Source organism: Streptomyces lavendofoliae, assembly GCF_014649735.1.
GTDB lineage: Bacteria > Actinomycetota > Actinomycetes > Streptomycetales > Streptomycetaceae > Streptomyces > Streptomyces lavendofoliae.
On record NZ_BMTP01000024.1, the window covers coordinates 1 to 57,671 of the forward strand.

A 57,671-nucleotide genomic window follows, 5' to 3' on the forward strand; every position below is an offset into this window, starting at 1 on the left:
GGAGCAGATGGAGAAGGACGGCGTGATGTCCGGAGAGCCCGCCGTCACCGTCAGCTGACCCCGGGAGACGAGCCCGGAGGGGCCCCGCCGGGAGGCCCCGGCCGACCGGCCGCGACGGGGGTGCGGCGGCACCGTCGGGGCGGGGGCGCCGGGGCCGGGTCCTGCCGTTGCCCCTGCGGCGCCGGGTACAGTGCCAGGACCCGTATGGAACGCATGGTGAGGCCCCCTCGTGTTGACGCAGACCACCACCCGGGTCCTCGAGCCCAGCGACCTCGGCGCCGCGCTCGCCGTACTCGAGAGCGAGCCCGTCGCCAACGCGTTCGTCACCTCCCGCGTGCAGGTCGCGGGGCTCGACCCGTGGCGCCTCGGCGGCGAGATGTGGGGCTGGTACGCGGACGGGCGACTGCGCTCGCTCTGCTACTCCGGCGCCAACCTCGTCCCGATCTGCGCCACGCCCGAAGCCGTCCGCGGCTTCGCCGACCGTGCCCGCCGGGCCGGCCGGCGCTGTTCGTCGATCGTCGGCCCCGCGGAGCCCACCGCCCAGCTGTGGCGGCTCCTCGAACCGAACTGGGGCCCCGCCCGGGACGTCCGCGCCCACCAGCCGCTGATGGTCACCGACCGGCCGTCCCCGGACGTCGAGCCCGACCCGCGCGTCCGCCGCGTCCGCAAGGACGAGATGGACGTGATCATGCCGGCGTGCGTGGCGATGTTCACCGAGGAGGTCGGCGTCTCGCCGATGGCCGGTGACGGCGGCCTGCTCTACCAGGCCCGCGTCGCCGAGCTCGTCGGCGCCGGCCGCTCGTTCGCCCGTGTCGAGGACGGCAAGGTCGTCTTCAAGGCGGAGATCGGCGCGGCCACCTCCCAGGCATGCCAGATCCAGGGCGTCTGGGTGGCCCCCGAGTACCGGGGCCGCGGCCTGTCCGAGGCGGGCATGGCCGCCGTGCTGCGCTACGCCCTCGACGACATCGCGCCGGTCGTCTCGCTGTACGTCAACGACTACAACCTCCCGGCCAGGGCCGCGTACCGCCGCGTCGGCTTCGAGGAGGTCGGCGCCTTCATGAGCGTGCTCTTCTGACCCGCTCGGAGGCGCTTGTATGGTTCGGTCGCATGGATGACGTCGTGATCGGGCCGGTCGACCTCGCCGCACGCGTGGACGCCGCCCTCGCCGTACAGGCCGTCGCCTTCGGGCTGAGCGACGACGAGGTCGCGGTCCGGCGCCACATCGTGCTGCGCCACCTCCAGAGCCCGGGCGCCCGCGCCTGGGGCGCGACGACCCCGGCCGGGCGGCTGGTGGGCTTCGTGTACGGAATGCCCAACGACCGCACCCACTGGTGGTCGACGGTCGTCCAGCCCTACCTCGTCCGCGAGGGCAACGGCGCCTGGCTCGACGACTCCTTCGTGATCACCGAGCTCCACGTCCACCCCGACTTCCAGGGCCGGGGGATCGGGCGGGAGCTGATCACCACCATCACGGACGCCGCCGATGAGCCGCGCTCCATCCTGTCCGCCATCGACGTGGAGAACCCGGCCCGGTTCCTCTACCGCTCCCTCGGGTACACCGACCTGGCCCGCCGGGTCCACTTCCCGAGCGCCGCGAAGCCGTACGCGGTGATGGGCGCGCCGCTGCCGCTGCCGCGCCGGGAGGGGCGGCCCGGGCGGAACTGATTTCCGCCAGCACCCGCCACGCGGCTAACCTCCTAGCCATCACACTTTTCACCGCAGGAGAGTTCCCCATGGCCCAGGTCCAGCGCATGTCCCGGTTGATGGTCAAGACACTGCGCGACGACCCGGCGGACGCCGAGACGCTCAGCCACAAGCTGCTCGTCCGCGCCGGTTACGTCCGCCGCAACGCCGCGGGCATCTGGTCCTGGCTGCCGCTGGGCATGAAGGTGCTGGAGAACGTCTCCCGCGTGGTGCGCGAGGAGATGGACGCGATCGGCGCGCAGGAGGTGCTGCTGCCGGCGCTGCTGCCCAAGGAGCCCTACGAGGCGACGGGCCGCTGGGAGGAGTACGGCGCCGAGCTGTTCCGCCTCAAGGACCGCAAGGGCGCCGACTACCTCCTCGGCCCCACCCACGAGGAGATCTTCACCCAGCTGGTCAAGGACCAGTGCACGTCCTACAAGGACCTGCCGGTGATCCTCTACCAGATCCAGACGAAGTACCGCGACGAGGCGCGTCCCCGTTCCGGCATCCTGCGCGGCCGCGAGTTCCAGATGAAGGACTCGTACTCCTTCGACACCACGGACGAGGGCCTGGCCGAGTCGTACGCGCTGCACCGCCAGGCGTACATCAAGATCTTCGACCGGCTCGGTCTTCGGCACAAGATCGTCTCGGCGGTCTCGGGCGCCATGGGCGGCTCGGCCTCCGAGGAGTTCCTGGCCCCGGCCGCCGCCGGCGAGGACACCTTCGTCTACTGCCCGAACTGCGACTACGCCGCCAACACCGAGGCCGTCACGTTCAAGCAGCAGCCGGAGGACCCGGGCGCGCACGGGCCGGTGGAGGAGCTGGACACCCCCGACACGCCGACCATCGAGACGCTGGCCGCGCACCTGGGCGTCCCGGCCTCCCACACGCTGAAGAACCTGCTGGTCAAGGTGGACGGCGAGATCGTCGCCGTCGGCGTGCCCGGCGACCGCGAGGTGGACCTGGGCAAGCTGGAGGACCACCTGGCCCCGGCCACCGTCGAGATGGTCACCGCCGAGGACTTCGAGGGCCGTGAGGACCTCGTGCGCGGCTACGTCGGCCCGCAGGGCCTCGACAAGGTCCGGTACATCGCCGACCCGCGCGTCTCGCCCGGCACGGCCTGGATCACCGGCGCCAACAAGCCCGGCACCCACGCGAAGAACGTCGTCGCAGGCCGGGACTTCGAGGTCGACCAGTACCTGGACGTCGTCGTGGTGGAGGAGGGCGACCCCTGCCCGCTCTGCGGCGGCGACCTGAAGATCGACCGCGCGATCGAGATCGGCCACATCTTCCAGCTCGGCCGCAAGTACGCGGACGCGTTCCAGCTCGACGTCCTGGGCCAGAACGGCAAGCCCGTCCGCGTCACCATGGGGTCGTACGGCATCGGCGTCTCCCGCGCCGTCGCGGCCCTGGCCGAGCAGCACGCCGACGAGCAGGGCCTGTGCTGGCCCCGCGAGATCGCCCCGGCCGACGTCCACGTCGTCGCGGCGGGCAAGGCGCTCCAGACCGAGCTGGCGCTGGACGTGTCGGAGCGGCTGAAGGCGGCCGGCCTGCGGGTCCTGGTCGACGACCGGGCCGGTGTGTCGCCGGGCGTGAAGTTCACGGACGCCGAGCTCATCGGCGTACCGAAGATCCTCGTCGCCGGCCGCCGCTCGGGCGAGGGCGTCCTGGAGCTCAAGGACCGCCGCACCGGCGAGCGCGAGGAGCTGACGGTCGACGAGGCGATCGCCCGCCTCACCGCCTGACGCCCCCGGGGCTCCGCCCCCGGGCCGGGCCTGCCCCCGTGCCCCGCTCCGGGCCGTCGCCCCCGGTGGTGGGCGGTCGTCCCGCTGGGGCGGGACGGGTGGTCACAACGGGACGGGGCGGTGCCCTTTCGGCGGTGACCCCCGGGGTGGGGGTCCCGCCCCGCGAGGTCAGATGCAGCCCGCCGTACCCGCGTCGTCGTCCCGTACGTGGGGCGTCGGCGCCGGTTCGCGTACCGGCGGCTCGGGGACCGGCTCCGGCGACCGCGCGGCGCGGGACGTGTCGAGCGGATCGTGCAGGTGCGGGTCGTGGACGTGCAGCGCCGGCGGGTGGGGGGCCGGCTGCTGCCGGTCCACCGGGGGTGGGCTCTGCGCGGCCCGCTCCAGGAAGCGCAGCAGTTCCACAGGGAACGGCAGCACCAGCGTGGAGTTCTTCTCGGCGGCGACCGCGACGATGGTCTGGAGCAGCCGCAGCTGGAGCGCGGACGGGGTCTCCGACATCACACCCGCCGCCTCGGCCAGCTTCTTCGACGCCTGGAGTTCGGCGTCCGCGTTGATGACCCGGGCCCGCCGCTCGCGGTCGGCCTCGGCCTGGCGGGCCATCGACCGCTTCATCGTCTCCGGCAGGGAGACGTCCTTGATCTCGACCCGGTCGATGGTCACCCCCCACTCGACGGCCGGGTTGTCGATCATCAGCTCCAGCCCCTGGTTGAGCTGCTCCCGGTTGGAGAGCAGGTCGTCCAGGTCGCTCTTGCCGATGATCGAACGCAGGGAGGTCTGGGCGATCTGCGAGACCGCGAACCGGTAGTCCTCGACCCGGATGATCGCCGCCGCCGCGTCCACGACCTTGAAGTAGATGACCGCGTCGACCCTCACGGTGACGTTGTCACGGGTGATGCCGTCCTGGGCGGGCACCGGCATGGTCACGATCTGCATGTTCACCTTGTGCAGGCGGTCGATGAACGGGACCACCATGGTGAACCCGGGTCCCCGGACGCCGCTGCGGAGCCGCCCGAAGCGCAGGACCACGCCCTTCTCGTACTGCTTGACGACCCTGGCGGCCGCCGCCACGTACACCACGGCGGCCGAACCCGTGGCCGCCGCCGCTGCCAGCACTTCCTCGACCATGACGGCCCTCCCGTCCGAGCGGGTGGTACGGGTGCGTTATGCCCAATATCGCACCTATAGGGCCATTCGGGGAGTCAGAGCCAGCCGGCGAACTCCAGCAGCAGCTCCCCGTCCTGCCGCCGCCCCGCCGCCAGGGCCCGCGTCCCCGACTCCACGGCCCGGAACAGCGTCCAGCCCCGCAGCCGCTCGCGGTCCACATCCAGGGAGTCGGCCAGCTTGTTCACCCGGCGGCGCCCCGACGTGGCGCCCGAGGCCGCCGCCACGAGGTCCTCGACCCGGTCGCGGACCAGCCGCGCCAGGTCGTACGCCCGTTCGCCCACCAGGGGCTCGGGGCCGACCGCCAGCCAGGGCGCCCGGTCCCCGGCGAGCACCTTGCCCTGCCGGAAGTTCCCGTGCAGCAGCAGCTCCTCGGGGGCGTCCGCCACCAGTGCGTCCCTGGCGTCCAGGGCGGCGGACACCAGGGCGGCCGTCTCGTCGTCCTTCGCCGCCCGCATGGCCCCCGCCTGACGCGCGGTCCGCTCGGCGACCGACTCGAAGCGGTGGCCCTCCGGCGGGGCCACCCACAGCCGCCGTACGGTGCCGGCCGCCTCCAGCAGAGCCTTGGCCTCCGGCAGAGACCGCAGGCTGACCTCCGTGTGCAGCCGCTCCAGCAACAGCCCCGCCCCGGCCGCGTCCGTCGCGACGGCCTCCGCACCCGCCGCGTCCGCGGCCCCGGCCTCCGGCCCGGCCGCGTCCAGCAGCTGGACCGTTCCCCAGCCGTTCCAGTGGGCCAGCGCCGCCCGCTCCAGGTCCGGCGCGGCGAACGGCGGCGCCACCTTCAGCGCGCCCGGGGTGCCGTCCGGCAGACGCACCAGGGCGACGAGGCTGCTGCGGCCACCGGGGGCGACCACCCTTTCGACGTCCAGGTGCCGCAGGCCGACCGCCCGCCGGGCGACCTCCGGAAGCCGGGCGAGCCAGTCGCCCGCGGCCGCGTCCCCGTACGTCTCGCCGAGGGCCCGCACCAGTCGCTGCGGTGGTTCAAAACCCATGCGTGCGTCGTTCCCTCTCGAAGCCGGGTCCTCGGTCCTTGTGCTCGCGTTCCGCCGCGCCACCGGCACGTGCGGGCGCCGCCGTCGGTCCTGCGGCGCGGCTCAGCCGCCCGATCGCTCGGCGAGCCCAGGAAAGGCTACGCCGCTGCCCCGCCACCGCACGGCCCGGACCGCCGCCTCCCGCAGCGCGCTCGCCGCCTCCCGGCGCAGCGGCCCCTCCGCGGCCCGTACGAGGTCGGAGTACACGCCCGCGACCCGGTCCTCCAGCTCGGAGGCCAGCCGGACGGCCGCCGCCGCGTCCGGCACCGGGAACGGCAGCGCGTAGGCGGCGGCGGACGCGGCGGGCCTGCCGCCCAGGTCGCGCACCGCGCGGGCCAGCGCGTCCCGCCGGGCCCGGTGCGCGGCGTACGCGGCGGTCGCCTCCGCCGCCCGGTCGCGGCCGATCCGGCCGCCGACGACCCCGTACCCGTACACGGCCGCGTGCTCGGCGGCCAGCGCCGCCTGGGCGGCCTCCAGAGCGGCCTCGCTCATGACGGGGTCCCTTCGGCGGTCAGCAGGTACGCGTGCGCGGCCGCGGCGGCGGCGACGGACGCCAGGAGCCGCGCGAGCTCGGGCGGGGCGGTGAGCAGGGCGGCGGCGTGCGCGTCGGCGGTCCCGCGTGCCGCTGCGGCCAGCTCGGCGACCGCGACACCGGGGTCGGCGGGCACCGTGCCCACCGGAACCGCCGGGGTGCCCGACGCGACGCCGGCACCCGGCGCCACCGGAGCGCCCGGCGCCCCCGCCCGAGCCGGGGCGTCCGGCGCGGTGGGGACGCCCGGGGTGGCGGGGGCGCTCGGGACGGGCGAGGCGGGCGGGGCGCCCGGGGGTGCCAGCGCGGCGACGTGGGCCGCCACCGCCGCCCGCAGCGGGGCCAGCCGGGCGGCCAGCGGGGGGTGCACGGTGAGGACCTCGTCGTACCGGACCAGCAGCGTCGCGCTGGTCGAGGCCGACCGGCGCCGCAGGGCCGCCTCCGCCCGCGCGGCTTGTTCGGCCGTCCGGGTGGCCGGCGTGCCACCCGGGCCGCCGGCCGTGCACGCGCCGAGCGCACCGGCCGCCGCCACCGCGCCCGTGGCGATGAGCGCGTGTCTGCGTGTCGTTCCCGTACGCCTCACGCGTCACTCCCTCAGCAGCCGGACCAGCAGGACCCGAAGATCACCGCAGGCGAGCGTACCTGCGGCTCGTCACGAGGTGGACGGCAACACCCCTCGCGACCGGATACCCTTTGATCTGACACGCGACGATCCCACAACAGCACACGCGGCCGAGGAGTCACCCGGATGAGCACCACCCAGAGCGAAAGGCTGCGCGGGCTGCTGGAACCGCTGGTCAGCGCGCAGGACCTGGACCTCGAGGAGATCGAGGTGTCCCGGGCGGGCCGGCGGCGGATGCTGAGGATCATCGTCGACTCGGACGAGGGCGTGGAACTCGACACCTGCGCCGAGCTGAGCCGCGCCATCTCCGACAAGCTCGACGAGACGGACGCGATGGGCGACGAGGAGTACGTCCTCGAAGTCAGCTCGCCGGGCGCGGACCGTCCGCTGACCGAGCACCGCCACTACGTACGCGCCACCGGCCGCCTGGTGAAGCTCCAGCTGCGCGAGACGGGCGAGCTGGTGGCCCGCATCCTCTCCGTGGACGACGAGGGCCTCGATCTCGAGGTGCCGGGCGTGAAGGGGCGCAAGCCCACCGCCCGCCGCGTCGCGTTCCCGGACATCGCGAAGGCACGCGTGGAGATCGAGTTCAACCGCAAGGACAAGAAGGAAGAGGAGGCGTAGCCGTGGACATCGACGTGAAGCTCCTGAGGGGCTTGGCACAGGAGAAGGAGATCGCCTTCGACCTGTTGGTCGAGGCCATCGAGTCGGCCCTCCTCATCGCCTACCACCGCACCGAGGGAGCCCGCCGTCACGCCCGTGTCGTGCTGGACCGGCAGACCGGTCATGTGACGGTGTGGGCGAAGGAGGACCCGGCGGACCTGGAGGAGGGGCAGGAGCCCAAGGAGTTCGACGACACGCCGTCGGACTTCGGCCGGATCGCGGCGAGCACCGCCCGCCAGGTCATCCAGCAGCGTCTGCGGGACGCCGAGAACGACGTCACCTTCGGCGAGTACGCCCGCCGCGAGGGCGACATCGTCGCCGGCATGGTGCAGCAGGGCAAGGACCCCAAGAACGTCCTGGTGAGGCTGGACGACAAGCTGGAGGCCATCCTGCCGGTGCAGGAGCAGGTGCCCGGCGAGGAGTACACGCACGGGCTGCGCCTGCGCACGTACGTCGTCCGCGTCGCCAAGGGGGTGCGCGGCCCGTCGGTCACCCTGTCGCGCACGCACCCCAATCTGGTGAAGAAGCTCTTCGCGCTGGAGGTCCCGGAGATCGCCGACGGGTCCGTCGAGATCGCCGCGATCGCCCGTGAGGCCGGCCACCGCACCAAGATCGCGGTCCGGTCCACCCGCTCGGGTCTGAACGCCAAGGGTGCCTGCATCGGCCCGATGGGCAGCCGGGTGCGCAACGTGATGGCCGAGCTCCTCGGTGAGAAGATCGACATCGTCGACTGGTCGGACGACCCGGCCGAGATGGTGGCGAACGCCCTGTCCCCGGCCCGCGTCTCCAAGGTCGAGGTCGTCGACCTCGGCGCCAGGTCCGCCCGGGTGACCGTGCCGGACTACCAGCTGTCGCTGGCGATCGGCAAGGAGGGGCAGAACGCCCGCCTGGCCGCCCGTCTGACCGGCTGGCGCATCGACATCCGCCCGGACACCGAGCAGCAGCAGCCCGCGGCGGACCAGGACTGACACGCGTTCCCCGGCCCCGGCCGGGGAATAGAACCCGTCGTCGTCACGTTGTGCGATGGCGAGATCACGACAACAACCGTTCGATTTTTGCCCCGATGGGGTGAGGTCGGTGCGGGGAGGTAGACTTAACCGTGTCTGGCCGGACGCACGCCCGCGCCTGCCCTGAGCGAACCTGTGTGGGATGCCGGGAGCGAGCGGCCAGGCGCGATCTGCTGCGCATCGTGTTGATCAAGGGCGAGTGCGCCCCCGATCCACGCGGTACGCTGCCCGGCCGGGGTGCTTACGTGCATCCCGCCTCGGTCTGTCTCGACCTGGCGGTCCGCCGCCGGGCGTTCCCGAGGGCCTTCAGGGTCCAGGGACCGCTCGACGCCGCGGACGTCCGCCGGTACGTCGAGCAGTCCGCACCGTAAGAAGAAGTACGGCACGGAACACCGTGCGGTCAGGTACCTCGCGAGTTGGAAGTAGGTCGAGATTGCGATGAGCACTCGATGAGTACGCGATGAGTACGCCCATGAAGTAGCGACGGTCCGGCGGTAACCCGGACCTAAAAGGAGCGATGTGGCTAAGGTCCGGGTATACGAACTCGCCAAGGAGTTCGGTGTGGAGAGCAAGGTCGTCATGGCCAAGCTCCAGGAACTCGGTGAATTCGTCCGTTCGGCGTCTTCGACCATCGAAGCGCCGGTTGTACGCAAGCTGACCGACGCGCTGCAGGGTCCCGGCGGCAACGCCGGCAAGTCCGCAGCGAAGCCCGGCGCGCCCCGCAAGGCCGCGCCCGCCAAGCCCTCTCCCGCGGCGTCGAGCCGTCCGGGAGGCACCCCCGCCCCGTCCGCGCCCTCCCAGGCGCAGGCGGCACGTCCCGCCGCCCCGAAGCCCGGTGCTCCCGCGCCGAGGCCCGCGGCGGCCGAGAAGCCCGCGGCGGCGGAGAAGCCGGCCACGCCGGCCTCCGGCCCGCGTCCCACCCCGGGTCCGAAGCCCGCGGCGGCGCCCAAGCCGGCGCCCGCCTCGCCGGCTCCGGCGAACCCGGAGTTCACCGCGCCCCCGTCGGCCCCGGCCGCCGGTCCCCGGTCCGGTGCCACCCCCGGTCCCCGTCCCGCCGGCCGCCCGCAGGGCGAGCGCGGTCAGGGCGGCGAGCGCGGCGGCCGCCCCGGCGGCGCCCAGCGTCCCGGTGGCGAGCGTCAGGCGCCCCGTCCCGGTGCCCCGCGTCCCGCGGGTCCGCGCCCGGGCAACAACCCGTTCACCTCTGGTGGCTCCACCGGCATGGCGCGCCCGCAGGCGCCCCGTCCGGGCGGCGCCCCGCGTCCCGGTGGCCCCGGTGCCCCGGGCGGCCCGCGTCCGCAGGGCGCCGGCCAGGGCGGTCCCCGTCCGCAGGCCGGTCCCGGTGGACCGCGCCCCACTCCCGGCGGCATGCCGCGTCCCCAGGCTCCGCGCCCGGGTGGCGGCCCCGCCGGTAACCGCCCGAACCCGGGCATGATGCCGCAGCGTCCGGCTGCCGGTCCCCGCCCCGGCGGTGGCCCCGGCGGCGGTGGCCGCGGTCCCGGTGGCGGCCCCGGCCGTCCCGGTGGCGCCGGTCGTCCCGGCGGCGGCTTCGCCGGTCGTCCGGCCGGTCCCGGCGGCGGTGGCGGCGGCTTCGCCGGCCGTCCCGGTGGCGGCGGTGGCGGCGGCGGTCGTCCCGGTGGTCCCGGTGGCGGTGGCGGCGGCTTCGGCGGTCGTCCCGGCTTCGGTGGCCGTCCCGGCGGTCCCGGTGGCCGTGGTGGCACGCAGGGCGCCTTCGGCCGTCCCGGCGGCCCGGCGCGTCGTGGCCGCAAGTCGAAGCGGCAGAGGCGCCAGGAGTACGAGGCCATGCAGGCCCCGTCGGTCGGCGGCGTGATGCTGCCTCGCGGCAACGGCGAGACCGTTCGCCTGTCGCGCGGTGCGTCCCTCACCGACTTCGCGGAGAAGATCAACGCCAACCCGGCGTCGCTCGTCGCGGTCATGATGAACCTCGGCGAGATGGTCACCGCCACGCAGTCCGTCTCCGACGAGACGCTGCAGCTGCTCGGCGACGAGATGAACTACCAGGTTCAGATCGTCAGCCCCGAGGAGGAGGACCGCGAGCTGCTCGAGTCCTTCGACCTCGAGTGGGGCGAGGACGAGGGCGGCGAGGAGTACCTCGTGTCCCGTCCGCCGGTCGTGACCGTCATGGGTCACGTCGACCACGGTAAGACCCGACTGCTGGACGCGATCCGCAAGACGAACGTCGTCGCGGGCGAGGCCGGCGGTATCACGCAGCACATCGGTGCGTACCAGGTCGCCACCGAGGTCAACGGCGAGGACCGCAAGATCACCTTCATCGACACCCCGGGTCACGAGGCGTTCACCGCCATGCGTGCCCGTGGTGCGAAGTCCACCGACATCGCGATCCTCGTGGTCGCGGCCAATGACGGTGTGATGCCCCAGACGATCGAGGCGCTGAACCACGCCAAGGCGGCCGACGTGCCGATCGTGGTCGCGGTCAACAAGATCGACGTCGAGGGTGCCGACCCGGTCAAGGTGCGCGGTCAGCTGACCGAGTACGGCCTGGTGGCCGAGGAGTACGGCGGCGACACCATGTTCGTCGACATCTCCGCCAAGCAGGGTCTGCACATCGACTCGCTGCTGGAGGCCGTGATCCTCACGGCCGACGCCTCGCTCGACCTGCGGGCCAACCCGGAGCAGGACGCGCAGGGTATTGCCATCGAGGCCCACCTGGACAAGGGCCGCGGCGCCGTCGCGACCGTCCTGGTCCAGCGAGGCACGCTGCGGGTCGGCGACACGATGGTCGCGGGCGACGCCTACGGCCGTGTCCGCGCCATGCTCGACGACAAGGGCGAGAACGTGGAAGAGGCGGGTCCCTCGACCCCGGTCCTCGTCCTCGGTCTCACCAACGTCCCGGGCGCCGGCGACAACTTCCTGGTGGTCGACGAGGACCGTACGGCCCGTCAGATCGCCGAGAAGCGTGCCGCCCGTGAGCGCAACGCCGCGTTCGCCAAGCGCGTGCGCCGCGTCTCCCTCGAGGACCTGGACAAGGTGCTCAAGGCCGGCGAGATCCAGCAGCTCAACCTCATCATCAAGGGTGACGCTTCCGGTTCCGTCGAGGCGCTCGAGTCGTCGCTGCTCCAGCTGGACGTCGGCGAAGAGGTCGACATCCGGGTCCTGCACCGCGGTGTCGGTGCGGTCACGGAGTCGGACATCGACCTGGCGATGGGCTCCGACGCCATCGTCATCGGCTTCAACGTCCGCGCGGCCGGCCGTGCCGCGCAGATGGCGGAGCGCGAGGGTGTCGACGTCCGGTACTACTCGGTGATCTACCAGGCCATCGAGGAGATCGAGGCAGCCCTCAAGGGCATGCTCAAGCCGGAGTACGAAGAGGTCGAGCTCGGCACGGCGGAGATCCGCGAGGTCTTCCGCTCGTCCAAGCTGGGCAACATCGCCGGTGTCCTCATCCGCTCCGGCGAGGTGCGACGCAACACCAAGGCGCGCCTCATCCGCGACGGCAAGGTCATCGCGGAGAACCTCAACATCGAGGGTCTGCGTCGCTTCAAGGACGACGTCACCGAGATCCGCGAAGGCTTCGAGGGTGGTATCAACCTCGGAAACTTCAACGACATCAAGGTCGACGACGTCATCGCGACGTACGAGATGCGCGAGAAGCCGCGCGGCTGATCCCAGCCACGGCAGCCGGGGCCGGTCGGCGGAAGTATTTCCGTCGATCGGCCCCGGCCGTTCCGTGTACGGTTCTTGGTGTCCCTGCCAAGCGGTTGGCGGGGCACTGACCCCGAACCGGCGGGACATCCGGGCACACATGTATGTGGGGACTCTGTCCTTCGACCTGCTCCTCGGCGACGTACGGTCGCTGAAGGAGAAGCGCTCCGTCGTCCGCCCGATCATCGCGGAGCTGCAACGCAAGTTCGCGGTGAGCGTGGCGGAGACCGGCTCCCAGAACCTCCACCGCCGGGCCGGAATCGGCCTCGCGGTGGTGTCCGGGGACGTCGGGCACCTGACGGACGTGCTGGACCGGTGCGAGCGCCTGGTCGCGGGCCGGCCCGAGGTGGAGCTGCTGTCGGTACGCCGGCGCATGCACACCGATGAAGACTGAACGTGCCGCATCGCGGTACGACGAACGTAGGACGAAAGAGGAGAAGGACCGGTGGCCGACAACGCGCGGGCCCGCAAGCTGGCCGATCGCATCCAGGTCGTGGTCGCGGAGACCCTGGACCGGCGTATCAAGGATCCGCGACTGGGCTTCGTGACCATCACGGACGCCCGGGTCACCGGTGACCTGCGGGAGGCCACGGTCTTCTACACGGTCTACGGCGACGAGGAGGAGCGGGCGGCGTCCGCGGCGGCACTGGAGTCCGCCAAGGGCGTCCTGCGCTCCGAGGTGGGCCGGCAGACCGGTGTCCGCTTCACGCCGAGCCTGACCTTCGTCCCCGACGCGCTGCCGGACAACGCCCGCACCATCGAGGACCTCCTCCACAAGGCCCGGGCCAAGGACGCGGAGGTCCGCGAGGTGTCCACCGGCAAGACGTACGCCGGCGAGGCCGACCCGTACCGCAAGCCGGAGGACGAGGACCAGGACGAGGACGCAGCCTCCGAATGACACAGCACACCAGGACGCCCGACGGGCTTGTCATCGTCGACAAGCCGTCGGGCTTCACTTCGCACGACGTCGTCGCCAAGATGCGCGGGATCGCCAGGACCCGCCGCGTCGGACACGCGGGGACGCTCGACCCGATGGCGACCGGCGTGCTGGTCCTCGGCGTCGAGAAGGCCACCAAGCTCCTCGGTCACCTCGCACTGACCGAGAAGGAGTACCTGGGCACCGTCCGGCTCGGGCAGAACACCGTCACCGACGACGCGGAGGGCGAGATCACCTCGTCCACCGACGCCTCCCGGGTCACCCGCGAGGCCGTCGACGGCGAGGTCGCCAAGCTGACCGGCGCCATCATGCAGGTGCCGTCCAAGGTCAGCGCCATCAAGATCGACGGCAAGCGGTCGTACGCGCGCGTGCGGGGCGGCGAGGAGTTCGACATCCCGGCCCGCCCGGTGACGGTGTCGTCCTTCCAGGTGTACGACATGCGCGACGCCGTCGCGGAGGACGGCACGCCCGTCGTGGACCTGGTCGTCTCGGTGGTCTGCTCCTCCGGCACGTACATCCGCGCCCTCGCCCGCGACATCGGCGCCGGACTCGGCGTCGGCGGCCACCTCACGGCCCTGCGGCGCACCCGCGTCGGCCCGTACAAGCTGGACGCGGCCCGCACCCTGGACCAGCTCCAGGAGGACCTCAGCGTCATGCCGGTCGCCGACGCCGCGGCCGCCGCGTTCCCCCGCTGGGACGTGGACGAGCGGCGGGCGAAACTGCTGCTGAACGGCGTACGGCTGGACATGCCGGCGTACGGCGCGTCCCCGGTGGCCGTCTTCGGCCCGGAGGGCCGGTTCCTGGCGCTGGTGGAGGAGAAGAACGGCAAGGCGAAGAGCCTCGCCGTCTTCGGCTGACCCGGCCCGCGCGCCCCGGAGGGTGGGACCCGCCCACCGTGGAGCGGGCGGCGGGCGCCCCGGCGCCGGCGGCCCGCTCCACGATCCCCCTCTTCGTGGGTCTATCCGTCCGGCGGCCCGAATTCACCCGGTTGGCCAGGCGCTCGGAGTGAACGACGGGAGCACTCGGGGGCGCTTTCCCGTCACGTCCTTCACCCGGTGATCAACACCGTCCTACCGTCGAACCATGGAACGCGGGGAACGGGCGACGCTGGTGCGGATCTGTGATCCGGCGGGCACCACCCGCGGGATCGGCTTCGTCGCCGACGCCGAGGGCACGGTGCTGACCAGCCACGAAGCGGTGGACGGACTCGTACGGGTCATGGTGCGCGCACCCGGGGAGGGGGAGGGGCGCGCCTGGATCGCCGAGGGCGACGCCATCACCCCGCTGCCCGGGGCCGACCTGGCACTCGTGCGCACCGAGGGCCTGGGCGTGGCCCCGCTGCCCGTCGCGGCCCGGCAGCGCGTCGAGGCCGGGACGTACGTACGGATCGCCGCGCGCGGCTGGCGCGAGGCGCGGGTGCTCGGCACCGCCCCGGTCACCTACACCGCGTCCGACCGGTTCCACCTGCTCGGTGACGTGCTGGAGCTCGCCATCGGGACCGAGGGCCGCGAGGCGCTACGGCTCGGCGGCGAAGCCGCGGGCGGCCCCGTCCTGGACGCCTCGACCGGCGCGGTGCTGGGCGTGCTCGGTACCGCCCTGCACGCCGGGCACCGGGCGGCCGGGCTCGCCGTACCGCTCGCGCGGATCGCCGCCGCCGCGCCCGACGGCCCGCTGGCCGCCCTGCTGCGGCGCAACGCCGCCACCGTCCCGGCGTACGGCGACGACCTCAACCTCGCCGGCGCCCTCCGCCTCACCGCCATGACGCGCGCCACCCCCGGCGGGTCCGGCACCTGCCCCGACCCGGTGGAACGGCGCGCCGTGGCCCGGGAGCTCGACGCGTTCACCGCGTCGGACGCCACGGTGTTCGCCCTCGTCGGCGACCCGGGCAGCGGCCGGACCACCGAACTGCGCGCCCTCACCGCCCGCCGCGAGCACGCCGCCGCGCCCGCCCCCACCCTCTGGCTGCGCGGCGCCGACCTGCGCGCCGACGACACCTCCCTGGCCGACGCCGCCGCGAGGGCGCTGCGGCACGCCGGGCGCGTCGTGGCCTGCTCGGGCGGGCCCGCCGACCCGGGCACCGCCACACCCGCGCGAGTGGCCCGGCTCGCCCGGGACGGGGGACGTCCCCTGCTGGTCGTCCTCGACGCCCCCGAGGAGATGCCGCCCGTCCTGACGCACCGGCTCACCGCGTGGACCGCCGGCACCGTGGGCTGGCTCCGCGCCCACGGCGCCCGGCTCGTCGTCGCCTGCCGGCCCGAGTACTGGGAGCGGGCGGGCGCGCTCCACCCCGCCGGGACGCTGTACCGGCCCGGGCGGCCCGCCTGGCGGCTGCCGGACGCCCTCCGGGTCGGCGACCTGTCCGGGCGCGAGGCCGCACGGGCGCGCGAACGGTACGGGCTGCCCGGCGACGCCCTCGCGGCGGACGACGCCCGGCACCCGCTGGCGCTGCGGCTCCTCGCCGAGGTGCGCGAAACCCTCCCCGGGGACGTACCGGGGCGGCCGGGCCGGCACGAGGTGTTCGCCGCCCACCTGGACCTGATGTGCCTGCGCGTCGCCGGCCGGATCGCCGCCGCGGACCGGCCCGCCCCCCGAGCCGGCGCGGTACGGCGGCTCGCCGCCCGGGTGGCGGGGCGCGTCCACGAGGCGGCGCGGCACTGCCTGGGCCCCGGGCAGGGGCAACTGGACCGTGAGGCGTTCGGGGAGCTGTTCCCCTGGACCACCGGCTGGGCCGCCGCCGTCCTGACGGAGGGCCTGCTCGTCCCCGCGGGCGCCGGCTACCGGTTCGCCCACGAGGAGGTCGGCGACTGGATCCAGGGCGGGCACCTGGACCTGGACGCGGCGCTCGACGCGCTGGTCCACGGCGACGCCCCCGCGGACCTGCCCGTACCACGCCACCGGATCGGGCCGGTCGTCCAGGCGCTGCTGCTCCTGGACCGGGTCCGGGGACCGGCCGCGGCGGCCCGGCGGCTGACGGCCCTGGTCGCCGCACTGGACCGGCCCGCCGGCGCCGAGGCCGCCTGGTGGGGAGCCCGCCTGCTGGGGGAGACGCTGCTCCGGGTGCCGGACGTACGGCCCTACCTGGGCGTGCTGCGGCTGCTCGCGGAACGCCTCACCGCCGCCTCGGGCGCCCGCGGGGCGCACGACGCGTTCGGCCCCTGGTTCTGGGAACGGCTCCGTATCGGCGAGGACGACCGCGTCGACCTGCTGCGTCGCCTGGTGCCCGCGGACGGGGCCCCCGGGACCGGGGACGTGCCGCGCTTCCTGGACGCCGTCGCCGTACGGCTGGCGGCCGACCCCCGGGGCGTACAGCCCCTGCTGTGCCGCTGGTTCACCGACGAGCGGCCGCTGCCCGCCCGGCCCGGCGCCCTGATGCGGCCCACCGTCGCCGGTGCCGCGCAGGCCCTGCTGTACGCCCACCGGGACCTGGCCGTCGACGACCTGTGCGAGGCGCTCGTCACCACCGCGCACCCGCGCGCCGACGAACTGCTCGCCGCCCTCGCCGAGGACGAGCCGGCCGCGCTGTGCCGGGCCGTCGACCGGTGGGCGCACGACGACACCCGGCCCGGCCGGCGCCTGGCCGCCGCCGCGTACGGCCGGCTGCTCGCCGCCCGGGTCACCGCCCAGGCCGACCGCGAGCACCTGCGGTACGCCGCCCTCGCGCTCCTCGCCCGCCCCGACGGCCGAACGCCGCGCGGAGCGGCACTCGGCATCCTCGTACGCGACCCGCACAGCAGGCCCCGGTACCTCCGCGAGGCCCTGGCCGCGTTCCGCGCGGCCGACCCCGGGGTGCCACCGGACGCGCTGGCCGCGGCCCTGCGCACCCACCCCGAGCCGGTCCTCGCCGCGCTGCGCGCCCGGCTCCTGGACGGCGGCCCCGACGCCGGCGCCGTACTGGCGGAGCTCGCCCTGGTCCGCACGCCCGCGCTCGCCCGCCGCGCCGCCGAGCTGGTCCGTGCCTACGTCCACCGCCATCCCGAGGGCGCCGGCCACGCCGCGGCGTACGTCGACCGGCGCCTGGAGCAGGGCCCGGCCGCCCGTGCGGTGCTCTTCCCGCTGGTCGGCGAACTGCTGCGGGGCTCCCCCGAGGAGGTCCGCAGCGCCCTGGCCCCGGTCCTCGCGGCACCCGGCACGCGCGCGTCGCGCCCGCTGCGGGACGAACTCCTCGACGTGCTCCTGGAGCACGAGCGGCACGGGCGGTACGAGGGCGGCGACCCCGCCGTGCTCGACGCCCTGCTGCGGGCGGCCGCCCTCGGGGCCGGCCGGCGGCCCGGGGCACGCACCCGTGAGCTGGTCCACCGCGTCGGGCTGCTGTTCGTCCGTACCCCCGAGGGCGCCACCTGCTTCGACCGGAGCCTCGTGGAGCTCGCCCGGGAGGTGCCGGGGTTCGCGGACCTGGTCGCGGGGTGGCTGCGGCGGGCACCGGCGGACTGGGCGTTCGTCGTCGGCCCCAGCACCCGCCGGACGGTGGAGAACCTGGTCGCGGGGCGGGGCGCCGGCCCGGGCGCCCCGCCGGCCGGGGAGCCGCGCGTCGGGCCGGCCGTCGAGGTGGGCGTGCGGCTGGACGTGGAGCCGGCCGTCGAGGTGGGCGTGCGGCTGGACGTGGAGCCGGGCGGCACCCCGCCCGGTCCGGGCCATCCGATGCCGATGCGGGCCGGAAGCCGTGGGCATGGCAGTCTTAGACCTGCGTAATCGGTCAATGACGTACACGGGTTCGGGCGAGGAGCGGTCACAGTGCAGCGCTGGCGTGGCTTGGAGGACATCCCCCAGGACTGGGGGCGCAGCGTCGTCACCATCGGCTCCTACGACGGGGTGCACCGCGGACACCAGCTGATCATCGGCCGGGCGGTGGAGCGGGCGCGTGAGCTCGGCGTCCCGTCGGTCGTCGTCACCTTCGACCCGCACCCCTCCGAGGTCGTCCGGCCCGGCAGCCACCCGCCGCTGCTCGCCCCGCACCACCGGCGCGCCGAACTGATGGCCGAGCTGGGCGTCGACGCGGTGCTCGTCCTGCCGTTCACCGCCGAGTTCTCCCAGCTGTCGCCGGCCGACTTCATCGTGAAGGTCCTCGTCGACAAGCTGCACGCGCGCGCCGTCATCGAGGGCCCGAACTTCCGCTTCGGCCACAGGGCGAGCGGGAACGTGGACTTCCTGCGCGAGACGGGTGCGACGTACGACTACGAGGTCGAGGTCGTCGACCTGTACGTGCGCGGCGAGGCCGGCGGCGGTGAGCCGTTCTCCTCGACCCTGACGCGGCGCCTGGTCGCCGAGGGCGACGTCGAGGGCGCCGCCGAGATCCTGGGGCGCCCGCACCGTGTCGAGGGCGTCGTCGTGCGCGGCGCCCAGCGTGGCCGTGAGCTCGGCTACCCGACGGCGAACGTCGAGACCCTGCCGCACACGGCCATCCCGGCGGACGGCGTCTACGCCGGCTGGCTCACGGCGGCGGGGGAGCGGATGCCGGCCGCCATCTCCGTCGGCACCAACCCGCAGTTCGACGGCACGGAGCGGACGGTCGAGGCGTACGCCATCGACCGGATCGGCCTGGACCTGTACGGGCTGCATGTGGCGGTCGACTTCCTGGCGTACGTCCGGGGGCAGGAGAAGTTCGCGTCCGTCGAAGCGCTGCTGGAGGCGATCGGCGCGGACGTGCAGCGCTGCCGCGAGCTCACCTCCGGCCGGTAGGCCGCCCCCGCGGGGTGCGGCGGCTCCCGTGGTGGGTGGGCTCCGCCCCTGCCCCCCCGTTGTGCCCGCCCCGGCCGGAGGCCGACCGCGGGTCGTGGATGGGACGTCAGGGCGTGCCGTGCACGTGGCAGGCGGCCGCACGGCCGTGGCCGTCCAGGAGCGGGAGGTCCCGCGTGCGGCACGCGGAGGACACGCCCGCGCGGTCCGCCTCCCCGGAGGCCAGCACCTGGCACCGGGCGTGGAAGCGGCACCCCGCCGGGATCCGGGAAGGGTCCGGCGGCTCGCCCGCGAGGACCACCGGCTCCGCACCGGATTCCGGGAGCACGGAGAGCAGCGCACGCGTGTACGGGTGGCGCGGCGCCGACAGGACCTCCTCCACCGTGCCCGTCTCGACGATGCGGCCCAGGTACATCACGGCCACCCGGTCGGCGATGTTCCACGCCAGGCCCAGGTCGTGCGTGACGATCAGCGCGGCGAGGCCCAGCTCGTCGCGCAGGCGCAGCAGGAGGGCGAGGATCTCGCCGCGTACCGACGCGTCCAGCGACGCCACCGGCTCGTCCGCGACGAGGAGTTCCGGTTCGAGTACCAGCGCCCCGGCGATCACCACGCGCTGCCGCTGACCGCCCGACAGCTCGTGCGGGTAGCGCAGGAAGAACCGCTCCGGGGGGCGCAGCCCGGCGCGGGAGAGGGCGGCGGCGACGGCGGCGCGCTCGTCCCCGGCGTACCGGTGGATGCGCAGGCCCTCGGCGACCGCGTCGTACACCGTGTGCCGGGGGTTGAGCGAGCCGCTCGGGTCCTGGAGCACCAGCTGCACCCGCCGCCGGTAGGTCTTCAGGTCGCGCGAGGCGTACGAGAGGGGCGCCCCGGCGAAGCCGACCGAGCCGGACGTGGGGCGGACCAGGCCCAGCAGCGCCCGCGCCAGGGTCGTCTTGCCGCAGCCCGACTCGCCGACGAGCGCGACGATCTCGCCGGCGCCGATGTCCAGGTGGACCCCGTCCACGGCGCGGGCGGACGGGCCGCCGCGCCGGCCGGGGAAGGTGACGTGCAGGCCGGAGGCGGTCAGCAGGGGGTTCATGCGGGGCTCCCGGTCGTCAGGACGCAGGCCGCGCGGTGTCCGGGTGCCGCCGGGGCCAGGGGCGGGTCCTGGGACGCGCACGTGGGCAGCGCGACCGGGCAGCGCGGGTGGAACGTACAGCCCGGCGGCAGCGCGGCGGGGTCCGGCGGGTCGCCGGGCAGGCCGCGCGGGGCGAGCCGCGACGCGGGGTCGCCGATGCGCGGGAAGGCGGCGGACAGCGCCCGGCCGTAGGGGTGGCGGGCCGCGTCGTAGACGTCCCGCGCCGGGCCCTCCTCGACGACCCGGCCCGCGTACATCACCGCCAGCCGGTCGCAGGTGTCGGCCAGGACGGCCAGGTCGTGGCTGATCATGACCAGGCTGATGTCCTGCTCGGTGACCAGGCGCTCCAGCAGCCGCAGCACCTGCGCCTGGATCATCACGTCGAGCGCGGTGGTCGGCTCGTCGGCCACGATCAGCCGGGGCTCGCACGCCAGCGCCATGGCGATCATCACGCGCTGCCGCTGCCCGCCGGACAGCTCGTGCGGATAGGCGGAGGCGCGGGCGGCCGGCAGCCCCACCTGCTCCAGCAGTGTGCCGACCCGCTCCCTGGCCGCGTTCGGAGTGGCCCGGCGGTGGACGAGGAGGGGCTCGGCGATCTGGTCGCCGATCCGGTGCACGGCGTTGAGCGAGTGCATCGCGCCCTGGAACACGATCGACGCGCCCGCCCACCGTACGGCGCGCAGCCGCCCCCACTTCATGGTCAGGACGTCCTCGCCGTCGAGCAGGATCTCGCCGGTCAGCCGGGCGGTGGGCGGCAACAGCCGCAGCAGCGCGAGCGCCAGGGTCGACTTGCCGCAGCCCGACTCGCCGGCGACGCCCAGCTTCCGTCCCGCCGCGACGGTCAGGTCGACACCGCGCACGGCGGCGGTGCCGGTTCCGTAGGTGACACGCAGGTCCCTGATCGTGAGGAGGCTCAACGGCCCGCTCCCAGCTTGGGGTTGAGTACCGACTCGATCGCCCGCCCGCACAGGGTGAAGGCGAGGGCGACGACCGCGATGGCGATCCCGGGCGGCGCCAGGTACCACCAGTGCCCTGACGAGACCGCGCCCGCCTCCCGCGCGTCCTGGAGCATGCCGCCCCAGGAGACGACCGTCGGGTCGCCCAGTCCGAGGAAGGCCAGCGTGGCCTCGGTGAGGATCGCGGTGGAGATGCACAGCGTGGTCTGCGACAGCACCAGCGGCATGACGTTGGGCAGCACATGGCGGCTCATGACGTGCCCGTGGCCGCCGCCGAGCGCCCTGGCGCGCTCGATGTACGGGCGGGACTCCACCGCGATCGTCTGGGCGCGGACGAGGCGGGCGGTGGTGGGCCAGCTGGTGATGCCGATGGCCAGGACGACCGTCCACACGCTCCGCGACATCACCGTCGCCAGCACGATCGCCAGCACCAGCGAAGGCATCACCAGGAACCAGTCGGTGACGCGCATGGCGAGCGTGGCGAACCAGCCGCCGTAGTGCCCCGCCAGGATGCCGATCAGGGTGCCGATGGCGACGGACAGCGCCGCCGCGAGCAGCCCCACGGCGAGCGAGACGCGCGCACCCCACAGCAGGAGCCCGAGCAGCGACCGCCCGAACTGGTCGGTGCCCAGCGGGAACCGGCCGCTCGGCGCCTCCAGCGCCGTACCGGGCGCGTCGGTCACGCTCCGCACGTCCCCGCCGACGAGCAGCGGGGCCGTGAGCGCGACGAGCGCGATCAGGGCGAGGGCAACGAGCCCGTACGCCCCGGCCCGTTGCCGCCGGTACTGGCGCCAGAAGCGTGCCGCAGACGCGCGTCGCCTGGTCCACGTCAGGGAAGTCATCGGCCCACCCGGGGGTCGAGCAGCGGGTACAGCAGGTCGGCGAGGAGGTTCATCACGATCATCGCGCCGGCGAAGACCACGAACAGCCCCTGGACGAGCGGCAGATCGGGCACGGACAGCGCCTGGTAGAACAGCCCGCCGAGGCCCGGCCACGAGAACACCGTCTCGACGAGGATCGATCCGGCGGCCACGTGCCCCAGGTTGATGAAGATCATGGTGACGGTCGGCAGCAGCGCGTTGGGCACGGCGTGCCTGCGGCGTACCAGGTCGTCCCGGAGGCCCTTCGCCCGCGCGGTCGTCAGGTAGTCGCCGCCCATCTCGTCGAGCAGCGAGGCGCGCATCACCAGCAGCGTCTGCGCGTACCCGACCGCGACCAGCGTGAGGACGGGCAGCACCATGTGGTGGGCGACGTCGAGGACGTACGCGGGGCCCGTCTCGTCCCCCGACTCCATGCCGCCGGTCGGGAACAGGCCGGGGACCGGGCCCACACCCACCGAGAACACGATGATGAGCAGCAGCCCGAGCCAGAACGACGGCACCGACCACAGGGTGAGGGCGACACCCGTGTTCAGCTTGTCGCCGAGGCCGCCGTGGCGCCACGCGGACCGGGTGCCGAGCCACAGGCCGACCGCCGAGTACAGGACGACCGCGACGCCGGTGAGCAGGAGCGTCGCGGGCAGCTTGTCCGCGATCAGCTCGCCGACCGGTGCCCGGAACTGGTACGACGTGCCGAGGTCGCCGGTCAGCGCCTTGGCGCAGTAGTCCGTGAACTGCTGCCACAGCGGCAGGTCGAGCCCGAACTGCCGGCGCAGCGTGGCCATCTGTCCGGCGGACGTCGGCACGCCGCGCGTCATGGCCTTGACCGGGTCGCCGGGGAGGACGCGGAAGAGGAAGAAGCTGGTGACGAGCACGGCGAGGAGGGAGACGGCAGCGCCGCCCAGCCTGCCCGCCAGGTAGCGCGGATAGGCGGTCGCCGTCGTGCCCGGGCGCCGCGCCGCCCCGGCGGGCGAGCCGACCGTCGTCGTCATCGGCTACTCGCGGTCGTCGGCGGTGGAGCGGCGGCGCACCGCGACCAGGACGCCCACCGCGAGGAGCACCGCCGCGGCCGGACCGAGCACCAGCCACACGCCGGTGGAGGAGCCGGAGTCCCCGTCACCGCTCGCCGCGGCCGGCCGCGCCGACCACCAGCTCCAGTAGCCGTCCTGGCCGTAGATGTTGCCCCCGTCGGCCGGCATCGTGGTGATGGACGCGATGTGGTCGGTGCGGTACGCCTCCACCGCGTTGGGGTACGCCATGACGTTCATGTACCCCGTGTCGTACAGCCGCGATTGCAACCGCTTGACCAGGTCCGCCCGTTCGGCCGGGTCGTATTCGACCGCCTGCCTGGCGTACAGCTCGTCGTACCGCTTGTCGCAGATGAAGTTGTCGGTCGCCCCGGTGTCCTTGGGAGTGGCGGGGAGCGCGGCGCAGGTGTGGATGGAGAGGACGAAGTCGGGGTCGGGGTTGACCGACCAGCCGTCGAAGGCGAGGTCGTAGTCGCCCTTCGCCCAGGGGTCGGAGACGTTGTCGAGGCAGTCGACCTTCAGCCCGATGCCCAGCTCGCCCCACCACTCCTGGAGGTACTTGCCGACCGCCTTGTCGTTGGGGTCGGTGGCGTGGCACAGGATCCGGAAGTCCAGCGCCCTGCCGTCCTTGCCGACGCGCTTGCCGCTGCCGTTCCTCCGGTATCCGGCCTGGTCGAGGAGCTGTTCCGCCTTGGCGGGGTCGTGGCCGATGCGCTGGGCGGCCGCCGGCTTCCAGAAGTACGTGCCGAAGCGCGGCGGGATGTAGCCCTCGCCCTCCACGGCGTGGCCCTGGAAGACCTTGTCCACGATCGTCCCGCGGTCCACGGCGTGGAACAGCGCCTTGCGGACGGCGGGGTCGAGCAGCGCGGGGTGGCCGCTGCCGAACTTCCCGCCGTCCTTCGCGCGGGCGCCGGGGTTGGTCGCGAGGGCGTAGAACCGGCGCCCGGGCGCGTCGTTCACCTTGATGTTCTCGGCGGACCTCAGGGCCGTGGCCTGGGCGGGGGTGAGGTTCGGTACGAAGGACACCTCGCCCTTGCGGAGGGCGGCGACCGCCGCGTCACCGTCCTTGTAGTAGCGCAGCACCAGCTCGTCGAACTTGGGCGCGCCACGCCAGAACGTCTTGTTGGGCTTGAGCTTCACGTACTGGTCGACTTTGTAGTCGGTGATCACGAACGGGCCGTTGCCGACGATCGGGAACCGCTTGTCGTTGTTGAACTTCGAGAAGTCGCCGACCTTCTCCCAGATGTGCTTGGGCACGATCGGGACGTCGAGCGCCGTCATGGTGGCCTGCGGCTTCTTGAGCTTGATGACCAGCGTCCGCGGGTCGGGCGCGGTGACCTTCTCGAAGTTGGCGGTGAAGCTGCCGTTGGCGGTGGCGGCGTTCTCGTCCGTCATCATCGTGGTGAACGTCCACGCGGCGTCCTCGGCGGTGGCCCTCCTGCCGTCCGACCACCTGGAGTTCTCCCGGATCGTGTACGTCCACGTCAGCTTGTCGGGCGACGACTTCCACGAGGTGGCGAGGCCGGGGATGGTGCGCGCGTCCTTCGCGTCGTAGTTGGTCAGGTACTCGTACGTGAGCCGGTGGATGCTGGTGGAGACGAGCCGCTGGGCGAGGAAGGGGCTCAGGGAGTCCACACTCTGCGAGACGGCGACGGTGAGGACGGTGTTGCCGTCGCCGCCGTCCGCCTCGCCCCCGGCGGCCCGGGCCGTGGGGCCGATGGCGAGTGGGGTGACGGCGACGGCTGAGGCGAGGAGCAGGCGGAGGGAGCGGTGTGGAGCCGTGGTGACCATGAGGTTGACCTCGTCGATCTCGGGGCGCCGACTGGTGATGCGAAGGTCTACCAGCGGGGACGGAACCGCGTCAACGATGCGTCACCGAAGCGTCACCGAAGTGTTGACGGTGCGTCAAACCCGGTGTGTGCTGCGGGGATTCGAGTGAGGGCCCGCACCGTGGTCGCGGTGCGGACCCTCATTGGTCCAGTCCTCTGCCGCGCTACTGCTGAGGGGCCGGCGGCGCCTGCGGAGGCTGCTGCTGCGGCGGTTGCTGCGGCCAGCCGGGCTGCGGCTGTGGTTGCTGCTGCGGATGCGGGGGCTGCTGGGCGTGCTGCTGGTCCTGGGGGCCGTGCGGCTGCTGTGTCTGGTGGGGGTGGGGCGGCTGGTGCGGCTGATGCGCCGGGGGAGCCTGCTGGGGATGCTGTGCCGGAGGCATGGGCCGGCCGGGCTGCTGGTAGGGCTGCCACCCATGCTGCGGGTACGGCTGGCCGGGTGCGGGCTGCTGCGGCGGGTACGGCCCGCCGGGTGCGGGCTGGCCGGGTACCGGCGGTGCCATCTGCGGCGGCATGGAGCCCTGGCCGCCACCGGTCCACAGCCCCTGCGCCTGCTGCGCCCGCGCGAAGTCCTCGGCGACCATCGCGGACAGGTTGAAGTAGGCCTCCCGCGTCTTCGGCCGCATCATGTCGAGGTCCACCTCGGCGCCGGCCGCCAGGTGCTCGTCGAACGGCACCACGATCACCCCGCGGCAGCGCGTCTCGAAGTGCTGCACGATGTCGTCAACCTTGATCATCTTGCCGGTCTCGCGGACCCCCGAGATCACCGTGATCGACCGCTGCACCAGCTCGGCGTACCCGTGCGCGGACAGCCAGTCGAGCGTCGTCGACGCGCTGGACGCACCGTCGACGGACGGGGTCGAGATGATGATGAGCTGGTCGGCGAGGTCCAGCACGCCGCGCATCGCGCTGTACAGCAGGCCGGTGCCGGAGTCGGTGAGGATGACCGGGTACTGCTTGCCCAGGACGTCGATCGCCCGCCGGTAGTCCTCGTCGTTGAACGTCGTCGAGACGGCCGGGTCCACGTCGTTGGCGATGATCTCCAGTCCGGAGGGCGCCTGCGAGGTGAAGCGGCGGATGTCCATGTACGAGTTGAGGTACGGGATCGCCTGGACGAGGTCGCGGATCGTGGCCCCGGTCTCGCGGCGCACGCGCCGGCCGAGCGTGCCGGCGTCCGGGTTGGCGTCGATCGCGAGGATCTTGTCCTGCCGCTCGGTCGCGAGGGTGGCGCCGAGGGCGGTGGTCGTCGTGGTCTTGCCGACGCCGCCCTTGAGGGAGATGACCGCGATCCGGTAGCAGGACAGCACCGGCGTACGGATCAGCTCCAGCTTCCGCTGTCGCTCGGCCTCCTCCTTCTTGCCGCCCAGCTTGAAGCGCGCCGCGGCGGAGGGGTTGCGGCTCGACTTGGCCTTCTGCTTGTTGTTGCGCAGCAGGCGGTCGGACGACAGCTCGACGGCCGCCGTGTAGCCGAGTGGCGCCCCGGGCACGGACCGCTCGCGCTGGTCGTGCGTGACGGACGTGGGCCAGGCGCCCCCGCTCCGGGGGTCGACGGGCGGCTGCTGCGGGGGGAGTTGCTGCGGATGGGGCTGCTCGTACTGCGGCTGCTGGGGCGGCTGCGGCTGTGGGGGCTGCTGGTGCGCGTGGGGCTGCGGGGGCGGGGGGAACCCGTACCCGCCCTGCGGCGCGGGCGCCCCCGGCTGGGGCTGCGCCTGCGGCTGGGGCTGTGCCGGGTGCGGGAAACCGTAGCCGCCCTGGGGCTGTTGCCCCGGCGCCTGCGGCTGGGGCTGTGCCGGATGCGGGAAACCGTAGCCGCCGTGGGGGGCCTGCGGCGGCAGCGGCGCGGCGGGCGCGTACGGAGCCGGCTGCTGCTCCGGGGCCGGGGCCGGAGCCGGGGCTGCGGGCATGTGCGCCGGCCACTGCGGCGCACCCGTCGGCGCACCCGTCGGCCCGGCCGGCTGGAACGCGGGCGGCAGCGGCGGGAGTCCCGGCCCCTGCTGGGCCGGCGGCTGGGCCCACGCCTGCGCCGGCCCGGGCACCGGCGGGGCGACCTGCTGCGGTACGCCGTCCTGCGGAAGGACACCCCCGGGCGCCGCGGCGGCCACCGGTCCCGAGGCGGCCGGTGCCTCCTGGGGCTCGCCGTCCGCCCCGGCTCCGGGCGCGCCGGCCTCACCGGCCGCGTCCGTGCCCGTGGCGTCGCCCGGGCCGACCGCCGGGGCACCGTCCCCGGCGCCCCGGCCCTCGTCCGCCCTCGGGGCCTCGGGAGCGTCGCCGGCCCCCTCCGCGGACGCCGCCGCCTCCCGCTCCGCGATCTCGGCCATCTCCCGCTTCAACGCCGCGGGGGAGAAGCGCATGGTCGCGCCGCTCTCCACGTCACCGCCCCCGAACGGCTGCGGAACCTCGTCCGCCGCCCCCTGCGCGGACGGCGCGGCCTCGGACGGCACGGCCTCCGGCGCCGCGTCCCCGGCCGGGGCGGGACCGGCGGCGACCGGCGTGGCCTCGGGGGCTGCCGGGGGAACGGGCGGATCGACCGGCGCGTGAACCGGAGCAGGAGCAGGAGCAGGAGCAGGAGCAGGAGCAGGAGCAGGGGCGGGCGCCTGGGTGGGGGCCTGGGTGCCGGGGCTCCACGGCTCGGAGTCACCGCTCTGCGGCGCGCCGGGTTCCGGCACGGCCACCGGTGTCGCTCCCTGCGGAGGCGGGGGAGGCGCGGCCGGCGAAGCGGCCGGTGTCCCGCCGCCCGACGACGACTCGCCCGCGTTCTGCGTGTACCAGGCGGGCGGGGTGTAGTCGATGGTGAACTCACCCGTCATCTCGGCGGGATCCGCGTCGGACTCCTCGACGGGAATGCTCCAGCTCCCGTGGATGTCGTCCCGATCGCCGTTCACTTTGCCTCCTGGTGTGGTCGAGCACCCTTGTGCCGTCGTGGGTGGGGGCCACCGTTGTTCCGATCGGCCCGGCTCTCCCCCCGGGACGCGGCGACATGCCCGCACGTCCGCACCGCGCCCCCACCCACCCTAATCGCCAACACCACCCGCCCGGCAGGCCCGCCCGTCACGGCCCCGCGCCCCGCGCCGCGCGTACTGTCCCCAGGTGACCCGGTCGGGGCGGAGCGTGAGGAGCAGAGCCCGGCAAACCCTTGCATTCCGCCGCAACGGGAGTGCCCCGCCGGGCCGGTACGCGTTCCGACGATCCGGTCTCGCCCCGGCCCGACCGCGTCCGGGCCGCCGTGGCGCCGCCGGCCCTCCCGGCAGGGCGCCCGCCACCCCGTACGTACGCGCAAGGGCCCTCGGTACCGGGGGTCAGCGCAGGTCGAACTCGCCGTCACGCGCCCCGAGCACGAACGCCCGCCATTCGGCCTCCGTGTACCGCAGGACCGTGTCCGGGTCCAGGGACGAGCGCATGGCGACGGCTCCACCCGGAAGGTAGGCGATCTCCACGCGCTCCTCGTCCGCGCTCGTGCCCGGGGCGCCGTGCCATTCGACCCCGGAGATGTCGAGTGCGTACAGCGCGTCCTTCTCCTCTGCGGTGCCCATCGCGGTTCCCTTCGCTCATGGCCGGCTGGAACAAGGGGCGCCATGCAAACGCCCCGTGGCGGCGCGTAGTTGGCTGTGCCCCAAGCGTCACCATCGGTATCCTAGGTCAGCCCGGCCCCGGTGGACGGAGCGCTTCCGCGGATCGGCCCACGATCGGTCCCCGCGCTCCCGCGTCCGCGCGACGTGGGCCGCGCGCCCGCGCGACGCCGCAGCCGCGCGTCGGCGCACGCGCGGGCGTGCCCGTCCGTGGCGCCGACCGCCGGGACCGTCCGCGAGGGTGTCACGTCCGCCGTGGACCCACGTCACCCGGGGGAGTGAGCCCCGCGGTTCAGTCGATCCGGCGGGGCATGCCCAGGAGGCCGGACTCGGCGTCCGTGGCGGTGGTCATCACCCAGTGGTGCTCGCGTCCGGCGCACCAGAGGGTCACGCCGTCCGCGAGGGTCGGCAGCGCCTCCGTCTCGGTCCGGTGCAGGCCCAGTATCCGGCCGATCTGCTGCGCCTCCTCGGGCGAGACGCGCTGGACGCCCACGAGCGTGGACATCCGCATCAGCCGGGGTGCCACCGGGCTCAGGTAGGGCAGCAGCGTCAGGACGGACTGCCACGGCGACGACACCACGCGCCCCCGGGGTGGCCGCATGCCGCAGTCGCGCACCACGACGACCGGGCTGCCCACGGTCGCGCCCAGGGGCGGGACGCGGCCCACGTCGTGGAGGGTGACGCACTCCAGCCCGGCGCCCGCCGACTGCGCGAGGGCCGTCCACTCGTGGGGGCGACCCGTCTCCACCGCCACCCGCGCCCCGGTGCCGGCCGCGCGCAGGGCCAGTACCTGCGCGGTCCACAGGCCGCCGATCAGGAGGACGTCGTAGGGCGTCGAGCGGTGGAAGCCGATCAGCTGCGGGCGGCCCTCCGCGTCGTCGCCGATCACCACGCCGTCGTCCCCGACCGGCAGGGCCAGGACGCCCAGGTGGTCGGCGGCCACGCTGTGGCCCGCGTGGTCCGGGCCGAACAGGCCGCGCAGGCCGCGTACGGAAGGGGTGCGGGCCATCAGCGGGCACCCCCCAGCGGCAGCGTCGCGAGGAAGCCCGGCAACTGCTCCCGGTCCAGCCGGCGCAGGCCGACCTTCGCCGAGCGGGCCGCCTGCTCCAGTGCCCGGCGTACGCCCACGAGTTCGGTGTCGGAACCGCCGGTGATGCGAATGTGGCTGAGGACGTCCATCGTTCCCTGGCGCGCGCCCCGGCGGAGGGTGAAGCCGACGGTGGTCGCGTACGCGGGGACGGAGGTGAGGAGGGAGACCAGCGTGGGCAGCGGTGTCGCGCCCCGGCCCAGCTCCGGCCAGCGGCCGACCGCGTACGTGGTGTGCCACCGGTCGTCGCACCGCCAGACGCGCGACGTCTCGGCCGTACGGCGCTGGGGTGCCGCGCCGGGCCGGGACGCCCGCGCCGCCAGGCGGGGATTCGCGCAGGAGGCCGTGGCCACCGTGGAGTTGAGCTCCTCCTGATCGAGGACCACCGCCTGGAACCCCGCTCCGGTCATCCGGCTCGCCACATGGTCCGCCACGCGCACGAGGCAGCGCTGCGCGCCCTCGAGCCCACCGCCCCGCGCCTCGACCGCCTCCGGGCAGAGCTCCGGGTCGAGCTTGACCGCCACCCACGTCATACGCAGCGCGGGAGCCCCCGTCCGCTCGTGCAAAGGGGCGTAGGAGAGACGGGCCACGGCCTGCTGCGGCAGGTGCGGAGCGGGAGCCGGGCGCACCTGCTGCACCAGCTGAACCGACTCCACGACGATGTCGTCGACCCTGAGGGCGTCGCCCAGGACGGACAGCGGCAGCGCGCGGGCGCCCGAGGCGGGGCGCAGCCCGGTGCCGTGGGTCTCGACGCGTACCACCGCCGTCAGGAAGGTGCCGTCGCCGAGCATGCCGACGGTACGGCGGGTCCGGTCGACGTACGGGTACGGCCGGAAGCCCGGCACGCTCTCCGCGACGCCGGCCAGCGCGGGGTCGGAGTCCGGGCGGGGGGCCGGGGCGCCGCGCCTGCGCGCGCGCAGGGCGAGGGCCGTGGACAGCCAGTCCTGAAGTGCCCTGCCCCTGCGGCGGACCACGGCGAAGAGCACCAGCAGGAAGGCGACGGCGCACGTGGGGACGAGCCAGAGCCCGCCGAGGGCGACACCGACCGCCGCCAGGGCCAGCGCCGCCTCCACCAGCACCAACTGCCACAGCTGGACGGGGCCGACGCGGGCGGTGGTGGTCAAGGGGCGCAGGACCACCGTCGCGGGGGCGGCCGGAACCGGGTGCGTGGGTTGGGCGTTACTCCGTTGCCGTCGGGAACGGTCGGGTGCCCGTCCGGATGTCCGCCCATTGCGCGCGCGCGTCGCCGTACCCATCGCCGCGTTGCCCCCTCGTGTCCGCGTTCGCCAAGAATCCCATGGGCGTTGACCGGGCGATCACCCTACCTGAGCAAGGGGAGTCGGGCGCCGGCAGGCATAGTAGTGCGCGGCGCCACGGCGAGGGGTTTCCGTGCGTGTGGGAACCTGGGCGCCCAGAGGGGATGAGGGGCAGCGGACAAATGGCATCACGACGGGACGAACTCAACGCCTACACCTTCGCAAAGCGGAGGCTCGTTGCGCAGTTCGTGCAGCCGAACACCACCGGGTCGGAGGAAGGTGCCCCGCGCCCGCTGCGCGCGGTGCTGCCGGGGGTCATCGCCGGGGTGGTCATCCTCGCCGTCTTCGCCGCCTGGGGCATGTTCAAGCCGGTGGCGCCGCGCCAGTGGGACACCCCGGGCGAGAACGTCATCATCGCCAGCAAGTCGACCACCCGCTACGTGGTGCTGAAGACCGGCGGCAAGACGCAGCTCCACCCGGTCCTGAACATGTCGTCCGCCCGCCTCCTGCTGAACCCCGACAAGGAAAAGATCATCAACGTCGACGAGTCGGTGCTCGACAGCGGGAGGATCCCGCACGGCGCCACCCTCGGCATCCCCTACGCCCCCGACCGGCTGCCCGAGCCCAAGGAGGCCGGCGCCGCCAAGCGGTGGGCGGTCTGCGAGCGTCCGGGAGCGGGCGGCCGGGCCATCCAGAAGGCCGCGTTCGTCTTCGCCGACCGCGAGAAGGACCGCACCGAGGGAGCGAACCGCCTGCGCGGCGGGGAACTGCTCTACGTCGAGGGCCCCGACAAGGCCCGGTACGTCGTCGACGCCGGCGGCACCGCGTACCCCGTGGAGAAGGACGAACTCCTCCTGCGCCAGCTCGTCGGCCAGGGCCGCGCCGCCCAACGGGTCTCCGCCGCCTGGCTCGACACCCTCCACAAGGGCGACACCATCACCTTCCCCACCGTTCCCGGCCGGGTCGGCGAACCCGCCGGCGTCCCCGGACGCATGGACGCCGACGACGACAAGGTCGGCATGGTCCTCACCTCCAACGACGGGACGGGGCGGCAGCACTACGTCGTCCTGGAGGGACGGGTCGCCCCGGTCTCCGACTTCATGGCGAAGCTCCTGCTCAACAGCCGCGCCCTGATCGACCTGGGCCAGGCCGGCCAGGCCAAGTCGGTCCACCCCGGTACGTTCGAGCCGGGCGAGGCGTTCGGCAAGGACAGGAAGTGGCCCCGCTCCGCCCCGAAGCCCGTCAACGAGGCGGGCATCGCCGAGGGCAGCCGCAACACCGTGTGCAACGTACTGCGCGAGGTGGACCGCGACACCGGCACGACCGCGCTCAGCACCTGGGCGGGCACCGACTTCCCCGCGACCCTGCCCACCGGCTCCAGCAGCGCCTACGTCACCCCCGGCTCGGGCCAGCTGTTCCGCCAGTTCAAGGGGTCCACCACGCACTCGGGCTTCGTCTTCCTCGTCACCGACACCGGCCTGCGCTACGCCATGCAGTCCAACGGCGACACCGCCACGGGCGACTCCGGCATCGGGTCCTCCGGCTCCCAGGAGGAGAAGCGGGCACGGCAGCTCGAGGCGCAGCAGGCCCAGAACCGCCTCGGCTACAAGGGCGTCGACCCCGTACCGGTCCCCGCGGCCTGGTCGGCCTTCCTCCCCACCGGCCCACGGCTGTCCACCGGGGCCGCGCGTCAGCCGCAGGGCTCCTGAGGACCGGTGCGCACATGACCTCCCCGTACCGACGCCTGATGACCGCCGCGACCGCCGGCGCGCTCGCCCTCGTGGCCGTACCCGCCGGCCCCGCCGCGGCCGACGGCACCCAGTGCACCTTCCCGGGCAAGCCCTACGAAGGACGGCCCTGGTCCCTCCAGCGCGTCCTGCTGGACGAACTGTGGAAGCAGTCCACCGGCAAGGGCGTGCGGGTCGCCGTCATCGACACCGGAGTCGACGTCAAGAACCCGCAGCTGACCAGGGCCGTGGACACCGGCAGTGGGATCAACCTGCTCCCCAAGGACATCGAGGACGACAACGGCAACAAGATCGAGCGCGGCAAGGAGGACGGCACCACCGACACCGTGGGCCACGGCACCAAGGTCGCCGGCATCATCGCCGCCCGCCCCGCCAAGGGCACCGGCTTCGTGGGACTCGCCCCCGACGCCACGATCATCCCCGTCCAGCAGAACGACGCCGAGGGCCACGGCACCGCCGAGACCCTGGCGACCGCCATCAGGCACGCCATCGCCGAGGACGCCGACGTCATCAACATCTCGCAGGACACCGCCAAGGCCGTGGAGCCCGACCCCGAACTGCAGGAGGCGGTGAACGAGGCGCTGGCCGAGCAGATCGTCGTCGTGGCCTCGGCCGGCAACGACGGCCTGGGCGGCAACGTCAAGCGGACCTACCCCGCCTCGTACGACGGGGTCCTCGCCGTGGCGTCCTCCGACCGCAACAACGAACGGGCGCCCTTCTCCCAGTCCGGCGACTTCGTCGGGGTCGCGGCGCCTGGCGTCGACATGGTCTCCACCGTCCCCGGCGGCGGCCACTGCGCGGACAACGGCACCAGCTTCTCCGCCCCGTACGTCGCGGGCCTGGCCGCCCTCATCAAGGCCAAGCACAAGGACTGGACACGCAAGCAGATCGTCGCCCAGATCCAGCAGACCGCCGAACGGTCGGTCGCCGGCCACGACCGCCTCGTCGGCTGGGGCGTCGTCGACCCGGTACGTGCCCTCACCGAGGACGACAAGCCCATCGAGGCCCCCGTCGCCCACGAGGGGGTCACCCGCGCCGAAGCCCCCACCCCCGCGAGGCTCCACCTCGGCGAGACCCCGGACCAGCGCAACGCCCGCCTCGCGACGTACGTCATGATCGGTGCCGGCGTCCTGGTCGCCGCCATCACCGGCACCGCGGTGGCCCTGCGCGACTCCCGTCGCCGTGCGGCACGGATGGCCAGGTCGCGGCCGCACGGGACGGAAGTGCCGTGACGGGCAAGGCGCTTGGGGCTGTCTTGGCCAGTGACTAGAGTGACCACGACACCGAGTGTCGGCGGAAGTCAACGGGGAGGATTGAGCACTGTGCTCGAGGTAGTGCGGTACGGGGGCATCCATGGCGGGTGACCTCGAGCGCGGAGTGGGCGCGCTGAAGAAGTTCCGGAGCCGGGTGGACACCCTCCTGGCGGAGCTCGAAGGAGGAGCTGGCGGCAGCCGCCAGGTCGCCCTGGAGCGGGTGACCCGTGGCTCCCTCGGCGTCGGCATGCGCTTCGACGAGGCGGACGGCTTCTACACCCAGTACAACCGCGTCCACACGGCCCTCGTTCAGCTGTCGAAGTCCCTCGGTGACCAGATCGAGCTGCTGCGCATCGCCGTGCACGCGGCGGACGTCGGCTACGACAACGTGGAGGAAGAGGAGCGCTACCGCTTCCACCAGATCCAGGCCCGCCTCAAGAAGGACTGGGACGCCGCGTCGGAGCCGGAGAAGGCGAAGGACAAGGGCGCTCGGCCCGAACGCCACGACGCGACCAGTGGCACGACGGACCTGGGGTGATCACCGATGAGTGAAGAGAAGCAGCCGAAGCCACTGACGCCCGAGCAGCAGGCGAAAGAGGTTCAGCAAGAGCAGCAGACGGACGAGAAGCAGATCCACGGCCGGTTCGCCGCCACGGACATGATGGAGAAGGCATCCGACCTGGTCGACGGCATCTTCGGCCGTGGCCCCGGGGTCAGCCTCTTCGGCACGACCAACTTCGAGAACGCGCCGCTCAACGCGATGCTCGACCTGCTCGACAGCGCGAACCCGGCCGACCTGGAGAACGCCGGCGAGAGCCTGGAGAAGGCCAGGACGGCTCTCAACGAGGCCGCGAAAGAGCTGGCCGCGTCCGTCGCGTCGATCGACTGGAAGGGCGAGGGCGCCGAGAGCTTCCGCGCGTACGGCGCGGAACTGGTCACCTACACCTACGGCCTCGGCACCTTCGCCAACGCCGTGGGTGCCCAGATGAAGGTCGCGAGCACCGGCCTCACCTCGGTCCGCAACTCCAAGCCCCCGCGCGACAGCCGCCTCGTGCAGAAGAAGCCCGACGACTTCGCCCTCCCCGAGCGCACGCAGGACAACCCCGAGTACCGCAAGGCGCTGGAGGTGGAGAAGGACCGCCAGGAAGCCATCAACCAGATGAACCGCCTGGCGTCCTTCTACGCGGTGTCGGCGACCACACTGGCCTCCGAGGACCCCCCGCCGATGCCGAAGCCGGTGAACGCGGCGGTGCCCAGGCCGTCGGGCCACTTCGACCCGGGTAGAAGCCGCGCGGACGCCAGTGGGGCGGGAGGCATGGCGAGGCCGGCCGCGGCAGAAGCGGTTGTCGGACGTGCCGCCGGCGGCGTCGGCGAGGGTGCGCCGGCGGCGACGGAGAACCTCGTGCGTCCGGGGCAGGTGGCCGGATCCAGTCCGGCGATGACGATCGACAGCGTGATCGCGCCCACCGCTCCGGCACCCGCCACGGGACCCGCACCGCAGCCGGTGCAGACCGGCCCGACCGGGCCGGTCACCGGCAGCACCCCTCCCGTGCTGACGAACCTCGGTGCCCGACCGACGCCCGCACGCGCCCAGGGGACACCGGGCACCGCCCGAGCGGCCGGCGGACCGGGCAAATACACGGCCGGCCGGCCCCCTGTCACCGGACCCGGTGGTACCGCCCAGACGGGGCGTCCCGGCCAGGCGGTGGGACGATCCGCGCCCACCAGTGGTCCCGCTTCGTCGACAGGTCGTTCCGGTCCGGCAGTCGGCCGTCCCGGCATCACGGGCACCCCTGCCGCGGGTCGTGCCGGTATGTCGGGTGGTAGTACACCTGTGACCGGCCGAGCCGGTGCGCCCGCGCAGGGCGCAGGCGGACGCCAGAGCGCCCCCGGCACCGCTCGCCCCGGTCACTCGAACGGGATCGTCGGCGGTACGCCGCAACGGGCCACGAACGGCTCAACCGGCTCAACCGGCTCACGCACCCCCCGGGGAACGGTCGTCGGTGGGGAGAGTGCAACCACCGGCCGTTCCCCGGCCGCGAGGCCCGGTCAGTCCGGCGTCATCGGTGCCCAGCCGGCGGGCGGTTCGGCCCGTCCCACGGGACGTGGCACGCCCAGCGTGAACGGCGTGGTCGGTACCCCGCGGGGCGCGGTGACGGGCACCGGAGGCACCGGGCGCCCGGCCCGGGGCGAGACGCAGGACCAGACCGGCTCCGCCCGCCCCGACTACCTGACCGAAGACGAGCAGACCTGGGCAGGCCGACGGCGAGGCGCAGTGCCCCCGGTGATCGACTAGCAACTCGAAAGATTCGGAAGTCAGGATGACGCCAGCAGTGAGCCACGTATCCAAGCGCGCAGGGCTGTACGGCCGTCGACACAGAATGCTCTGCGCCGCTGCCGCGACCGCCGCTTGGGCAGTGATCATGAGCGGGACCGCCACGGCGGCGACGATCACCGACCCCCAGTCGCGGCAGTGGTACCTGGACGCCATGAAGGCCGATGAGATCTGGAAGAGCGCCACCGGCGAGGGCATCAAGGTGGCGGTCATCGACAGTGGTGTCGACCCCACGACGCCTTCCCTCCAGGGACAGGTGCTCGGCGGGCGAGACCTCACCGGCGTGAAGGGCGAAGCCACGGACGACTTCGACGGGCATGGGACGTCGATGGCCGAACTCATCGCGGGCACCGGCAAGGGCGGTGGCCTGAAGGGGCTGGCACCCGGCGCCAAGATCATTCCCTTGCGTGTGTCGGACACCGAGCTCCAGAACAAGGAGAAGGTGAACGCCTTCGACATGCAAGAGGCGATTCGCGCTGCCGCGGACAGCGACGCCAAAATCATCAGCGTGTCGATGGGCAGCGAGTTCTACAGCTCCGAAGAGCGTGACGCCGTGGAGTACGCACAGGGCAAGGGCAAGCTGCTCTTCGCCGGCGTCGGCAACAGCGCCAAGAAGGGCAACAAGCCCCAATACCCCGCCAGCTACCCCGAAGCTGTGGCTGTTGCCGGATCGAGCACTGACGGCGAGGTGTCCGACTACTCGCAGCACGGTGATTTCGTCGATATCGCCGCCCCGGCCGACGACATCCCCGGCTGGTGCGACGAGAAGCTCGACGCCTACTGCGACGGCAACGGCGGAACCAGCGCCGCCACCGCCATCGCCTCCGCATCCGCCGCCCTGATCTGGTCCAAGCACCCCGAGTGGACCGGCAACCAGGTCCTCCGTGTCATGTTCGAGTCCGCCGGCCGGGGCAAGGACTGGAAGCCCGGCACGGTGAGCAACTTCCTCGGACACGGCATCGTCCGGCCCGGTGCCCACATCAACCGCGGCCTGGGCAAGCCCGGTGCGCCGGACATCAGCCCGCTCACCAACGAGAAGGTCGGAGGCGTCACAGCCGGCTCGGCCACCTCACCCGCACCTTCCGCACCAGCTTCGTCACAGGCCCCGAAGGGCAAGCCCGGCTCGGACGCCGCCGTGGCGGGCTCCAGCGAGAAGGCGGGTGCGGACGGCGGCGGGGGCAACGCCGGGCTCGTCATCGGCGGTGCCGCAGCCGTTGTCGTCGTCGCGGGAGCGGCCTTCGCCGTCGCGCGCCGGCGGCGCAGCGCGTGAACCCACCCGCGCGTATCGGACTTCACCTTTCACCACCCGGTGAAGCGCAACTCAGCGACCTGCAACCGTAGTCAAGAAGGGAAACGCAACCGTGTCACAGGGCCAGCGGCTTTCGGACCACCAAGTAATCCAGCTCGAGAAGCACCTCTTCGAGAAGTTCAACTCGATCAAGGGCCAGCTCCAGCAGATCCAGGGCACGATCGACAGCCTGGAAGGCCAGTGGAAGGGCATCGGCGCCGGGGCCTTCAACACGAAGCAGCAGGAGATCAACACCTCCATGGTGCGTCTCGGCAACATCCTGGCGCACTTCCTGGAGGGCCTGAGCGCCTCCAGGAAGATCAAGGACGGCACGGAGGACGACGTCCTCGCCGCGGTGCAGAGCATCAACGTCGATCTCGGTGTCGGCACCGCTGCTCCGAAGTCGAGCATCAGCAGCTTCTAGCGGCGCTCGCCCGCGGACGACCGCGGGGGAAGCGCACGCACGCCGAATGTCAACAACAGGTGAGACGAGGGAATCATGGGCATGAACTCCGGCGACGAGCTCGTCGTCAAGTACGACGGCCTCGACGTGGCGGCGACCACGCTGGGAAACCAGGCCAAGAAGCTTGAGGAGGACCTGCGCGACATCAAGACGGCCATGGCCACCGTGGCCGCGGGCTGGGAGGGCGAGGCGCACACCGCCTACGTCCAGGAGCAGATGAAGTGGGACAAGGAAGCCGCGGACATCCACCAGGCCCTCATGCAGATCGGCCAGGTCGTCGCGCGCGCCGGCGGTGACTACATGGGCGGCGACAAGAAGGCCGCCAGCTACTTCGCGTAAGCAGCGCGTACAGGAAGCAGTACAGGGTGGGCACGCGCGAGGGGTGCCCACCCCGTTTTCTGCGCCGCCGGGAGCGGCCTGGGTGCCAGGCCGGCCGTCTGGCGTGAGCCGTGCCGGACGCGTCAGCCCACCACCTGCCCGCACTCACCGGACGCCGCGACGGCGTCGGCGAATGCGGTGATGAGGGTCTTCATCTCGACCTCGGTGGCGTCGTCGTGCGTCACCCTGACCGTCGCCCAGAGGGATCGCTCCGCAGCGTTCCCGCCGGGGCAGATGACACGTCCCACGGCGCCCTTCTTCGAGTAGAGGAACCGGCGGTCCTCGCTCTGGGTGTCACCGGGCTCCACTTCGAGGGCCACCCGCGCGACGTCCTGTGCCGATGCGTCCTTCTCCCAGGGCTCGATGCTGGTGGACAGCACCGACTCACCGTCGACGTGCAGCCGGCAGCGCTTGTTTCCTCCCACTGCCGACGGATGGAGGCTGACGCCGTCCCCGGCGGGCAGGACGGGCTCCAGCGCCGAAACCGGCACCTGGACCCCGCAAAGGTCGGTCGGAACCGCGTACTCGCGCGACGGCGAGGAACACGACACCGTGAGCAGGACCACCGAGGCCAAGCTCACTTGGATTCCCAGCGTTCGCGCCATGCGGCTCGTTGCGCTCGGGTTCACATTCACGGTCCTTCCGGATGAGGTGGCGGGGTACCGGGGACCCGGCCGAACCGGGCCCGCGGTGTGCGCTCCCCGTCAGATGTCGGTCTGGAGCTCCGGTGCCACACGGCCCGAGAAGTCGCCGCCGTGCTGGTAGCCGTCCCGGGCCCCCGTGCGCGCCCACTCGGCGATGTCGCCCTCTTCGGGCAGGCGATGCGCCTTCGCCGCTTCGGCGGCCGCGTTCTGGGTGTGTTTGATGTTGGCGTCCAGACCGTTCTCCCAGTCCTCGCCCATCTTCGCTCCGGCCGCCTCCTTGGCGCTGCCTTCGGCGTCCTGGAAGAGCTCTTCGAGGATCAGACTGCTCACGGTGCCGGCACCACCACCGACCGCGGCACCCACGGCCGGGCTCGCGATGAACGAGACGCCCACGCCGATTCCGGTCCCGATCCCGCCGGAGACGGCGTTCTTCCACTGCGCCACGGACTGCTCGTACTTCTTGTCCGATTCCGCCGCCGGCCCGGCCACCGCTTCCTGCCTGCCGACGTTGAGCGTTCCCGAGACCTCGCTGGAGGCATGGGCGATCTCGCTGACCAGCAGCTGCTTGTCGTCGCTGTAGCGCTGGTCCGCGGGAAGGCCGGGGTTGAGGTGGTAGTCCATCAGATTGGCCATGTACGCCTTCTGGCCGACCTCGACCGCGGCGTACCCCTCAGGGTCCTGTCCGACCGTGAGGAGGAACCGGGACACATCCCTGTGGTCCATCACCGCCTCGCTGCCGGCCACGGGGAACAGCTTCTGGATCCGGGCGCGGGCTTCCTTCTCGGTCTGCGTGGCGTCGGGAGCGGGGTTGGTGTCCGTGGTGGCCCTGTTGATGTCGGGCAGGTACTCGGACGCGATCTGACCGATGCTGTCGGACATGTACCCGCGTTCCGTAAGGCGCTTGTTGTCCTCGGAGATCGACGCCACCAGGCTCTCCATGAGTTTCGCCTGCCCCGGGTTGTGCGGCGGTGTGTCCTCCGTCGGCAGTTCGCCCGCCGGATGTCCGGTGGTCGCGGCCTCCAGCGCCATAGCCAGGTTGTTCCGGCCTTCGATGCTGTCCTCGCCTTCGCCGTCCCGCTCCTGGGGCCAGTCGCGCTCCTCGAAGAGGTAGTCGAAGTTGCTCAGCGCCCGCTTCTCGTTCTTGCCGTTGCCGTCGGCGTCCTCTTCGAACTCGTGGTCCTCGTCCTTGGTGACGAAGTCGCCGTTGAAGAAGTCGGTGGCCGCATCCGGACTGTTGGACAGCGCCTTGAGGAAGCCGGTCATGGGATCCGAGCCGGAATCGGAGCCTGTCCGGTTGAGGTACGGGTCCATACCCATGTGCTGCCAGGCCATGGGTACGTGACGACCGTTGTCGGACAGCTTTTTCTCGGTCTCGATCAGCTTGCTTCCGTAATCAGTCAGGAAGCGGTCGTCGTAATTACCCCAGCGCATGAGGTTGCTCATGACCTGGAAGCCCATGGTGGTGCTGTTTTTGGAGATGGGCTGGTCCCCGGCACTGACCATGTCGTACTTCCAGCGGGACATCTCGGGAGTGTCGGCCTGGGAGGCCGTGGCGAGAGTCAGGCTCAGGTGCTTCTGGAGCTCGTCGTACTGGTCCACACGTTCGTGACCGACCTGGTACGCCGCACGGGGATCGTTGATCCCGGCCCAGAAGGTGAGCGTCTCCTTCGGCCCCAGAGTGGTCGCGAAGTGCTCCGCGAAGATCTCGTCACCCGAGTACTTCTCCAGCCCCGATCTGAGAGCGTCGAAATCCCCAGGGGTCAGGTCCTCCGGCTTCTTCTTGGCCAGGGCGGCGAGCCGCTCCGCCTCCTTCACCGCGTTCGCCGCCTCGTCCCGGTTCTTGTACGACGCGTCCGAGAAGCCGTGGTCGGTGAGGTCGACCAGCGCTTTGAGGGCGGTGGAAGCGGTGGTGTCGATCTCCGTTGCCTTGTTCAGGATGCCCTGCAGTTCGTCACGCAGGGCATCAACGTCCGTCTGCCCGCCCGGCGCCTTCTTGTCGGGGTTCTCCCGTACGGTGAACCCGCCGCCGTTCGCGGATACCGTCAGATTCTTTCCCCGGCCACGCTCGATGGCTTCCTTGAGCAGCCGCTGCTGCGTCTTCAGCTCGTCCCGGGTGTCCCGCATGATGTTCCGGATGGACGTCGCCTGGACGACGGCGTCACCGAACTCGCCGGCCGTCTTGCCGATGAACTCACGCGACACCGTGGCGTTGTAGCCGGCCCAGTCGGCCTTGGTGGCCCGGCTGTGGAGGCCCTCTTGGGCATCCTTCTTCAGTTCCGCCAGTCTGGTCAGCATGCTCGTCCAGTCGCCGACCGTGTCGTCGAGGAGCTTGAAACTGGCCGAGTGAAGGGCTTCGAAATCCATCAGACGTCCCTCAGCCCTCGTCCTTCTTCTTTTCCTTCTCGCCGTAGATGGAGTTCCTCGCCCCGGTCTTGGCCCAGTCGTCGTCGAAGCCCGCGTCCAGAGTGTGGATGCTGCTCACATGCCGCTCGATGAAGACCTCGTCCCCCGCATGAGCGTTCTTGGTGAAGTCCATGTGGTTCGAGATCAGCGCACACGCGTCCATGACGGAGCCGAGTTGCTTCTCCCACCGTGTCGACACGTGCCGCAACGCCTGGCCGAGGGCGAACCCCTGCGACGCCAGATCGGACCCCGCGGAATCCGTACTGGTGACGCGGGCTTCCTTCCACAGCCGGTTGTAGAGCTTGAAGGCGTGGTCACCGATCGCGGCCAGGTCCTTCTGGTGCACCTGGAGGTCGCCCTGCGGGTTGCCGGCGTTGGGCCTGTCCTCGGGCGGCAACCCGTTCAGCTGCATCCGCGACGACTCCCTCTCGGCCGCCGACGCCTTCAATTGCTCCCACTCGTCCCAAGCCATCTGCAGGACTCCTCCACCGGTACCAGAATGGACGGTTCGATTGCGCTCAACCTAGGTGATGCCTGGTGACTCATGGCAAGCGACGTCCATGACGTCCGCCGCGGCAGACCGATCGCCTGCCTGCCCGCCGATTCGCCGAACCCGCCGGCACCACCCGCCGCCACACGAACGACGCCGCCGGCGGCTCGTGCGCCTCCGGGTGCTGGAAGTGCCGCGCCCGGAAGCGCCACCACAACGCCCGCGGGCCGACGAACAGCGCGAGGGCGAGGAAGCCATCGCGAACGCGCCCGCTAACACGGCCGCGCCGATCACCCCGGGATCTCCGGCATGAAACCCGTCTGCACCAGCGGGTTCCCCCGCTGACGGGACACGAAGACGCCCCGGCCCGCCGGCATCGGGCGCATCCGGACGCCGCCGAGCACATCGCCCTCCTGGGGGTCACCGGAGAGGAGGACGCCCTGGGCGCCGAGCTCCATCATCCGCTGCATGAAGGGCTCGTAGGCGGCCCGGCTGGCACCCGCCCCGCTGCGGGCGATGATGAAGCGGACGCCCACGTCACGCGCGAACGGCAGGTGCTCCGTCAGCTTGGCCAGCGGGTTTCCGCTCGACGTGGACACCAGGTCGTAGTCGTCGACCACCACGTACACCGACGGGCCGCGCCACCAGCTGCGGTCGCGCAGCTGCTGCGCCGTGACGTCCGCGGAGGGGGTGCGGCGCTGCATCAGGTCGGCGAGCGCGTCCACGTGGTGGTCCATGTTGTTGGACATGGGGACGTACTCCGCCAGGTGCGAGGCCGGGGTCACGTCCAGCAGGGCACGCCGGTTGTCGATCACGAAGAACTTCGCGGAGTCCCCGTCGTACCGCTCGCACAGCTGCTTGATCAGCAGCCGCAGCATGTTCGACTTGCCCGACTCGCTCTCACCGAACACCAGGAAGAACGGGTCGCGGTCGAAGTTGACGAAGACCGGCTCCAGGTTGTTCTCGTCGATGGCGAAGGCCACGCCCCGCTGCGGCTCCGCGTACCCGGCGGGGAGGCTCCGCGCCGGCAGCTCGCGGGGCAGCAGACGCACCTTCGGGGCGGTGGGGCCGGTCCAGTGGCGGCCGATCTCCTTCACCATCGCGGCCGTGGCCTCGGCCAGGTCGCTGTCGGAGTTGATGCTGTCGATGCGCGGCACCGCGGCCATGAAGTGCAGCTTCTCGGGGATGAGACCGCGGCCCGGCACACCGCTGGGGACGTTGACGGCGATCTTGCGGTCCACCTCCGAGTCCATGGTGTCGCCCAGCCGCAGTTCGAGCCGGTTCATCAGGTGGTCCTTGATGTTGGAGCGCACCTCCATCGAACGCGACGCCGTGAGGATCACGTGGACGCCGTAGCCGAGGCCGCGTGCCGCCATGTCCAGGACGGCCGGTTCGAGGCCCTCGTAGTCGGAGCGGAAGTTGCCCCAGCCGTCGATCACGAGGAAGACGTCGCCCCAGGGCTGGTCCGCCGCCGAGATCTCCCCGCGGGCACGGAGCCTGCGGTACGTGGCGATGGAGTCGACGCCGGCGCTGCGGAAGTACTCCTCGCGCCGCGACAGGACGCCGTACACCTCGGCGACCGTACGCCGCACCTTCTCGGGATCGAGGCGCGACGCCACCCCGCCCACGTGCGGCAGCTCCGCGATCGAGGACAGACCACCGCCACCGAAGTCGAGGCCGTAGAACTGCACCTCCTGCGGCGTGTGCGTCAGCGCGAAGCCCGCGACGAGGGTGCGCAGCAGCGTCGACTTGCCCGACTGCGGACCGCCGATGATCTGCATGTGGCCGGCCGCGCCGGAGAAGTCGCGGTACAGCACGTCCCGCCGCTGCTCGAACGGCTTGTCCACCACACCGAGGGGCACGACCAGCCGGCCCGCGCCCTCGTACCCCGGCTGCGTCAGCCCGCGGCCGTCCACGCCCGCGAGGCCGGGCAGGATCTCGTCCAGCGGCGGCGGGTTGTCCAGTGGCGGCAGCCACACCTGGTGCGCCTCGGCGCCGCGGCCCTCCAGCCGCCGCACGATCACGTCGAGCACCGAGTCGGCCAGCGCGTCGTCCTCCGCGGGTCGCGCCGCCGGTACCTGGGCCCGAGCCGCCGGCTCGGCGTAACGCACCGGGACGGGGGCGGCGGTGAACGGAACCGGCCGGCGGTCCACGGGGAGCGGACCACCCGGGAGGGCGGCGTCCCGGCCGGAGCGGTAGACGCCGGAGACGTACGCCGCCTTGAACCGCACCATCTCGTCCGTGCCGTACTTGAGGTACCCGGAGCCGGGGACGTTGGGCAGCGAGTACGCGTCGGGCACACCGATCGCGGCCCGCGACTCGGCCGCGGAGAACGTCCGCAGACCGATCCGGTACGACAGGTACGTCTCCAGGCCCCGCAGCCGGCCCTCCTCCAGGCGCTGGGACGCCAGCAGCAGGTGCACCCCGAGGGACCGGCCGATGCGGCCGATCTGGACGAACATCTCGATGAAGTCCGGCATGGCGGTGAGGAGTTCGCTGAACTCGTCGATGACGAGGACCAGCGACGGGATCGGCTGCAGCGGGGCACCCGCGGCGCGCGCCTTCTCGTAGTCGTGGATGTTGGCGTAGTTGCCCGCGTCGCGCAGCATCTCCTGGCGCCGGTTGAGCTCACCGCGGATGGAGTCGCCCATGCGGTCCACCAGCGTCAGGTCGTCCGCCAGGTTGGTGATGACCGCGGCGACGTGCGGCATCCGGGACATGCCGGCGAAGGTCGCGCCGCCCTTGAAGTCCGCGAGGACGAAGTTGAGGGTCTCCGACGAGTGCGTCACCGCCAGGCCCAGCACCAGCGTGCGCAGCAGCTCGGACTTGCCCGAACCGGTCGCGCCCACGCACAGGCCGTGCGGGCCCATGCCCTCCTGGGCGGCCTCCTTCAGGTCCAGCATGACGGGCGAGCCGTCCTCACCCACACCGATCGGCACCCGCAGCCGCTCCGACTGCGACCGCGGCCGCCAGGTGCGGCCGACGTCGACCGACGCGGCGTCGCCGAGGTTCAGCAGGTCGGTGAAGTCCAGGTTGGCGAGCAGCGGTTCGTCGTCGTCGGAGCCGGAGGCGATGCGCAGCGGGGCGAGCTGACGGGCGAGGGCCTCCGCCGACTCGAGCCCGAGGTGGTCGGGCGTCCCGTCGTACACGAGGCCGTGACCGGACTCCAGCCGGAGCGAGTCGGGGCGCACGGTCACGGACAGGCCGCCGCGCGGCCCGTGCGGCTCACCGGGAACGACCTCGATGATCGTCACGCCCTGCAGGCCCTCGGGCGTGGCCAGCGCCGACATCGCGGGCACCGACTGGCCGTCGAGGACGACCACGATGTGCGGCTGGTCCAGCAGCGGCTGACCGCCGGCCTGGAAGCGGGGGCGCCCCTCCAGGCGTACGGCCAGCATGTCCTGGAGGTCCCGCGCGTCCGTGGTGATCAGGCGCCGGCTGCCCGCGCCGTCACCGGGCCCCGGGGCCTGGACGTGCGGCAGCCACTTGGCCCACTCCCAGTGCGGTGCCGCGGCGGAGCCGGCGGCCACGGCGATGACCAGGTCCTCGGGGGAGTGCAGGGCGGCCAGGGAGCCGAGCACGGCCCGCGTCGAGGAGCGCGCGGACTCGGGGTCGCCGCTGACGGTGAGGTGGTAGAAGGCCCGCAGGGACACGGCCATCGGCAGGCCGTCGAGCGTGCCGTGGGCCGAGAGGAACTGCTGCATGGCCCCCGCCGTGAGCGGCTCCAGCTCGTCCACGGGGGCGGTCTCGGGGGCGACGAGCGGGGTGGCGAGCTGCTGGGCGCCCAGGCCGATGCGCACCTGCCCGAAGTCGTCGTCCCCGACGCGCCGCTCCCAGACACGGCTGCCCTCGGCGACCAGTGCCCACAACTGCTCGGGCGACGGGTGGAGGTAGAACTGCGCGTCGCGCTGGAGGTGCGCGGTCCTCAGCACCGAACGCCGGGTCTGCGTCAGGTACTTGAGGTAGTCGCGGCGCAGGTCGGCGAGCTGCCCCTGGGTCCCGCGCCGGTAGCGCACCAGCATCGCCACGGCCATGGCCACGGTGGACGCGATCATCACCATGCCCATGATGCGCATGACGGGGTTCGGCGTCATGAAGAAGAAGACGACCGAGCCGCCCATGCCGAGCGTGGGCAACAGCTGCATCAGCACGCCCTCCTGCTGTCCTCTCGGCAGCTCGGGCGGTGGTTGCAGCTGCACCGGATCACCCGGTACTTCGGAGGGCAGGGCCCGTGGTGGGCGCTTGACGACGATCTGGCTCACAGCTCACCAATTCCCTTGCCGGACGGAAATGTTCCTATCGGCGCCCCCGTGGCGACGGGCTCCATCCGCGCTCGGGATCCTACTGGCGGAGGGGGTGACGGGTGGGCGGTAGGGTGGCGCGACGTGTTGGCGCGGGGGCATGAACCAACGCAAATTCCGGGTCATTCCGAGCGTGCCGCGCAGACGATCCACGAACACCACGAGGGGATGCAGCAGGTGAGTATGACGGCCTCAGCCGCGGCCACCGGAGCCGGTCGGCCGGCACCCGCGACTCCGTCCGCCGGCGGAACGGGTTTCTGCCGTGTCACTGTCGTCGCACCGGATGGCCGTGTCGACGTCGCACTGCCCGAGGACATCCCCGTCGCCGACCTCTACCCGGAGATCCTCCGGCTGTCCGGCCAGAGCCCCGCGCCCGGCGCCCCGGTCGGCTACCACCTGGTGCGCCGTGACGGCACGGTGCTCGACAGCGCGCGCTCCCTGGCCGCCCAGCGCATCCTCGACGGCGAACTGCTGTCCCTGCGGCCCTTCGCCGAGTCGCTGCCGCCCGCCGTCTTCGACGACGTGTCCGACGCCGTCGCCTCCGCCGTCGCCCGCGACCGCACCCTGTGGAGCGACGAGCTGATGCGCGGCGCCGGCCTGTTCGGCGGCTCGGTCCTGCTGGTGCTGCTGGCCTTCGTGCTGTGGTCGTCCGGCCCGAGGCACGACATGCACGGCCTGCCGGGCATCCTTGCCGCGGTCGCCGGCGTCCTGCTGCTGGCGCTCGCCGGCGTCCGGGCCCGGGTGTACGACGACCGCGGCTCCGCCGTGGCGCTGGGCATCGGTGCCATGGCCAACGCCGGGATCGCCGGCGCCGGGCTGCTGGCGCCCGCCGCCGGGCAGGGCAACGGCAAGCTGCAGTTCCTGCTGGCCTGCGGGGCCGTGCTGGTCGTGTCCGTCGTCCTCACCTTCGTCTCGCCCGGCGGGGACGGGCCCTTCGTCGCCTTCGTCTTCGCGTCCGCCGTCGGGGCCGTGGTCACCTTCGCCGCGATCCTCACCACGATGTCCGCGACCCGGACGGCCGCCGTGTGCGCGCCGCTCGCGGTGGGCGCCCTGGCGTTCCTCCCGGGCCTGTCCACCCGCTTCGCCCGGCTCCCCATCGGTTTCGAGCCGCCTCGCACCGCGGTCACCGGCTACGGCGACGACCCCGAGCCGCAGGGGCCCGTGGACGCCGAGCGCATCGCCGCCCAGGTGCGGCGGGGGCACGAGCTGCTGGTGGGCCTGGTCGGCGGCTGCGCGCTCGTCGCGGTGGGCTCCGCCGCGGTGCTCGGGTTCTCCGGCGACGTCTGGGGCCGGCTGCTGGCCCTCGCCACGGGCGTCGCCATGCTGATGCGCGCCCACCTCTTCCGCTACACCGCCCAGGTGGGCTGCGCCCTCGCCGCGGGCCTCGGCGCCCTCGTCCTGCTGGGGCTGGGCCTGTGCCTGCGCCCGCCCGCCGGGCTGTGGCGCGACGCCACGGCGCTGGACATCCGTACGGTGTGGCTCGCCGCCGCCGTCGCCGGGGCCGCCGCGCTGATCACCGCCATCGGCCTGATCGTGCCCCGCAAGGGCGTCACCCCCTTCTGGGGCCGCTTCCTGGAGATCGCGGAGTCGTTCGTCCTGCTGACGCTGATCCCGCTGTGCCTCGCCGTCTTCGACGTGTACCACTCGATCCGGGCCCTGACGTCCTGACCCGCGCCCTGTCGTCCTGACCCGGGCCACTGACGTTCCCGGTCCTGGGGCCCTGACCCGGTCCTGACGTCCTGACCCGCGCCCTTGCGTCCTGACCGGCCTGACCGGCCTGGTACGCTGTGTAACGGCCGTTTGTGTACGCGCTTCCGGATGCTCTGGAAGCAGCGCTCATCGGACCTTCGCCTCCGAGTCACGGAAGCTCCCCTGAGACCAAGACCAGGGGCACTCGTGGGCGCATCGAACACCAAGAGGAGTACCGAGTGTCTCTCGACGCCGCTACGAAGAAGCAGATCATGGCCGAGTTCGGCACCAAGGAGGGCGACACCGGCTCCCCCGAGGTCCAGGTCGCGATGCTCTCCCGCCGCATCTCGGACCTGACCGAGCACCTCAAGACCCACAAGCACGACCACCACTCCCGTCGTGGTCTGCTGATCCTGGTGGGCCAGCGCCGCCGCCTGCTGCAGTACCTGGCCAAGAAGGACATCCAGCGCTTCCGCGCGCTGGTCGACCGCCTCGGCATCCGCCGCGGTGCGGCCGGCGGCGCCAAGTAAGACGCCGTGAAGGGAGCGGTTCCCAACACTGGGGGGCCGCTCCCTTTGCTGTACATGCGGAGTGTCGCCTCTCCTTTGTAGGCTGGCATACGCAACGCCATAACGGAAAAGCGACAACCACATACTGGAGAGGTGCCCCGGCGCCGTCGCCGGTCCTCGGTAGTGGCCCCCGGGAGAGATCACCCCGGGCGCTTCGATCGAAGACCGGCCCCGCACACACGGCGCACTTCTCCGCCCCGTCCCCGCCACACGGGCGTACCGGGACGCAAAGACGACAAGCAACGGAGAATTCGCTTTGGTGGAGAACGAGACCCACTACGCCGAGGCCGTCATCGACAACGGCACCTTCGGCACCCGCACCATCCGCTTCGAGACGGGCCGCCTGGCCAAGCAGGCCGCCGGCTCCGCCGTGGCGTACCTGGACGACGACACCATGGTGCTGTCGGCCACCACCGCTTCCAAGAAGCCCAAGGACCAGCTCGACTTCTTCCCCCTGACGGTGGACGTCGAGGAGCGGATGTACGCGGCCGGCAAGATCCCCGGCTCCTTCTTCCGCCGTGAGGGCCGTCCCTCCGAGGACGCCGTCCTCACCTGCCGCCTGATCGACCGGCCGCTGCGCCCCTCCTTCAAGAAGGGCCTGCGCAACGAGATCCAGATCGTCGAGACGATCATGGCGCTCAACCCCGACCACCTGTACGACGTGGTCGCGATCAACGCCGCCTCCTGCTCCACGCAGCTGGCCGGCCTGCCCTTCTCCGGCCCGATCGGCGGCACCCGTGTCGCGCTGATCAACGGCCAGTGGGTCGCCTTCCCGACGCACACCGAGCTCGAGGACGCCGTCTTCGACATGGTCGTCGCCGGTCGCGTCCTCGAGGACGGCGACGTCGCGATCATGATGGTCGAGGCCGAGGCCACCGAGAAGACCATCCAGCTCGTCAAGGACGGCGCCGAGGCCCCCACCGAGGAGGTCGTCGCCGCCGGTCTCGAGGCCGCGAAGCCCTTCATCAAGGTCCTCTGCAAGGCCCAGTCGGACCTCGCCGCCAAGGCCGCCAAGCCGGTCGGCGAGTTCCCGGTCTTCCTCGACTACCAGGACGACGTCCTGGAGGCGCTGGCCGCCGCGGTCAAGAACGAGCTCTCGCAGGCGCTCACCATCGCCGGCAAGCAGGAGCGCGAGGCCGAACTGGACCGCGTCAAGGAGATCGCCGCCGAGAAGCTGCTCCCGCAGTTCGAGGGCCGCGAGAAGGAGATCTCCGCCGCGTACCGCGCGCTGACCAAGAAGCTGGTCCGCGAGCGCGTCATCAAGGACAAGGTCCGCATCGACGGCCGTGGCCTGACGGACATCCGTACGCTCGCCGCCGAGGTCGAGGCCATCCCGCGCGTGCACGGCTCCGCGCTGTTCGAGCGTGGCGAGACCCAGATCCTGGGCGTCACCACCCTCAACATGCTCCGCATGGAGCAGCAGCTGGACACCCTCTCCCCGGTGACCCGCAAGCGCTACATGCACAACTACAACTTCCCGCCGTACTCCGTCGGTGAGACCGGCCGCGTCGGTTCGCCGAAGCGCCGCGAGATCGGCCACGGCGCGCTCGCCGAGCGCGCGATCGTGCCGGTGCTGCCGACGCGCGAGGAGTTCCCGTACGCGATCCGTCAGGTGTCCGAAGCCCTCGGCTCCAACGGCTCGACGTCCATGGGCTCGGTCTGCGCCTCCACCATGTCGCTGCTGAACGCCGGTGTGCCCCTCAAGGCCCCCGTCGCCGGTATCGCCATGGGCCTGATCTCCGAGGAGATCGACGGCAAGACCCACTACGTCGCCCTCACCGACATCCTCGGTGCGGAGGACGCCTTCGGCGACATGGACTTCAAGGTCGCCGGTACGAAGGACTTCGTCACCGCCCTCCAGCTGGACACCAAGCTGGACGGCATCCCGGCCTCCGTCCTGGCCGCGGCCCTCAAGCAGGCCCGCGACGCCCGCCTCCACATCCTCGACGTGATGATGGAAGCGATCGACACGCCGGACGAGATGTCCCCGAACGCCCCGCGGATCATCACCGTCAAGATCCCCGTGGACAAGATCGGTGAGGTCATCGGCCCCAAGGGCAAGATGATCAACCAGATCCAGGAGGACACCGGCGCCGAGATCACGATCGAGGACGACGGCACCATCTACATCGGTGCCCAGGTCGGCTCGCAGGCCGAGGCCGCCCGCGCCACGATCAACGGCATCGCCAACCCGACCATGCCGGAGGTCGGCGAGCGCTACCTGGGTACGGTCGTCAAGACCACCACCTTCGGCGCGTTCGTGTCGCTGCTCCCGGGCAAGGACGGCCTGCTGCACATCTCGCAGATCCGCAAGCTCGCCGGTGGCAAGCGCGTGGAGAACGTCGAGGACGTGCTCGCGGTCGGCTCCAAGGTCCAGGTCGAGATCGCCGAGATCGACCAGCGCGGCAAGCTCTCCCTGATCCCCGTGATCGCGGACGAGGACGCCGCCGCCGAGGGTGAGACGAAGGACGACACCGACCAGTGACGTCCCGTAGTCCGAAGACGACGGCCCGCACCTCTTCGGAGGCGCGGGCCGTCGCCCGTACCCAAACGCTCCTCAAGGGCAAGGACGGCATCGGCACCGTGCGCCGGACGACCCTGCCCGGCGGCCTGCGCGTCATCACCGAGACCCTGCCCTCCGTACGGTCCGCCACCTTCGGCATCTGGGCGCACGTCGGCTCCCGCGACGAGACGCCCGCCCTCGGCGGCGCCACGCACTACCTGGAGCACCTGCTCTTCAAGGGCACGCACCGGCGCAGCGCCCTCGACATCTCCTCCGCCCTCGACGCGGTCGGCGGCGAGATGAACGCCTTCACGGCGAAGGAGTACACCTGCTACTACGCGCGTGTACTGGACACCGACCTGCCGCTGGCGATCGACGTCGTGTGCGACATGCTCACCGGCTCGCTGATCCTCCAGGAGGACGTGGACGCCGAGCGCGGCGTCATCCTCGAGGAGATCGCGATGACCGAGGACGACCCGGGTGACGTCGTCCACGACCTGTTCGCGAAGACGATGTTCGGCGACACCCCGCTGGGCCGCCCGGTCCTCGGCACCGTCGACACCGTCGAGGCGCTCACCGCCGACCGCATCCGCCGCTTCTACAAGAAGCACTACGACCCGACGCACCTGGTCGTCGCCGCCGCCGGCAACGTCGACCACGCCACGGTCGTACGCCAGGTCCGCCGCGCCTTCGAGAAGGCCGGCGCCCTCACCCGTACGGACGCCGTCCCGGTCGCCCCGCGCGACGGCCGGCGCACCATCCGCACCGCGGGCCGCGTCGAGGTGCTCAGCCGCCGTACCGAGCAGGCCCACGTGGTCCTCGGCGTCCCGGGCCTCGCCCGCACCGACGACCGCCGCTGGGCCCTGGGCGTGCTGAACACGGCCCTCGGCGGCGGCATGTCCTCGCGCCTCTTCCAGGAGGTCCGCGAGAAGCGCGGCCTGGCCTACAGCGTCTACTCGTACACGTCCGGGTTCGCCGACTGCGGCCTGTTCGGCGTGTACGCGGGCTGCCGCCCGAGCCAGGTCCACGACGTTCTGAGCATCTGCCGCGACGAGCTGGACCGGGTCGCCCGCGAGGGCCTCACCGACGACGAGATCGCCCGGGCGATCGGCCAGCTGAAGGGCTCCACCGTCCTCGGCCTGGAGGACACCGGCGCGCTGATGAACCGCATCGGCAAGAGCGAGCTGTGCTGGGGAGACCAGATGTCGGTCGACGACATGCTGGCCCGGATGGCCGCGGTCACCCCCGATGATGTACGAGACGTGGCCGCCGAGCTCCTGGGACAGCGCCCGTCGCTGTCGGTGATCGGCCCCCTGAAGGACAAGCAGGCGGACCGCCTCCACACCGCGGTCGCGTAACGCCCCTGGACGGAACCGAAGGAAGTACGAGCATGAGCAGCAAGCTGAGGGTCGCGGTCATCGGCGCCAGGGGACGCATCGGCGCCGAGGCCGTGCGCGCGGTCGAGGCGGCGGAGGACATGGAGCTGGTCGCGGCCCTCGGCCGGGGCGACAAGCTGGAGACGCTCGCCGAGAAGGGCGCCCAGGTGGCGGTGGAGCTCACCACCCCCGCCTCCGTGATGGGCAACCTCGACTTCTGCGTACGCCACGGCATCCACGCCGTGGTCGGCACCACCGGCTGGACCGAGGAGCGCCTCGGCCGGCTGAACGGCTGGCTGGAGACCTCGCCGGAGACCGGCGTCCTGATCGCGCCGAACTTCTCCATCGGCGCGGTCCTCACCATGAAGTTCGCGCAGATCGCCGCGCCCTACTTCGAGTCGGTCGAGGTCGTGGAGCTGCACCACCCCAACAAGGTGGACGCCCCCTCCGGCACCGCCACCCGCACCGCCCAGCTCATCGCCGCCGCCCGCGCCGAGGCCGGCTGCGCCCCGCAGCCGGACGCGACGGCCACGGCGCTGGACGGCGCGCGGGGCGCCGACGTGGACGGCGTCCCCGTCCACGCCGTACGCCTCAGGGGCCTGCTGGCGCACCAGGAGGTGCTCCTCGGCGGCGAGGGCGAGACGCTCACCGTCCGCCACGACTCGCTGCACCACAGCAGCTTCATGCCGGGCATCCTCCTCGGCGCCCGCCGCGTGGTGAACACTCCCGGCCTGACCTTCGGCCTGGAACACTTCCTGGACCTGGGCTGATCACCGACATGCGCGCGAAGATCACGTACTTCGTCACGGCGGCCGTCCTGGTCGTCTACTTCGTCCTGGTCGGCAGCCGCGGCGTGATGCTGATAGAGCACGGCACCGCGCTCACCGTCACCTTCGGCTGCGCGGTGCTCGTCCTGCCGGTCATCGGCGTGTGGTTCCTGTGGCAGAACACCCGGTTCGTCACCAGGGCCAACCGCCTGGCCGCCGAGCTCGAGGCCGAGGGCGGCCTGCCCGTCGACGAGCTGGAGCGCACCCCCGGCGGCCGCATCGACCGCGACTCGGCCGACGCCGTCTTCGCCAGGCGGCGCGCGGAGACCGAGGACGCACCGGACGACTGGCGCTGCTGGTTCCGGCTGGCGGTCGCCTACCACGACGCCCGCGACACCCCGCGCGCCCGCAAGGCCATGCAGCGCGCGATCGCCCTCCACGAGGGCAGGCAGCCGGTCAGGAACTGACCGCGTACTCCGAGCTCCAGGCCTCGACGGTGTCCGCCGCGCGGTCGAACGCCTCGACCCGGGCCAGGAAGTCCGCGTTGTGGTCGGTGAGCAGCGCCAGCTGCTCACCACCCTTGCGTACGGCCACGAGGGCCTGCCCCTGCACCGTCCGGGGCAGGCCCAGCCACCGCACGGGCTGCTGCACGGTGCGCACGCCGCCGGACTGCGACCACGGGACCGTGGTCGTGCGGAAGAAGGAGACGCGCCGCAGCCCGTGCCGGCTCACCCAGGCCCCCATGCGGAGCATCCGCAGCGCACCGATGATCACCAGGGTCGCCAGTCCGAAGCACGCGGCGGCGGCGGGCAGCCCGCCCGCGAACGCGATGATCATGGTGGCCAGCAGCATGAACGAGGCGAGCAGCAGGGCCACCGCCGCCGCCGCGACCCGCCAGGGCCCCGGGCGGTACGGACGACGCCATTGATCGTGGTCGTCGAACGGAAGCGCGACGTCCTCGTCGGTGTCGAAACCACGGTCGGCCGTCAGGAAGGGCAGGGGCACGGCTGATCCTCACTCATACGCACGCTCGATGGGGCTGTGCCGGGTGAGGCTACCCAGCGGTCCGCCGACCGGCCACCCCAGGGTGCCCGTACGGGGCAGGGCCCGCGTCAACGCCCGTGGGACGCCTCGGACTGCTGACCGTGACCGGTGGCGGCGGGACCCGCCTCCATCGCCGGCAGGCCGAAGAGCAGCGACCCCACCAGGCCGGCCACGACGGTCAGCCCGATCAGCGTACGACCGGTGACCTCGGAAATGCTGGGACGCTGCCGAGCCGGGGGAGTGACGTTACTGCGGAAGCGGTCGGCCTGGGCGACGAACGCGAACGGGACTGCCTCACGCCGGCGGAACATGTGAGAACCCTCCTGGGAAACTCGTGATGGACGCTGCTACTGGATCAGACGCGCGAAGCAGCACTTTGGTGCCCGATTTCCCCGGGATGATCGAACGATGTCGGCCACCGCCGCCTCGTCCGACGCCGTCGGTGCCGGGCCGTAGAGTGGGCGCCGCCCGAGCGATGCAATTGGAAGGACCCCGCCGGTGAGCGACACCCCCGCCGAAGACCTCAAGCCCAGCTTCCGCAGCGATGTGACCGTCGAGCTGGTCAAGCACAGCGCGGCCGACGCGGACGTGCTGTTCGCGGCCCGCGTCTCCACGGTCGGCGAGCAGTCCCTGGAGGAGCTGCAGAAGGACCCGGAGCGCTCCAAGGGCTTGATCAACTACCTGATGCGGGACCGGCACGGCAGCCCCTTCGAGCACAATTCGATGACGTTCTTCATCAGTGCTCCGATCTTCGTCTTCCGTGAGTTCATGCGGCACCGGGTGGGCTGGTCGTACAACGAGGAGTCCGGCCGCTACCGGGAGCTCCAGCCGGTCTTCTACGTGCCGGACGCCGACCGCAAGCTCGTCCAGCAGGGCCGTCCCGGCAAGTACGTCTTCGTCGAGGGCACCGAGGAGCAGCAGGCCCTGGTCGAGCGCACCATGGAGACCTCCTACGTGCAGGCGTACGAGGCGTACCAGGAGATGCTCGCGGCGGGTGTCGCGCGCGAGGTGGCCCGTTCGGTCCTGCCCGTCGGCCTCTTCTCGTCCATGTACGCCACCTGCAACGCCCGCTCGCTGATGCACTTCCTCGGCCTGCGCACGCAGCACGAGCTGGCCAAGGTCCCGTCCTTCCCGCAGCGGGAGATCGAGATGGTCGGCGAGAAGATGGAGCAGGAGTGGGCGCGGTTGATGCCGCTGACGTACGCGGCCTTCAACGCCAACGGTCGCGTCGCTCCGTAGTCGCCGCAGGTGACGGCGCGGCACAGATGTACGGATCATCCGCCCGAAGTGTCCGTATTGCGGCGTTTCCAGAAGTTCATCTAGGCTGATCAAACGGACCCGGCACTGCTTGAACCCCCGAGCAGGCAGTGCCGGGCTCCACTCCCCTCACGTCCCCCGAGGGGACCCGGCGGGCAGAGCAGCGAGTAGCGTGTTACCCATGGCTCCGATCTCCACTCCGCAGACCCCCTTCGGGCGGGTCCTCACCGCCATGGTCACGCCCTTCACGGCGGACGGCGCACTCGACCTCGACGGCGCTCAGCGGCTCGCCGCCCATCTGGTGGACGCAGGCAACGACGGCCTCGTCGTCAACGGCACCACCGGCGAGTCCCCGACCACCAGCGACGTGGAGAAAGACCAGCTCGTACGGGCGGTCCTGGAGGCGGTGGGCGACCGGGCCCACGTCATCGCCGGCATCGGGACCAACGACACGCACCACTCGATCGAGCTCGCCCGCGCCGCCGAGCGCGCCGGCGCCCACGGCCTGCTCGCCGTCACCCCGTACTACAACAAGCCCCCGCAAGAGGGCCTCTTCCGGCACTTCACGGCCATCGCGGACGCCACCGGCCTGCCGGTGATGCTCTACGACATCCCCGGCCGCAGCGGCGTCCCGATCGACACCGAGACGATCGTCCGCCTCGCCGCCCACCCGCGGATCGTCGCCAACAAGGACGCCAAGGGTGACCTCGGCCGCGCCAGCTGGGCCATCGCCCGCAGCGGTCTCGCCTGGTACTCCGGCGACGACATGCTGAACCTGCCGCTGCTCTCCGTCGGCGCCTGCGGCTTCGTCTCCGTCGTCGGCCACGTCGTCACCCCGGAGCTCCGCGCCCTCCTCGACGCCCACCTCACCGGTGACGTCCAGAAGGCCACCGAGGTCCACCAGCGGCTGCTCCCCGTCTTCACGGGCATGTTCCGCACCCAGGGCGTGATCACCACCAAGGCCGCCCTCGCCCTCCAGGGCCTCCCCGCCGGGCCCCTGCGCCTGCCGCTGGTGGAGCTCTCCCCGGAGGAGACCGCGCAGCTCAAGGTCGACCTCGCCGCCGGCGGGGTAGAGCTGTAGCCACAGACTTCATAACTGCATACGAATTTCCATCCGACAACAGCAAGTGCACGAATGCATGCGCGCCACGTGCCTCACTGGTACGTGGCGCGTGTGGTGAGGAGAGTCTTTTGAGTCATCCGCATCCTGAACTGGGCGCGCCCCCGAAGCTGCCCAAGGGCGGCCTGCGCGTCACCCCGCTCGGCGGTCTCGGCGAGATCGGCCGCAACATGACCGTCTTCGAGTACGACGGGCGCCTGCTGATCGTCGACTGCGGCGTCCTCTTCCCCGAGGAGGAGCAGCCCGGCATCGACCTGATCCTGCCGGACTTCACCAGCATCAAGGACCGCCTCGACGACATCGAGGGCATCGTGCTCACGCACGGCCACGAGGACCACATCGGTGGCGTCCCCTTCCTGCTCCGGCTCAAGCCGGACATCCCGCTCATCGGCTCGAAGCTGACGCTCGCGCTCATCGAGGCCAAGCTCCAGGAACACCGCATCCGTCCGTACACCCTGGAGGTCTCGGAGGGCGACCGCGAGCGCCTGGGTCCGTTCGACTGCGAGTTCGTGGCGGTCAACCACTCCATCCCGGACGCCCTGGCCGTCGCCATCCGCACCCCCGCGGGCATGGTCGTGCACACCGGCGACTTCAAGATGGACCAGCTTCCGCTGGACAACCGCCTGACCGACCTGCACGCCTTCGCGCGGCTCAGCGAGGAGGGCATCGACCTCCTGCTGTCGGACTCCACGAACGCCGAGGTCCCGGGCTTCGTCCCGCCCGAGCGCGACATCTCCAACGTCATGCGCTCGGTCTTCGCCGGTGCGCAGAAGCGCATCATCGTGGCCAGCTTCGCCAGCCACGTGCACCGCATCCAGCAGATCCTCGACGCGGCCCACGAGTACGGCAGACGAGTCGCCTTCGTCGGACGCTCGATGGTCAGGAACATGGGCATCGCCCGTGACCTGGGCTACCTCCGCGTCCCGGCCGGCCTGGTCGTCGACGTCAGGACCCTCGACGACCTCCCGGACCACGAGATCGTGCTGGTCTGCACCGGATCCCAGGGCGAGCCGATGGCGGCCCTGTCCCGCATGGCCAACCGCGACCACCAGATCCGCATCGTCCAGGGCGACACCGTGATCCTGGCGTCCTCCCTGATCCCGGGCAACGAGAACGCGGTCTACCGCGTGATCAACGGCCTCACCCGCTGGGGCGCCAACGTCGTCCACAAGGGCAACGCCAAGGTCCACGTCTCGGGTCACGCCTCGGCCGGCGAACTGCTGTACTTCTACAACATCTGCCGGCCGAAGAACCTGATGCCGGTCCACGGCGAGTGGCGCCACCTCCGCGCCAACGCCGAGCTGGGCGCCCTGACCGGCGTCCCCAAGGACCGCATCGTCATCGCCGAGGACGGCGTCGTGGTCGACCTCGTCGACGGCAAGGCCAAGATCGTCGGCAAGGTCCAGGCCGGGTACGTGTACGTCGACGGCCTGTCCGTCGGCGACGTCACCGAGGTGCACCTGAAGGACCGCCGCATCCTGGGCGACGAGGGCATCATCTCGGTCTTCGTGGTCGTGGACTCCACGACCGGCAAGGTCGTGGGCGGCCCGCACGTCCAGGCCCGGGGCTCCGGCATCGAGGACGGCGCGTTCGACGC

At 72.3% G+C, this 57,671-nt stretch carries 47 protein-coding genes (1 of these 47 running past the window's edge); 28 read left to right on the forward strand and 19 right to left on the reverse strand.

Annotation, left to right across the window (positions count from 1 at the left end):
* The first annotated feature begins 229 nt into the window (after positions 1-229).
* From IE109_RS30365 to IE109_RS30375, 3 genes are all read left to right on the forward strand, one after another.
* Entirely contained in the window at positions 230-1,075 is an 846-nt protein-coding gene (locus IE109_RS30365; protein ID WP_189554580.1) for a GNAT family N-acetyltransferase, read from the forward strand.
* 32 nt (positions 1,076-1,107) lie between these two features.
* The gene (locus IE109_RS30370; protein WP_189554581.1) at positions 1,108-1,665 is read left to right on the forward strand and encodes a GNAT family N-acetyltransferase; all 558 of its coding nucleotides are present in this window, start codon (positions 1,108-1,110) and stop codon (positions 1,663-1,665) included.
* Positions 1,666-1,733: 68 nt separating this feature from the next.
* Positions 1,734-3,428, forward strand: a complete 1,695-nt coding sequence (locus tag IE109_RS30375; RefSeq protein WP_189554582.1) for a proline--tRNA ligase — start codon at positions 1,734-1,736, stop codon at positions 3,426-3,428.
* A gap of 168 nt (positions 3,429-3,596) precedes the next feature.
* Here the strand turns inward: IE109_RS30375 and IE109_RS30380 are convergent, their stop codons facing one another.
* The 4 genes from IE109_RS30380 to IE109_RS30395 form a co-directional block, all read right to left on the reverse strand.
* A complete protein-coding gene (locus IE109_RS30380; protein ID WP_189554583.1) occupies positions 3,597-4,553 on the reverse strand; it encodes a slipin family protein in 957 nt (318 codons plus the stop codon).
* Between the two features lie 74 nt (positions 4,554-4,627).
* Positions 4,628-5,581 carry an aminoglycoside phosphotransferase family protein gene (locus tag IE109_RS30385; protein WP_189554584.1) on the reverse strand — a complete coding sequence of 318 codons (954 nt, stop codon included), beginning with the start codon at positions 5,579-5,581 and terminating at the stop codon, positions 4,628-4,630.
* A 102-nt stretch (positions 5,582-5,683) separates the two neighbouring features.
* Positions 5,684-6,112 (reverse strand): ferritin-like domain-containing protein, encoded by a 429-nt coding sequence (locus tag IE109_RS30390; protein ID WP_189554585.1) that lies wholly within the window; start codon positions 6,110-6,112, stop codon positions 5,684-5,686.
* Complete coding sequence (locus IE109_RS30395) at positions 6,109-6,732, reverse strand: hypothetical protein (protein WP_189554586.1); 624 nt, start codon at positions 6,730-6,732, stop codon at positions 6,109-6,111. Before IE109_RS30395 ends, IE109_RS30390 begins: the two co-directional genes overlap by 4 nt.
* A 165-nt stretch (positions 6,733-6,897) precedes the next feature.
* Here IE109_RS30395 and rimP point away from each other — a divergent pair, with 165 nt between their 5' ends.
* From rimP to IE109_RS30440, 9 genes are all read left to right on the forward strand, one after another.
* On the forward strand, positions 6,898-7,395 hold the full coding sequence (gene rimP, locus IE109_RS30400) for a ribosome maturation factor RimP (protein ID WP_189554587.1): 498 nt from the start codon (positions 6,898-6,900) through the stop codon (positions 7,393-7,395).
* 2 nt (positions 7,396-7,397) lie between these two features.
* Positions 7,398-8,402 carry a transcription termination factor NusA gene (gene nusA / locus IE109_RS30405; RefSeq protein ID WP_189554588.1) on the forward strand — a complete coding sequence of 335 codons (1,005 nt, stop codon included), beginning with the start codon at positions 7,398-7,400 and terminating at the stop codon, positions 8,400-8,402.
* Positions 8,403-8,533: 131 nt separating this feature from the next.
* Positions 8,534-8,812: a YlxR family protein gene (locus IE109_RS30410; protein ID WP_189554589.1), complete on the forward strand. Its 279-nt coding sequence runs from the start codon at positions 8,534-8,536 to the stop codon at positions 8,810-8,812.
* 148 nt (positions 8,813-8,960) lie between these two features.
* On the forward strand, positions 8,961-12,083 hold the full coding sequence (infB, locus tag IE109_RS30415; RefSeq protein ID WP_189554590.1) for a translation initiation factor IF-2: 3,123 nt from the start codon (positions 8,961-8,963) through the stop codon (positions 12,081-12,083).
* A 139-nt stretch (positions 12,084-12,222) separates the two neighbouring features.
* Positions 12,223-12,516, forward strand: coding sequence for a DUF503 domain-containing protein (locus IE109_RS30420; protein WP_189554591.1), 294 nt, complete (start codon positions 12,223-12,225; stop codon positions 12,514-12,516).
* A gap of 51 nt (positions 12,517-12,567) precedes the next feature.
* Positions 12,568-13,020 carry a 30S ribosome-binding factor RbfA gene (gene rbfA, locus IE109_RS30425; RefSeq protein ID WP_189554592.1) on the forward strand — a complete coding sequence of 151 codons (453 nt, stop codon included), beginning with the start codon at positions 12,568-12,570 and terminating at the stop codon, positions 13,018-13,020.
* Positions 13,017-13,916 carry a tRNA pseudouridine(55) synthase TruB gene (gene truB, locus IE109_RS30430; protein ID WP_189554593.1) on the forward strand — a complete coding sequence of 300 codons (900 nt, stop codon included), beginning with the start codon at positions 13,017-13,019 and terminating at the stop codon, positions 13,914-13,916. The genes rbfA and truB overlap by 4 nt, the downstream gene beginning before the upstream one ends.
* Positions 13,917-14,142: 226 nt before the next feature.
* On the forward strand, positions 14,143-17,748 hold the full coding sequence (locus IE109_RS30435; RefSeq protein WP_229891745.1) for a trypsin-like peptidase domain-containing protein: 3,606 nt from the start codon (positions 14,143-14,145) through the stop codon (positions 17,746-17,748).
* A 42-nt stretch (positions 17,749-17,790) separates the two neighbouring features.
* On the forward strand, positions 17,791-18,735 hold the full coding sequence (locus IE109_RS30440) for a bifunctional riboflavin kinase/FAD synthetase (protein WP_189554594.1): 945 nt from the start codon (positions 17,791-17,793) through the stop codon (positions 18,733-18,735).
* A gap of 106 nt (positions 18,736-18,841) precedes the next feature.
* Here the strand turns inward: IE109_RS30440 and IE109_RS30445 are convergent, their stop codons facing one another.
* The 9 genes from IE109_RS30445 to eccE all read right to left on the reverse strand — a co-directional run bounded on the left by IE109_RS30445 (position 18,842) and on the right by eccE (position 30,446).
* Positions 18,842-19,810 carry an ABC transporter ATP-binding protein gene (locus tag IE109_RS30445; RefSeq protein ID WP_189554595.1) on the reverse strand — a complete coding sequence of 323 codons (969 nt, stop codon included), beginning with the start codon at positions 19,808-19,810 and terminating at the stop codon, positions 18,842-18,844.
* Complete coding sequence (locus tag IE109_RS30450) at positions 19,807-20,766, reverse strand: ABC transporter ATP-binding protein (RefSeq protein ID WP_189554596.1); 960 nt, start codon at positions 20,764-20,766, stop codon at positions 19,807-19,809. The genes IE109_RS30445 and IE109_RS30450 overlap by 4 nt, the downstream gene beginning before the upstream one ends.
* Positions 20,763-21,647 carry an ABC transporter permease gene (locus tag IE109_RS30455; RefSeq protein ID WP_189554597.1) on the reverse strand — a complete coding sequence of 295 codons (885 nt, stop codon included), beginning with the start codon at positions 21,645-21,647 and terminating at the stop codon, positions 20,763-20,765. Before IE109_RS30455 ends, IE109_RS30450 begins: the two co-directional genes overlap by 4 nt.
* Positions 21,644-22,675 (reverse strand): ABC transporter permease, encoded by a 1,032-nt coding sequence (locus IE109_RS30460; protein ID WP_189554598.1) that lies wholly within the window; start codon positions 22,673-22,675, stop codon positions 21,644-21,646. The genes IE109_RS30455 and IE109_RS30460 overlap by 4 nt, the downstream gene beginning before the upstream one ends.
* 3 nt (positions 22,676-22,678) lie before the next feature.
* Positions 22,679-24,502, reverse strand: coding sequence for an ABC transporter substrate-binding protein (locus IE109_RS30465; RefSeq protein ID WP_189554599.1), 1,824 nt, complete (start codon positions 24,500-24,502; stop codon positions 22,679-22,681).
* A gap of 202 nt (positions 24,503-24,704) precedes the next feature.
* The gene (locus tag IE109_RS30470) at positions 24,705-27,419 is read right to left on the reverse strand and encodes an SCO5717 family growth-regulating ATPase (protein WP_189554600.1); all 2,715 of its coding nucleotides are present in this window, start codon (positions 27,417-27,419) and stop codon (positions 24,705-24,707) included.
* 414 nt (positions 27,420-27,833) lie between these two features.
* Positions 27,834-28,067: a DUF397 domain-containing protein gene (locus tag IE109_RS30475; RefSeq protein WP_189554601.1), complete on the reverse strand. Its 234-nt coding sequence runs from the start codon at positions 28,065-28,067 to the stop codon at positions 27,834-27,836.
* A gap of 328 nt (positions 28,068-28,395) precedes the next feature.
* The gene (locus tag IE109_RS30480; RefSeq protein ID WP_189554602.1) at positions 28,396-29,112 is read right to left on the reverse strand and encodes a hypothetical protein; all 717 of its coding nucleotides are present in this window, start codon (positions 29,110-29,112) and stop codon (positions 28,396-28,398) included.
* On the reverse strand, positions 29,112-30,446 hold the full coding sequence (gene eccE / locus IE109_RS30485) for a type VII secretion protein EccE (RefSeq protein WP_189554603.1): 1,335 nt from the start codon (positions 30,444-30,446) through the stop codon (positions 29,112-29,114). Before eccE ends, IE109_RS30480 begins: the two co-directional genes overlap by 1 nt.
* Positions 30,447-30,628: 182 nt before the next feature.
* Here eccE and eccB point away from each other — a divergent pair, with 182 nt between their 5' ends.
* The 7 genes from eccB to IE109_RS30520 all read left to right on the forward strand — a co-directional run bounded on the left by eccB (position 30,629) and on the right by IE109_RS30520 (position 37,872).
* Positions 30,629-32,155 carry a type VII secretion protein EccB gene (eccB, locus tag IE109_RS30490; protein ID WP_189554604.1) on the forward strand — a complete coding sequence of 509 codons (1,527 nt, stop codon included), beginning with the start codon at positions 30,629-30,631 and terminating at the stop codon, positions 32,153-32,155.
* Between the two features lie 14 nt (positions 32,156-32,169).
* Positions 32,170-33,426: a type VII secretion-associated serine protease mycosin gene (mycP, locus tag IE109_RS30495; RefSeq protein WP_189554605.1), complete on the forward strand. Its 1,257-nt coding sequence runs from the start codon at positions 32,170-32,172 to the stop codon at positions 33,424-33,426.
* Positions 33,427-33,547: 121 nt separating this feature from the next.
* Positions 33,548-33,985 carry a DUF2563 family protein gene (locus IE109_RS30500; RefSeq protein ID WP_189554606.1) on the forward strand — a complete coding sequence of 146 codons (438 nt, stop codon included), beginning with the start codon at positions 33,548-33,550 and terminating at the stop codon, positions 33,983-33,985.
* A gap of 6 nt (positions 33,986-33,991) precedes the next feature.
* On the forward strand, positions 33,992-35,743 hold the full coding sequence (locus IE109_RS30505) for a hypothetical protein (RefSeq protein WP_229891748.1): 1,752 nt from the start codon (positions 33,992-33,994) through the stop codon (positions 35,741-35,743).
* 25 nt (positions 35,744-35,768) lie between these two features.
* Positions 35,769-37,052 (forward strand): S8 family serine peptidase, encoded by a 1,284-nt coding sequence (locus IE109_RS30510; RefSeq protein WP_189554607.1) that lies wholly within the window; start codon positions 35,769-35,771, stop codon positions 37,050-37,052.
* 91 nt (positions 37,053-37,143) lie between these two features.
* The gene (locus IE109_RS30515) at positions 37,144-37,494 is read left to right on the forward strand and encodes a WXG100 family type VII secretion target (RefSeq protein ID WP_189554608.1); all 351 of its coding nucleotides are present in this window, start codon (positions 37,144-37,146) and stop codon (positions 37,492-37,494) included.
* Positions 37,495-37,569: 75 nt separating this feature from the next.
* Positions 37,570-37,872 carry a WXG100 family type VII secretion target gene (locus IE109_RS30520; RefSeq protein ID WP_189554609.1) on the forward strand — a complete coding sequence of 101 codons (303 nt, stop codon included), beginning with the start codon at positions 37,570-37,572 and terminating at the stop codon, positions 37,870-37,872.
* Positions 37,873-37,994: 122 nt separating this feature from the next.
* Here IE109_RS30520 and IE109_RS30525 read toward each other — a convergent pair whose 3' ends face one another.
* The 4 genes from IE109_RS30525 to eccCa form a co-directional block, all read right to left on the reverse strand.
* Positions 37,995-38,492 (reverse strand): hypothetical protein, encoded by a 498-nt coding sequence (locus tag IE109_RS30525; RefSeq protein ID WP_189554610.1) that lies wholly within the window; start codon positions 38,490-38,492, stop codon positions 37,995-37,997.
* A 123-nt stretch (positions 38,493-38,615) separates the two neighbouring features.
* A complete protein-coding gene (locus IE109_RS30530) occupies positions 38,616-40,919 on the reverse strand; it encodes a DUF6571 family protein (protein ID WP_189554611.1) in 2,304 nt (767 codons plus the stop codon).
* 10 nt (positions 40,920-40,929) lie between these two features.
* Complete coding sequence (locus IE109_RS30535) at positions 40,930-41,430, reverse strand: hypothetical protein (RefSeq protein WP_189554612.1); 501 nt, start codon at positions 41,428-41,430, stop codon at positions 40,930-40,932.
* A gap of 308 nt (positions 41,431-41,738) precedes the next feature.
* On the reverse strand, positions 41,739-45,710 hold the full coding sequence (eccCa, locus tag IE109_RS30540; protein ID WP_189554613.1) for a type VII secretion protein EccCa: 3,972 nt from the start codon (positions 45,708-45,710) through the stop codon (positions 41,739-41,741).
* Between the two features lie 222 nt (positions 45,711-45,932).
* Between eccCa and eccD the strand changes: the two genes are divergently transcribed.
* From eccD to IE109_RS30570, 6 genes are all read left to right on the forward strand, one after another.
* The gene (gene eccD, locus IE109_RS30545; protein ID WP_189554614.1) at positions 45,933-47,417 is read left to right on the forward strand and encodes a type VII secretion integral membrane protein EccD; all 1,485 of its coding nucleotides are present in this window, start codon (positions 45,933-45,935) and stop codon (positions 47,415-47,417) included.
* 260 nt (positions 47,418-47,677) lie between these two features.
* Positions 47,678-47,968: a 30S ribosomal protein S15 gene (gene rpsO, locus IE109_RS30550; protein ID WP_003958228.1), complete on the forward strand. Its 291-nt coding sequence runs from the start codon at positions 47,678-47,680 to the stop codon at positions 47,966-47,968.
* A gap of 298 nt (positions 47,969-48,266) precedes the next feature.
* The gene (locus tag IE109_RS30555) at positions 48,267-50,492 is read left to right on the forward strand and encodes a polyribonucleotide nucleotidyltransferase (RefSeq protein ID WP_189554615.1); all 2,226 of its coding nucleotides are present in this window, start codon (positions 48,267-48,269) and stop codon (positions 50,490-50,492) included.
* The gene (locus IE109_RS30560; RefSeq protein ID WP_189554616.1) at positions 50,489-51,868 is read left to right on the forward strand and encodes a M16 family metallopeptidase; all 1,380 of its coding nucleotides are present in this window, start codon (positions 50,489-50,491) and stop codon (positions 51,866-51,868) included. Before IE109_RS30555 ends, IE109_RS30560 begins: the two co-directional genes overlap by 4 nt.
* A gap of 32 nt (positions 51,869-51,900) precedes the next feature.
* The gene (gene dapB, locus IE109_RS30565) at positions 51,901-52,656 is read left to right on the forward strand and encodes a 4-hydroxy-tetrahydrodipicolinate reductase (RefSeq protein WP_189554617.1); all 756 of its coding nucleotides are present in this window, start codon (positions 51,901-51,903) and stop codon (positions 52,654-52,656) included.
* An 8-nt stretch (positions 52,657-52,664) separates the two neighbouring features.
* Positions 52,665-53,120: a tetratricopeptide repeat protein gene (locus IE109_RS30570; protein WP_189554618.1), complete on the forward strand. Its 456-nt coding sequence runs from the start codon at positions 52,665-52,667 to the stop codon at positions 53,118-53,120.
* On the opposite strand, the gene IE109_RS30575 is transcribed toward IE109_RS30570, so the two are convergent.
* Both IE109_RS30575 and IE109_RS30580 read right to left on the reverse strand, forming a co-directional pair.
* The gene (locus tag IE109_RS30575; protein WP_189554619.1) at positions 53,110-53,658 is read right to left on the reverse strand and encodes an SCO5741 family PH domain-containing membrane protein; all 549 of its coding nucleotides are present in this window, start codon (positions 53,656-53,658) and stop codon (positions 53,110-53,112) included. The two genes, IE109_RS30570 and IE109_RS30575, sit on opposite strands and share 11 nt — an antisense overlap.
* 107 nt (positions 53,659-53,765) lie before the next feature.
* Complete coding sequence (locus IE109_RS30580; protein ID WP_189554620.1) at positions 53,766-54,008, reverse strand: hypothetical protein; 243 nt, start codon at positions 54,006-54,008, stop codon at positions 53,766-53,768.
* Positions 54,009-54,195: 187 nt separating this feature from the next.
* Here IE109_RS30580 and thyX point away from each other — a divergent pair, with 187 nt between their 5' ends.
* The 3 genes from thyX to IE109_RS30595 all read left to right on the forward strand — a co-directional run.
* A complete protein-coding gene (thyX, locus tag IE109_RS30585) occupies positions 54,196-54,936 on the forward strand; it encodes an FAD-dependent thymidylate synthase (protein WP_189554621.1) in 741 nt (246 codons plus the stop codon).
* Between the two features lie 199 nt (positions 54,937-55,135).
* Positions 55,136-56,035, forward strand: coding sequence for a 4-hydroxy-tetrahydrodipicolinate synthase (gene dapA, locus IE109_RS30590; RefSeq protein ID WP_189554622.1), 900 nt, complete (start codon positions 55,136-55,138; stop codon positions 56,033-56,035).
* A 110-nt stretch (positions 56,036-56,145) separates the two neighbouring features.
* Positions 56,146-57,671 carry the 5' portion of a ribonuclease J gene (locus IE109_RS30595; RefSeq protein ID WP_189554623.1) on the forward strand. Its footprint extends 160 nt past the window's final position, so the window shows 1,526 of its 1,686 coding nt (coding positions 1-1,526); its start codon is at positions 56,146-56,148; the stop codon falls past the right edge of the window.

What these genes read in the sequence shown, in the direction of transcription:
- IE109_RS30520 (WP_189554609.1), top strand. Translation starts at nt 37,570, where the DNA reads ATGGGCATGAACTCCGGCGACGAGCTCGTCGTCAAGTACGACGGCCTC.
- IE109_RS30475 (WP_189554601.1), bottom strand. Translation starts at nt 28,067, where the DNA reads ATGGGCACCGCAGAGGAGAAGGACGCGCTGTACGCACTCGACATCTCC.
- IE109_RS30420 (WP_189554591.1), top strand. Translation starts at nt 12,223, where the DNA reads ATGTATGTGGGGACTCTGTCCTTCGACCTGCTCCTCGGCGACGTACGG.
- IE109_RS30465 (WP_189554599.1), bottom strand. Translation starts at nt 24,502, where the DNA reads ATGGTCACCACGGCTCCACACCGCTCCCTCCGCCTGCTCCTCGCCTCA.
- dapB (WP_189554617.1), top strand. Translation starts at nt 51,901, where the DNA reads ATGAGCAGCAAGCTGAGGGTCGCGGTCATCGGCGCCAGGGGACGCATC.
- rimP (WP_189554587.1), top strand. Translation starts at nt 6,898, where the DNA reads ATGAGCACCACCCAGAGCGAAAGGCTGCGCGGGCTGCTGGAACCGCTG.
- IE109_RS30505 (WP_229891748.1), top strand. Translation starts at nt 33,992, where the DNA reads ATGAGTGAAGAGAAGCAGCCGAAGCCACTGACGCCCGAGCAGCAGGCG.
- IE109_RS30510 (WP_189554607.1), top strand. Translation starts at nt 35,769, where the DNA reads ATGACGCCAGCAGTGAGCCACGTATCCAAGCGCGCAGGGCTGTACGGC.
- IE109_RS30500 (WP_189554606.1), top strand. Translation starts at nt 33,548, where the DNA reads ATGGCGGGTGACCTCGAGCGCGGAGTGGGCGCGCTGAAGAAGTTCCGG.
- IE109_RS30460 (WP_189554598.1), bottom strand. Translation starts at nt 22,675, where the DNA reads ATGACGACGACGGTCGGCTCGCCCGCCGGGGCGGCGCGGCGCCCGGGC.
- IE109_RS30445 (WP_189554595.1), bottom strand. Translation starts at nt 19,810, where the DNA reads ATGAACCCCCTGCTGACCGCCTCCGGCCTGCACGTCACCTTCCCCGGC.
- IE109_RS30375 (WP_189554582.1), top strand. Translation starts at nt 1,734, where the DNA reads ATGGCCCAGGTCCAGCGCATGTCCCGGTTGATGGTCAAGACACTGCGC.
- IE109_RS30380 (WP_189554583.1), bottom strand. Translation starts at nt 4,553, where the DNA reads ATGGTCGAGGAAGTGCTGGCAGCGGCGGCGGCCACGGGTTCGGCCGCC.
- dapA (WP_189554622.1), top strand. Translation starts at nt 55,136, where the DNA reads ATGGCTCCGATCTCCACTCCGCAGACCCCCTTCGGGCGGGTCCTCACC.
- truB (WP_189554593.1), top strand. Translation starts at nt 13,017, where the DNA reads ATGACACAGCACACCAGGACGCCCGACGGGCTTGTCATCGTCGACAAG.
- IE109_RS30570 (WP_189554618.1), top strand. Translation starts at nt 52,665, where the DNA reads ATGCGCGCGAAGATCACGTACTTCGTCACGGCGGCCGTCCTGGTCGTC.
- mycP (WP_189554605.1), top strand. Translation starts at nt 32,170, where the DNA reads ATGACCTCCCCGTACCGACGCCTGATGACCGCCGCGACCGCCGGCGCG.
- IE109_RS30530 (WP_189554611.1), bottom strand. Translation starts at nt 40,919, where the DNA reads ATGGATTTCGAAGCCCTTCACTCGGCCAGTTTCAAGCTCCTCGACGAC.
- IE109_RS30435 (WP_229891745.1), top strand. Translation starts at nt 14,143, where the DNA reads ATGGAACGCGGGGAACGGGCGACGCTGGTGCGGATCTGTGATCCGGCG.
- eccB (WP_189554604.1), top strand. Translation starts at nt 30,629, where the DNA reads ATGGCATCACGACGGGACGAACTCAACGCCTACACCTTCGCAAAGCGG.
- IE109_RS30385 (WP_189554584.1), bottom strand. Translation starts at nt 5,581, where the DNA reads ATGGGTTTTGAACCACCGCAGCGACTGGTGCGGGCCCTCGGCGAGACG.
- IE109_RS30580 (WP_189554620.1), bottom strand. Translation starts at nt 54,008, where the DNA reads ATGTTCCGCCGGCGTGAGGCAGTCCCGTTCGCGTTCGTCGCCCAGGCC.
- IE109_RS30535 (WP_189554612.1), bottom strand. Translation starts at nt 41,430, where the DNA reads ATGGCTTGGGACGAGTGGGAGCAATTGAAGGCGTCGGCGGCCGAGAGG.
- IE109_RS30480 (WP_189554602.1), bottom strand. Translation starts at nt 29,112, where the DNA reads ATGGCCCGCACCCCTTCCGTACGCGGCCTGCGCGGCCTGTTCGGCCCG.
- eccD (WP_189554614.1), top strand. Translation starts at nt 45,933, where the DNA reads ATGACGGCCTCAGCCGCGGCCACCGGAGCCGGTCGGCCGGCACCCGCG.
- eccE (WP_189554603.1), bottom strand. Translation starts at nt 30,446, where the DNA reads ATGGGTACGGCGACGCGCGCGCGCAATGGGCGGACATCCGGACGGGCA.
- IE109_RS30455 (WP_189554597.1), bottom strand. Translation starts at nt 21,647, where the DNA reads ATGACTTCCCTGACGTGGACCAGGCGACGCGCGTCTGCGGCACGCTTC.
- IE109_RS30390 (WP_189554585.1), bottom strand. Translation starts at nt 6,112, where the DNA reads ATGAGCGAGGCCGCTCTGGAGGCCGCCCAGGCGGCGCTGGCCGCCGAG.
- IE109_RS30370 (WP_189554581.1), top strand. Translation starts at nt 1,108, where the DNA reads ATGGATGACGTCGTGATCGGGCCGGTCGACCTCGCCGCACGCGTGGAC.